At 53.3% G+C, this 57,671-nt stretch carries 51 protein-coding genes and 1 pseudogene (2 of these 52 only partly in view); 7 read left to right on the top strand and 45 right to left on the bottom strand.

What is annotated here, in order from left to right:
- Both pbp4 and pdxR read left to right on the top strand, forming a co-directional pair.
- Positions 1 to 1,368, top strand: the 3' portion of a protein-coding gene (gene pbp4 / locus MKY74_RS18615; RefSeq protein ID WP_076166669.1) for a penicillin-binding protein PBP4(5). 687 nt of this gene lie to the left of the window's left edge; 1,368 of the gene's 2,055 nt are visible here — the last part of the coding sequence; its start codon lies off the left edge, out of view; it ends in the stop codon at positions 1,366 to 1,368.
- 108 nt (positions 1,369 to 1,476) lie between these two features.
- Positions 1,477 to 2,907 carry a MocR-like pyridoxine biosynthesis transcription factor PdxR gene (gene pdxR / locus MKY74_RS18610; RefSeq protein ID WP_076166673.1) on the top strand — a complete coding sequence of 477 codons (1,431 nt, stop codon included), beginning with the start codon at positions 1,477 to 1,479 and terminating at the stop codon, positions 2,905 to 2,907.
- A 13-nt stretch (positions 2,908 to 2,920) separates the two neighbouring features.
- On the opposite strand, the gene MKY74_RS18605 is transcribed toward pdxR, so the two are convergent.
- The 5 genes from MKY74_RS18605 to MKY74_RS18585 form a co-directional block, all read right to left on the bottom strand.
- Positions 2,921 to 3,535, bottom strand: coding sequence for a thioredoxin family protein (locus MKY74_RS18605; protein ID WP_076166676.1), 615 nt, complete (start codon positions 3,533 to 3,535; stop codon positions 2,921 to 2,923).
- A gap of 97 nt (positions 3,536 to 3,632) precedes the next feature.
- The gene (locus MKY74_RS18600) at positions 3,633 to 4,460 is read right to left on the bottom strand and encodes a cytochrome c oxidase assembly protein (protein WP_244169166.1); all 828 of its coding nucleotides are present in this window, start codon (positions 4,458 to 4,460) and stop codon (positions 3,633 to 3,635) included.
- The gene (locus MKY74_RS18595) at positions 4,461 to 4,961 is read right to left on the bottom strand and encodes a DUF2243 domain-containing protein (RefSeq protein WP_076166680.1); all 501 of its coding nucleotides are present in this window, start codon (positions 4,959 to 4,961) and stop codon (positions 4,461 to 4,463) included.
- Positions 4,962 to 5,144: 183 nt separating this feature from the next.
- On the bottom strand, positions 5,145 to 6,317 hold the full coding sequence (locus MKY74_RS18590; RefSeq protein WP_076166683.1) for a DUF4179 domain-containing protein: 1,173 nt from the start codon (positions 6,315 to 6,317) through the stop codon (positions 5,145 to 5,147).
- Positions 6,304 to 6,843 carry an RNA polymerase sigma factor gene (locus MKY74_RS18585; protein WP_244169167.1) on the bottom strand — a complete coding sequence of 180 codons (540 nt, stop codon included), beginning with the start codon at positions 6,841 to 6,843 and terminating at the stop codon, positions 6,304 to 6,306. The genes MKY74_RS18590 and MKY74_RS18585 overlap by 14 nt, the downstream gene beginning before the upstream one ends.
- 232 nt (positions 6,844 to 7,075) lie before the next feature.
- Here MKY74_RS18585 and MKY74_RS18580 point away from each other — a divergent pair, with 232 nt between their 5' ends.
- Complete coding sequence (locus MKY74_RS18580) at positions 7,076 to 7,807, top strand: class I SAM-dependent methyltransferase (protein ID WP_076166686.1); 732 nt, start codon at positions 7,076 to 7,078, stop codon at positions 7,805 to 7,807.
- A 71-nt stretch (positions 7,808 to 7,878) separates the two neighbouring features.
- Here the strand turns inward: MKY74_RS18580 and glpX are convergent, their stop codons facing one another.
- The 19 genes and pseudogenes from glpX to MKY74_RS18485 all read right to left on the bottom strand — a co-directional run bounded on the left by glpX (position 7,879) and on the right by MKY74_RS18485 (position 25,043).
- Positions 7,879 to 8,853: a class II fructose-bisphosphatase gene (gene glpX / locus MKY74_RS18575; protein WP_076166690.1), complete on the bottom strand. Its 975-nt coding sequence runs from the start codon at positions 8,851 to 8,853 to the stop codon at positions 7,879 to 7,881.
- A 271-nt stretch (positions 8,854 to 9,124) separates the two neighbouring features.
- Positions 9,125 to 10,123 carry an LLM class flavin-dependent oxidoreductase gene (locus MKY74_RS18570; RefSeq protein WP_076166693.1) on the bottom strand — a complete coding sequence of 333 codons (999 nt, stop codon included), beginning with the start codon at positions 10,121 to 10,123 and terminating at the stop codon, positions 9,125 to 9,127.
- A gap of 230 nt (positions 10,124 to 10,353) precedes the next feature.
- Complete coding sequence (locus tag MKY74_RS18565) at positions 10,354 to 11,145, bottom strand: alpha/beta hydrolase (protein ID WP_076166695.1); 792 nt, start codon at positions 11,143 to 11,145, stop codon at positions 10,354 to 10,356.
- Positions 11,146 to 11,373: 228 nt separating this feature from the next.
- On the bottom strand, positions 11,374 to 12,393 hold the full coding sequence (locus MKY74_RS18560) for an LLM class flavin-dependent oxidoreductase (RefSeq protein ID WP_076166698.1): 1,020 nt from the start codon (positions 12,391 to 12,393) through the stop codon (positions 11,374 to 11,376).
- Positions 12,394 to 12,519: 126 nt separating this feature from the next.
- Positions 12,520 to 12,795 carry a DUF896 domain-containing protein gene (locus tag MKY74_RS18555; protein WP_076166701.1) on the bottom strand — a complete coding sequence of 92 codons (276 nt, stop codon included), beginning with the start codon at positions 12,793 to 12,795 and terminating at the stop codon, positions 12,520 to 12,522.
- Between the two features lie 27 nt (positions 12,796 to 12,822).
- Positions 12,823 to 13,308: an RrF2 family transcriptional regulator gene (locus MKY74_RS18550; RefSeq protein ID WP_076166705.1), complete on the bottom strand. Its 486-nt coding sequence runs from the start codon at positions 13,306 to 13,308 to the stop codon at positions 12,823 to 12,825.
- A gap of 240 nt (positions 13,309 to 13,548) precedes the next feature.
- Positions 13,549 to 13,947, bottom strand: coding sequence for an NUDIX hydrolase (locus tag MKY74_RS18545; RefSeq protein ID WP_076166708.1), 399 nt, complete (start codon positions 13,945 to 13,947; stop codon positions 13,549 to 13,551).
- 15 nt (positions 13,948 to 13,962) lie between these two features.
- Positions 13,963 to 14,466: a DMT family transporter gene (locus MKY74_RS18540; RefSeq protein WP_076166713.1), complete on the bottom strand. Its 504-nt coding sequence runs from the start codon at positions 14,464 to 14,466 to the stop codon at positions 13,963 to 13,965.
- Complete coding sequence (locus MKY74_RS18535; protein ID WP_076166717.1) at positions 14,463 to 15,188, bottom strand: Crp/Fnr family transcriptional regulator; 726 nt, start codon at positions 15,186 to 15,188, stop codon at positions 14,463 to 14,465. Before MKY74_RS18535 ends, MKY74_RS18540 begins: the two co-directional genes overlap by 4 nt.
- A gap of 53 nt (positions 15,189 to 15,241) precedes the next feature.
- On the bottom strand, positions 15,242 to 15,667 hold the full coding sequence (locus tag MKY74_RS18530; protein ID WP_076166721.1) for a DMT family transporter: 426 nt from the start codon (positions 15,665 to 15,667) through the stop codon (positions 15,242 to 15,244).
- Between the two features lie 203 nt (positions 15,668 to 15,870).
- On the bottom strand, positions 15,871 to 16,782 hold the full coding sequence (locus MKY74_RS18525) for a dihydrodipicolinate synthase family protein (RefSeq protein ID WP_076166728.1): 912 nt from the start codon (positions 16,780 to 16,782) through the stop codon (positions 15,871 to 15,873).
- A 164-nt stretch (positions 16,783 to 16,946) separates the two neighbouring features.
- On the bottom strand, positions 16,947 to 17,957 hold the full coding sequence (locus MKY74_RS18520) for an NAD-dependent epimerase/dehydratase family protein (protein WP_076166731.1): 1,011 nt from the start codon (positions 17,955 to 17,957) through the stop codon (positions 16,947 to 16,949).
- A 136-nt stretch (positions 17,958 to 18,093) separates the two neighbouring features.
- A complete protein-coding gene (locus tag MKY74_RS18515) occupies positions 18,094 to 18,615 on the bottom strand; it encodes a TetR/AcrR family transcriptional regulator (protein WP_076166735.1) in 522 nt (173 codons plus the stop codon).
- 199 nt (positions 18,616 to 18,814) lie between these two features.
- The gene (locus tag MKY74_RS18510; RefSeq protein WP_076166739.1) at positions 18,815 to 19,591 is read right to left on the bottom strand and encodes an ABC transporter permease; all 777 of its coding nucleotides are present in this window, start codon (positions 19,589 to 19,591) and stop codon (positions 18,815 to 18,817) included.
- Between the two features lie 21 nt (positions 19,592 to 19,612).
- The gene (locus MKY74_RS18505; RefSeq protein WP_076166742.1) at positions 19,613 to 20,392 is read right to left on the bottom strand and encodes an ABC transporter ATP-binding protein; all 780 of its coding nucleotides are present in this window, start codon (positions 20,390 to 20,392) and stop codon (positions 19,613 to 19,615) included.
- Between the two features lie 13 nt (positions 20,393 to 20,405).
- Positions 20,406 to 21,416, bottom strand: coding sequence for an ABC transporter substrate-binding protein (locus MKY74_RS18500; protein WP_076166747.1), 1,011 nt, complete (start codon positions 21,414 to 21,416; stop codon positions 20,406 to 20,408).
- Positions 21,409 to 22,863 (bottom strand): annotated as a pseudogene (locus MKY74_RS18495) (aryl-sulfate sulfotransferase). The gene MKY74_RS18500 and the pseudogene MKY74_RS18495 overlap by 8 nt, the downstream one beginning before the upstream one ends.
- 33 nt (positions 22,864 to 22,896) lie before the next feature.
- The gene (locus MKY74_RS18490) at positions 22,897 to 23,457 is read right to left on the bottom strand and encodes a MarR family winged helix-turn-helix transcriptional regulator (RefSeq protein WP_244169168.1); all 561 of its coding nucleotides are present in this window, start codon (positions 23,455 to 23,457) and stop codon (positions 22,897 to 22,899) included.
- A 329-nt stretch (positions 23,458 to 23,786) separates the two neighbouring features.
- Positions 23,787 to 25,043, bottom strand: a complete 1,257-nt coding sequence (locus tag MKY74_RS18485) for an aminotransferase class I/II-fold pyridoxal phosphate-dependent enzyme (protein WP_076166755.1) — start codon at positions 25,041 to 25,043, stop codon at positions 23,787 to 23,789.
- Between the two features lie 127 nt (positions 25,044 to 25,170).
- Here MKY74_RS18485 and MKY74_RS18480 point away from each other — a divergent pair, with 127 nt between their 5' ends.
- The gene (locus MKY74_RS18480; RefSeq protein WP_076166759.1) at positions 25,171 to 26,376 is read left to right on the top strand and encodes an MFS transporter; all 1,206 of its coding nucleotides are present in this window, start codon (positions 25,171 to 25,173) and stop codon (positions 26,374 to 26,376) included.
- A 32-nt stretch (positions 26,377 to 26,408) separates the two neighbouring features.
- Here the strand turns inward: MKY74_RS18480 and MKY74_RS18475 are convergent, their stop codons facing one another.
- From MKY74_RS18475 to MKY74_RS18455, 5 genes are all read right to left on the bottom strand, one after another.
- Positions 26,409 to 27,248, bottom strand: coding sequence for a helix-turn-helix transcriptional regulator (locus tag MKY74_RS18475; protein ID WP_084203715.1), 840 nt, complete (start codon positions 27,246 to 27,248; stop codon positions 26,409 to 26,411).
- Between the two features lie 131 nt (positions 27,249 to 27,379).
- Entirely contained in the window at positions 27,380 to 28,369 is a 990-nt protein-coding gene (locus MKY74_RS18470; protein WP_076166763.1) for a quinone oxidoreductase family protein, read from the bottom strand.
- Between the two features lie 97 nt (positions 28,370 to 28,466).
- Positions 28,467 to 29,795 (bottom strand): chromosomal replication initiator protein DnaA, encoded by a 1,329-nt coding sequence (gene dnaA, locus MKY74_RS18465; RefSeq protein ID WP_234489287.1) that lies wholly within the window; start codon positions 29,793 to 29,795, stop codon positions 28,467 to 28,469.
- Positions 29,796 to 30,117: 322 nt separating this feature from the next.
- On the bottom strand, positions 30,118 to 31,308 hold the full coding sequence (locus tag MKY74_RS18460; RefSeq protein ID WP_144025343.1) for a cytochrome P450: 1,191 nt from the start codon (positions 31,306 to 31,308) through the stop codon (positions 30,118 to 30,120).
- Positions 31,309 to 31,653: 345 nt separating this feature from the next.
- Positions 31,654 to 32,466, bottom strand: a complete 813-nt coding sequence (locus MKY74_RS18455) for a helix-turn-helix domain-containing protein (RefSeq protein WP_076166771.1) — start codon at positions 32,464 to 32,466, stop codon at positions 31,654 to 31,656.
- Positions 32,467 to 32,582: 116 nt separating this feature from the next.
- Between MKY74_RS18455 and MKY74_RS18450 the strand changes: the two genes are divergently transcribed.
- On the top strand, positions 32,583 to 34,574 hold the full coding sequence (locus MKY74_RS18450; RefSeq protein WP_084203835.1) for a glycoside hydrolase family 127 protein: 1,992 nt from the start codon (positions 32,583 to 32,585) through the stop codon (positions 34,572 to 34,574).
- A gap of 113 nt (positions 34,575 to 34,687) precedes the next feature.
- Here MKY74_RS18450 and MKY74_RS18445 read toward each other — a convergent pair whose 3' ends face one another.
- The 3 genes from MKY74_RS18445 to MKY74_RS18435 all read right to left on the bottom strand — a co-directional run bounded on the left by MKY74_RS18445 (position 34,688) and on the right by MKY74_RS18435 (position 36,745).
- Positions 34,688 to 35,179, bottom strand: a complete 492-nt coding sequence (locus tag MKY74_RS18445) for an SRPBCC family protein (protein ID WP_076166777.1) — start codon at positions 35,177 to 35,179, stop codon at positions 34,688 to 34,690.
- Between the two features lie 4 nt (positions 35,180 to 35,183).
- Positions 35,184 to 35,540: an ArsR/SmtB family transcription factor gene (locus MKY74_RS18440; protein WP_076166780.1), complete on the bottom strand. Its 357-nt coding sequence runs from the start codon at positions 35,538 to 35,540 to the stop codon at positions 35,184 to 35,186.
- 314 nt (positions 35,541 to 35,854) lie between these two features.
- Positions 35,855 to 36,745, bottom strand: coding sequence for a LysR substrate-binding domain-containing protein (locus MKY74_RS18435; RefSeq protein ID WP_076166783.1), 891 nt, complete (start codon positions 36,743 to 36,745; stop codon positions 35,855 to 35,857).
- A 149-nt stretch (positions 36,746 to 36,894) separates the two neighbouring features.
- Here MKY74_RS18435 and MKY74_RS18430 point away from each other — a divergent pair, with 149 nt between their 5' ends.
- On the top strand, positions 36,895 to 38,118 hold the full coding sequence (locus tag MKY74_RS18430; protein WP_076166788.1) for an MFS transporter: 1,224 nt from the start codon (positions 36,895 to 36,897) through the stop codon (positions 38,116 to 38,118).
- A gap of 113 nt (positions 38,119 to 38,231) precedes the next feature.
- Here MKY74_RS18430 and MKY74_RS18425 read toward each other — a convergent pair whose 3' ends face one another.
- The 11 genes from MKY74_RS18425 to MKY74_RS18375 form a co-directional block, all read right to left on the bottom strand.
- Positions 38,232 to 39,506, bottom strand: a complete 1,275-nt coding sequence (locus MKY74_RS18425; RefSeq protein ID WP_076166790.1) for a hypothetical protein — start codon at positions 39,504 to 39,506, stop codon at positions 38,232 to 38,234.
- A 119-nt stretch (positions 39,507 to 39,625) separates the two neighbouring features.
- Positions 39,626 to 40,900, bottom strand: a complete 1,275-nt coding sequence (locus tag MKY74_RS18420; RefSeq protein ID WP_076166795.1) for a hypothetical protein — start codon at positions 40,898 to 40,900, stop codon at positions 39,626 to 39,628.
- A gap of 243 nt (positions 40,901 to 41,143) precedes the next feature.
- Positions 41,144 to 44,428, bottom strand: a complete 3,285-nt coding sequence (locus tag MKY74_RS18415; RefSeq protein WP_076166798.1) for an OmpL47-type beta-barrel domain-containing protein — start codon at positions 44,426 to 44,428, stop codon at positions 41,144 to 41,146.
- 14 nt (positions 44,429 to 44,442) lie between these two features.
- The gene (locus tag MKY74_RS18410) at positions 44,443 to 45,444 is read right to left on the bottom strand and encodes a zinc-dependent alcohol dehydrogenase (protein ID WP_076166801.1); all 1,002 of its coding nucleotides are present in this window, start codon (positions 45,442 to 45,444) and stop codon (positions 44,443 to 44,445) included.
- Positions 45,445 to 45,462: 18 nt separating this feature from the next.
- Positions 45,463 to 47,727: a helix-turn-helix transcriptional regulator gene (locus MKY74_RS18405; RefSeq protein WP_076166803.1), complete on the bottom strand. Its 2,265-nt coding sequence runs from the start codon at positions 47,725 to 47,727 to the stop codon at positions 45,463 to 45,465.
- Between the two features lie 43 nt (positions 47,728 to 47,770).
- A complete protein-coding gene (locus MKY74_RS18400) occupies positions 47,771 to 48,634 on the bottom strand; it encodes a carbohydrate ABC transporter permease (RefSeq protein WP_076166805.1) in 864 nt (287 codons plus the stop codon).
- A complete protein-coding gene (locus MKY74_RS18395) occupies positions 48,628 to 49,557 on the bottom strand; it encodes an ABC transporter permease (protein WP_076166808.1) in 930 nt (309 codons plus the stop codon). The genes MKY74_RS18400 and MKY74_RS18395 overlap by 7 nt, the downstream gene beginning before the upstream one ends.
- Before the next feature lie 22 nt (positions 49,558 to 49,579).
- Positions 49,580 to 51,202 carry an extracellular solute-binding protein gene (locus tag MKY74_RS18390; protein WP_076166810.1) on the bottom strand — a complete coding sequence of 541 codons (1,623 nt, stop codon included), beginning with the start codon at positions 51,200 to 51,202 and terminating at the stop codon, positions 49,580 to 49,582.
- A gap of 263 nt (positions 51,203 to 51,465) precedes the next feature.
- Positions 51,466 to 52,554, bottom strand: a complete 1,089-nt coding sequence (locus MKY74_RS18385; RefSeq protein WP_076166813.1) for a dihydrodipicolinate synthase family protein — start codon at positions 52,552 to 52,554, stop codon at positions 51,466 to 51,468.
- 1 nt (position 52,555) lies between these two features.
- The gene (locus tag MKY74_RS18380) at positions 52,556 to 53,572 is read right to left on the bottom strand and encodes an NAD-dependent epimerase/dehydratase family protein (protein ID WP_076166816.1); all 1,017 of its coding nucleotides are present in this window, start codon (positions 53,570 to 53,572) and stop codon (positions 52,556 to 52,558) included.
- Between the two features lie 166 nt (positions 53,573 to 53,738).
- Positions 53,739 to 54,656: an alpha/beta hydrolase gene (locus tag MKY74_RS18375; protein ID WP_076166820.1), complete on the bottom strand. Its 918-nt coding sequence runs from the start codon at positions 54,654 to 54,656 to the stop codon at positions 53,739 to 53,741.
- A 169-nt stretch (positions 54,657 to 54,825) separates the two neighbouring features.
- Here MKY74_RS18375 and MKY74_RS18370 point away from each other — a divergent pair, with 169 nt between their 5' ends.
- Positions 54,826 to 55,371 (top strand): TetR/AcrR family transcriptional regulator, encoded by a 546-nt coding sequence (locus MKY74_RS18370; protein WP_076166823.1) that lies wholly within the window; start codon positions 54,826 to 54,828, stop codon positions 55,369 to 55,371.
- 176 nt (positions 55,372 to 55,547) lie between these two features.
- Here MKY74_RS18370 and MKY74_RS18365 read toward each other — a convergent pair whose 3' ends face one another.
- Both MKY74_RS18365 and MKY74_RS18360 read right to left on the bottom strand, forming a co-directional pair.
- Positions 55,548 to 56,933, bottom strand: a complete 1,386-nt coding sequence (locus tag MKY74_RS18365) for a hypothetical protein (protein ID WP_076166826.1) — start codon at positions 56,931 to 56,933, stop codon at positions 55,548 to 55,550.
- A 24-nt stretch (positions 56,934 to 56,957) separates the two neighbouring features.
- Positions 56,958 to 57,671 carry the end of a DEAD/DEAH box helicase gene (locus tag MKY74_RS18360; RefSeq protein WP_076166830.1) on the bottom strand. 1,488 nt of this gene lie beyond the right edge of the window, so only the last 714 of its 2,202 coding nucleotides appear in the window; its start codon lies off the right edge, out of view; its stop codon occupies positions 56,958 to 56,960.

The raw sequence follows: 57,671 nt of genomic DNA, 5'->3' as shown, positions 1-57,671 counted from the left end.
GATTATTTTGTTCCGATGGCCAACGTTCCCAATACCGATCTGTCCCAGAAACTGCCGGGCGTCTCGGTCAGACCGAAGGAAGTGAGGTACTATCCGCTGGGCCAAGCCGCCGCCCACCTCACCGGTTATGTCCGTCAGGTGACGCAGGAAGATTTGCAGAACGATAAAGACGGCTATTATGCTGCTGGGGACTGGATTGGCAAGGCCGGACTGGAGCAATCGCTGGAAAAGCAGCTGCGGGGACGGAAAGGGGGATTGATCGAAATTACCGACGCGAAGGGGAACCGTAAACGCATCGTTGCCCAGAAGCCAGCGGTGAACGGCGAGAACATCCGCCTTACGGTCGCCTCCGCACTTCAGCAGGACCTGTACCGTACGCTGTCCGGCGATACCGGCGCGGCAGTGTTGATGAATCCGAAGCATGGAGATCTTCTGGCCCTGGTCAGCACCCCTTCGTATGATCCGAATCAAATGGTCACCGGCCTGTCACAGCAGGAATGGGATGCGTATTCCAAGGATCCGGAGCTTCCTTTCTTTAACCGGTTCGCGGCCCGGTATGCGCCGGGATCGGTGTTTAAAGCGGTGACGGCCGCTGCCGGCCTGACCGAAGGCATAACCAAAGCGGATAAAACCCGCCGCATTGACGGGCTGCATTGGAAAAAAGACGCGGGCTGGGGCGGGTACTATGTCACGCGGGTGAAGGATGTCAGCTCCGTGAATATGGTGGATGCCCTCGTGTATTCGGACAACATTTATTTTTCACAAGAAGCGCTGGAAATGGGCAGCGGCAAATTTATCGAAGGCATATCCAAATTCGGCTTCGGCGAAAATTGGGGGCTGGACATGATCAACTTGAAGCCAAGCCAGTATGCCAACGCCTCCCACCGGGACCTGGCTTCGGAAGTTCTGCTCGCGGATACGTCCTATGGACAAGGAGAAATGCTGTTGTCCCCGATCCATGTGGCGGTCGCATTCACACCCTTCGCCCAGCAAGGCAAACTTGTTCCCCCTATCCTCTTTCTACAGCAGGAAGATCAAAAATCTCCTCAAGCGATCCAAATCATCACTCCACAGGTTGCCGGAACGGTCAAAGATGCACTGACGCAGGTCGTCAGCCGAAGTGGCGGCACCGCTCACGCGCTGTCTTCTGCTGAGCTGAAGCTGGCGGCAAAAACCGGAACAGCCGAGCTGAAAGCCAAAAAAGGCGAACAGGGCGAGGAGAACGGATTCGTGGTCGCCTTCGACGCGGAGCAATCTTCTTTCCTGATATCCGCACTGATCGAAAATGTACATGCACGCGGCGGCAGCCACTACGTCGTGAACAAGCTGAAGCCTTTTCTAAATACACTGAATTTACAAACAAAATAACGGTCAAGAAATCCGTCAACTTGTGTTGCAGCCATCGCTGCAGATCGAGACCCTCTTGTGATACGATGAGGACAAGAATCAGCGAATCCTACGCAAAGGCGGTATCCCATGTTTGACCTTCTGCTACCCGAGCATTCCGGCTCTCCGTTATATCTTCAACTTTATCATTTGATCCGCGAGCAAATCCGCTTAGGGAAAGTTGCGGCTGGGACCCGGCTGCCGTCCGTACGGGCGCTTCAGCAGCAGCTCGATATCAGCAAGACGCCTGTCGAAACCGCATATCACATGCTGGTGGTCGAAGGCTATGTCGTCAACAAACCTAAGTCGGGCTTTTACGTGGTGGACGACCCTGAATTTATACAAAATGTCGTGACAACGTCTCCGGCTCGGCGTATGCAGCTTAAGCATACCGTGCCAGGATTTCATGAGTGTTTACGCGAAGAAGGCATGGACTGGATCGATTTTAACCCTACCCATATGGATGGAGATTCGTTTCCACTCAGGACATGGAACAAAATGCTAAAAGAAGCCATACAGCCATTGGCCGCACAGCTGGGTCGATATGGGGATTCCCGCGGCGAACCGGCACTGCGGGCTGCCATCTCGGAGTATCTGGCTCATTCCAGAGGCGTCCTCTGTTCACCGGAGCAAGTCATCATCGGCAGCGGCATGTCGTACAGCATCGGAATTCTGGTTAAACTTCTGGACGGGATACGGCGGGTGGCATTTGAAGAGCCTGGCTTCGATCTCGCAAGGAACCTATTGAACGGATACGGCTGGGAGGCGGTTCCGGTCCCGGTTAGCGGCCAAGGGCTGCATGTGGATGAGCTGGCAAAAGTTCCTTTTCAGGCCGTATATGTCACACCTTCGCATCAGTTCCCGACAGGAAGCATCATGCCGTATTCGCAGCGGGTGCGTCTGCTCGCATGGGCCGAAACGGCGGGCGCTTATATTATCGAGGATGACTATGACGGAGAATTCCGGTATCAGGGAAAGCCGATCCCCTCCCTTCAAGGGCTTGATAACAAAGGCAGGGTTATCTATATCGGTACCTTCTCGAAGACATTGTCGCCTGCGCTCCGCATCAATTATATGGTCGTTCCTCCCGCACTCTTGCTCAACTTATCCAACCTCCACCCTGATCTGCTGCATGCACCTTCGCGCCTGGAACAGTGGGCGCTGGAGCGGTTCATGCGGGAGGGTCACTGGTACAGACATTTGCGGAAGACACGCAGCTTGTACCGCAAGAAGCATCATCATTTGATAGACCTGATACGCATTCACTTGGGTGAGCAAGTCCATATTACCGGTCAGCATGCGGGGCTTCACCTTCAGCTGAGCGTCCGCCGCCATGGTACCGCTCAAGAGCTGATCCAGCGGGCTGAACAGCAGCGGGTCAGGGTGTATGATTTCCGCACTATGTGGGCTGACCCGCCCGATGCCTCTCTTCCTGTCGTTTATTTGGGCTTTGCCGGCCTTCCGCTTCCGGTTATGGAAGAAGGTATCCTTCGTTTAAAAAAGGCTTGGTTCGGCACCTAAGTTCTTTCTATCTCTAAGGTGTTTGAACAAAACGACGAAACAGCACGTCCAGCTCTTGCAAAATGACATCCTGGTACCGGTCGCCTTCAAGGTAAAGAGCTCCGATGTCCCGGTAAACTTGGTTCAGCTGTTCTTGATAGGAAGGGGACTGCCGGTCCGGCAGGCTGGCTTTAAAGTCGTCCATCACTTGCTGAATGTAGGCTGGGCGCGCCCCCCACCTGCCGAGCACGTTGCCACCCCGGTCAACAAATATCGCCACAGGCTGGGCTCTTCCGCCGTCCGTCAGAAATAAATCCATCGTATCCAGATGTTCTTCCATGATCAGCGCTTCAACCGGGATGCCGGACTGCTCCATGATCCGAAACAGCACGGGGACGTTCCACATGACATCCGGACACCAGTCCGTGCATAAGATCAGGCAGCGAATGCCTAATCGCTCACCTGAAGATGCAAACAAACTCCGCCTGGCCGAATCGAGCGTACGGAATCCATGATATTTGTCATAAAACCTTTCAACGGTATTCGGTATCCCGCTGTTAACCATTTCTCTGACCTGCATACGTTCCATAAATTGCTGCGGAGTAATCCCTTGTCCGACTTTATGCATTAGATTGACCGCTTCTGTCATCGCCGCTTCCAACCTTTCTTATTCGTATATCTACCAACATAAAACAAAACTGACCCTATAGAAATGGTCAGTTTCCTTTTTTTTAAAAAAGTCAATTTTACGAAACGGCCGGGGACGAAGCGGTCTTGTGCCTTTTGCCAGGCCGTGCCGACTTGTACCACTGCAGACAAAACAGAAAGATGAGGATCAGGTCGACGGCATCCCCCCCGTAATACATGAGCTGTGCTCCCGATTCAGCCTGGGCTATGGGGACGCCTCCCGGCGGATATGCATATAGAACCTTGGCCAAGATTCCATGTCCGGCCAGTGATAACACGAGGATGCCTGCACGAAATCCGTATCCTGTCCGGTGAGGACTGGGATCCATGCAGAGCAGCGCCGCGGTGTATATGTACCCTGCGACAAACATATGTACATGTACCAAAACATGAAGAACCGGATGGTGCTGCATCGCCGAGTACAATCCAGTATAATACAGCACCCACAGTCCTCCGACGTTCAGAAGAGATGCCGTAACTGGATGGCTCAGCAGGCGAACTGGCCGGGTTTTCAGCCAGGCTGATAAACGGCGCGCCCGTGAAATCGTTAAGCTGCGCAACAATAGGGTCACGGGAGCAGAGCATGCGATCAATAAAGGGGAGAGCATGCCAAGCGACAGATGCCCCAGCATATGATAGAAAAAATCGTCATGTGCCCTTGCCGCCAGTGGTCCCGTTAACGCTGCTGCCGCAGCAGTGACACCAAGGATCCAGCAGATCGTGCGCATGGCGGGCCATCTGTCAAAGCGGCGATTCGCAGCTTTCACTGCCACGGCGTAGAGGCCGATAAGCACGAGAAATAAGAGGATGAAGAGCGCATCATGGAGACTCCCGGCATTATGGTGACCTCCGGCAGGATGACCTGCGTGATGTCCTGTCATGTTCATTTAACCGTCCCTCTCCGTTTCCCGCTTCGCTAATCTGCCCGTTTGAACGATCAGCATGATGCCGATGATCAGAATGACGGCAGCGCTGACATTCCAAACGACGTCGTATACGAAGACGTTATCAACGTACCGGATCTGATGAATCCTCATCCACTTGTGCTGGATCGTCCCGTCATACAGCTGAAATCCGCCGACGCCGAGGAGCATGCCGCCCCACCAGCGTTTCGGCCACATGGCGTTTCTCCGCCGGAGATCCGATACCAAAAACATGCCGGCGATCGTCGCGAACCAATTGAGCGCATGAAACAGGCCATCCGACACAAGCCCCACGGCCGACGTGGATTTGTCATAAAAATGATGCCAATGCAGCAGCTGATGAAACACGACCTCATCCACAAAAGCGATAAATCCGATGCCGGCCAGAAATCCCGACCAGCGGTTGCGGCTGGCATACGTGATCCGGGCTGAAAGATTGGAAGACTCCGTTGCGTTAGAACTCATGGTTTTTCCACCTTTTGTAAGACTTGTTTCTTCTCAATATACCCAGTCGATGCCGGGTTATAACATGACCTGAATCCAACTTTCCCCCGTTTCATTTCACAGCACGCAAATAAGCCGCTTTGCTGCTTGCAAAGCGGCTTTTTAACCAACCGATTACCAATCCCGAGGAATTGCAGTAACCTCTTATGGTCGAACCTGCACTTTCATTTCTAGCTCTTTCACATACGTTTTCACCATATTGCCGTTAACGTCCAACTTGAACAGCCCCGTTTGTGCCTTTTCGTCTGCAAAGGCAGGGAAATACGGCTTGATGGTAAATGAACGGACTTCCGGGTTTAACGGATCAACGAGATAATCGGAATACAAGTCGTCGTCCCCACTATTTCCCCTCCGTCTGGCATTTCCGACCAGCAAATTCAGCTCATGGCCTTGATCATCGATTATGTCGTACTGCAGTTGGTTGGCATTTGCCGAAATTCCCTTGGTCATCAAATGCAGCCGCGTGGATAGCGTGGTGAATTCGACTTTCTCCAGGCTTAACTGAATACCCCTTGCCTGCTTGACCAGCTTCGGTTCGATCACGAGCGGCTTCTCCCCATTCTTCTGGATCGGCACCGTTAACCGGAAAGGAGCGTCTATGCCTTTCAGCGTAATCAAGGCCGTCAAATTTATCATATCCGGCAAGGCCAGCTGCGTATCTCCTTGATTAGCCCCATCGACCAACGTAAAGATGATTTTGTCGGGGTCCTGGGTTGGTTTAGACATGATGTACGGCCCCTTCCCCCATTGTTCCTTACTGAATATCGACTGGCCGTTGATCAGAAGATCTATGTCACTTATACTGGCTTTCTCCTGCGCAGGGCCCGTCGTCCCGCTGTCGATCGATCCGTTTAGAGGAGCGGAATACCCCGTGCGGCTGCGTTCAAGAGCAAATGACAACCGCGTTTCGTCAAAAGCCGCCGCCGGAATGCTGAGCGTGATCCCATCGTGGGTATCAAATACGTTCACAGGTGAAACTATTCCCCGTTCCTCCGCGTTTTGGAGACCCCGATCTCCCGCAAGCTTAAACACGTTGCCCACAACCGGCAGGTTTTTGAGCGCATCGGCCATGGCGGGGGATATTAAACCGCTTGCTGCAGTGCCGATGATCACAATAGCCGATAACGCGGCAGCTGACTGCCGGATCATCCTGTGATGCTTGATTGCAGCAGTATGTTTCTGAACGGACGTCGCCTGCTGTATCCGGCGGATCGTTTGATAAGCCTGGTCCTGACGCAAGCGAACGACGTCGGGAATTTGAACCGGAACGGATTTTTTTAACCGGCGCAGCTGTTTTTCCAGATCAAATGGATTCATAGTTTAACTCCCCCTCGTTGGCTGCCAAGTAACCTCTCATCAGATTTTCCCTAGCCCGGTGCAAGCGTGTCCTTACAGCCCCTTCCGTTAGTTCCAAAGCAACTGCGATTTGCTTGATAGACATATCCCGAAAATAAAAAAGCTCTATGACAATCCGCAGGTTATCGTCCAATTGTTCTACCCGTTCGCGCAGCTCCACAAGCCGGGAATCCTCGAACCTCTCTGTAGGATTCTTTTCAGGCACTTCAGCCATCGAAATGGTCCGTTTCCGATTACGAAGCAGTTGATTGCACTCATTAATCAATATCCTGATGACCCAGGTTTTGAAAAATCTAGGTTTTCTTAAGCCTGGCAGAGCATTAAATACCTTGATAGTCGTTTCCTGCATCGCGTCCGCACAGTCCGCATCTTCCTTGAGAATGCTTTTGGCCACACCATACATCTCAGGTTCAAGCTTTTGAATTAGCCGAATGAACGCTTCGCGGTCACCCTCCTGCGCTCTTTGTATATCGCTGATACGAATCACTTTCGTGTCACTCCTTCTAAGGGCCCTCATCCAATTAGATGGACAAGTTGGCCTAAAGGTTACAAAGTATATGAAACTTTCCCTAACTACAAAAACAAGCACCAAATAGAACCGTGTAAATGGGGCCGTTTTCGTGAGCATCAACTTGACCCGGAAGACACGCCCAATTTATAGTTGGATCAGAATGAAATAAGAGGAAAGGTGAATAGCCCAACAAAGGAGTGCATCGGTTATGAAACAAAACAAGTATGACGATTCCGCTTTTTTCTCGGCGTATAAAGAAATGCCCCGGTCCATCGGCGGGCTTGGGGCTGCAGGGGAATGGCATGAATTTAAAGTACTGCTTCCGGATCTGCAGGGCAAATCGGTTCTCGACCTCGGCTGCGGCTTTGGCTGGCACTGCCGATATGCACGGGAACAGCATGCAGCTGAAGTGGTCGGCGTAGACATTTCGGCTAAAATGCTGGAATCTGCACGTGAACAAACGGATGATCCGGCAATCACCTATCTGCAGGCACCGATCGAAGATATCGACTTTCCCGACGGCCATTTCGACGTCGTCCTCAGCTCGCTCGCTTTCCATTACGTGCAGTCGTTTGATCCCGTATGCCAAAAAGTACACAGCTGCTTAAAGCAGGGCGGCACCTTCGTCTTCTCGGTGGAGCATCCTATTTTTACATCCCGGCCCGAGCAGGAATGGATTCTGGACGACCAGGGCAGCCCGCTGTACTGGCCGGTGGATCACTATCAGGATGAAGGAGTTCGCAACACGGCGTTTTTAACGGACCATGTCATTAAATATCACCGTACCCTTTCCACTTACATCAACGATTTAATTCGCACCGGGTTTGCCATCACGGCGGTTCGCGAGCCGCTTCCCGACCCGAAATTGATGCACCACCCTGGCATGAAGGACGAAACCCGCCGGCCGATGTTCCTCATTCTGTCTGCTGAGAAAAAATAAAACCAACAAGGACAGGCTTCCCGCCTGTCCTTGTTGGTTCGATGCCGGTGCTCACTGCAAGGCACCCAGCGTTACATTGCCGCCCCTTGAACCAACGCCTCCTGCACCGGAAGCTCATGAATCGTCCGCAGATAGCTGATCGTCTTGTTGGCCGAGTGCATGACGACCGAATAGGTTTCGGCTTTGTCCTCCTGCAGGTACCGCACGCCATTCAAGAATGATCCGGATGTGACGCCCGTGGCAACGAACAGCACTTCTTTTGTACCTACGAGATCGTCCATCGTCAGCAGCTTGTGTGGATCCGGAATCCCCATCCGCAGGCAGCGCTCGAAATCCGGCGGGCCGGCCGGAAGCAGTCTTCCCTGCATCTCCCCGCCGAGGCAGCGGAGGGCGGCGGCGGCCAATACACCCTCAGGCGCACCACCTGAGCCGACATACAGATCCACTTCGCTCTCCATCGCCGCCTCAATCGCTCCCATGACGTCGCCGTGGCTGAGCAGCTTGATCCGCGCCCCCATCGTCCGGAGCTCGGCAATGATGTCCTGATGTCGTTCCCGGTCCAGCATCGATACCGTTATATCCGATACCGGCTTGTTCAGTATGGCCGATGCTTTGGATAGCGTCGTTTCGATCGGATCATCGAGGGACAGCCGGCCGGCCAGCTTCGGACCTGCCGCCAGCTTGGCCATGTACATATCCGGCGCATGCAGAAGCTGGCCTGCCGGAGCGGCGGCGATGACCGATATGGCATTGTTCAAACCGCTGGCTACCGTTTCGGTCCCCTCAAGCGGATCCACCGCGATGTCGACCTTCGGACCCCGGCGGTCCCCCACTTGTTCTCCGATATAGAGCATGGGAGCTTCGTCCATTTCCCCCTCGCCAATCACGACCGTTCCATCTATGGGCATCGAATGGAATTGCTTCCTGATCGCTGCAGTTGCTGCCTGATCTGCGCTGTTTTTGTCCCCTCTTCCCGTCCAGCGTCCGGCGGCAAGCGCCGCTGCCTCTGTCACTCTTACCATATCCATAGCAATATGACGTTCCATTTCTTTACCTCTCCTCCTATTCCATGCCCCGTTAATCCGGTAATTCTGCCGTGTGCTGCTGAGTGAAAACCCAAGCCTCCTCCCGCTTCGTTTTATTGTGTTTTATATATTACGTCATAATAAGCTATTTATCAATATTTATGACATCATTAATTTTAAATGCAGCTATAGACGGGATGAATATCGTATCCAAGTCCTATAAATAATCTAAAAAAGCGTACTCCCCTCCATTATCGCAAGAGGTAAGTACGCTATTATTACGTCATATATACTATTGTAAAAGCTCGCGTGCCAGCAGCTTATATACCTGCAGCCGCTTTTCCTGGGAATGCGGGATGCTGCAGATCATGGCCTCATCAAATCCATACAGCTCCTGCTCTTCCTTCAGGCGGTCGGCAATTTCCTTAACCGGGCCAACCAAATGCAGCCTCCGGTTGTCCTGGATCAGCATCCGGTCCATTTCGGTTAACGGGTAATTATGCGCTTCTTCCGGAGTGAGCAGCTGCGTGATCTGCCGCCCTTTAGCCATCATAAGCCGAAACAGATCCTGCGGCAGAGCTTCATATTCGGCCTCTTCCCTAGTCTCAGCGGCGGTCACCAAATAGGTCACGCTGATCTGCGGTTTCTCCATAAAAGCCGAAGGCTTGAACTGGTCTTTATAGATATCCAGAATTTCGCGGCTCATCGCTCCGTTGAAAAATTGCGCAAACGAATACCCAACACCCATCTCTCCGGCCTTAAGCGCACTGTCGCCGCTTGATCCGAGCAGCCATGCCTCAGGCAGGGTGACGTGAGCCGGGGATGCGGCGTTTTTGGCGTACAGGCTATCTTCCGGAACCTCATCATTCATCAGCTGCAGCGTCGTCTTCAGCTTCTCGTACATATTGTGCAGCATCAGCTGCCGCCCTTCCGACAAGGCATACATGGAGCTTGTATCTCCTCCGGGTGCCCGGCCGACGCCGAAGTCGATCCGGCCAGGCGTGAATGCGCTCAACGTCTTGAACACCTCGGCCAGCTTCAAAGGGGAATAATGCATCATCATGACCCCACCGGTCCCGATCCGAATGGTCTGCGTTTTGGCTGCAAGTCGGGCCGCCGTCACTTCGGGCGCAGAACTCGCAAACGTGCGCGCCCCATGGTGCTCGGCCATCCACATCCGGGTGTATCCCAGCTCGTCGGCCAGAACGGCCAATTCTTCCGCCTTGTGAAGCGCTCCTTCCGCCGTATTTCCTATCGTAACGGGTGCTTGATCCAATACACTTAATTTCATGAGGTTACCTTCCCTTCCAGGTTAAACATCATCCTGAACGCAATTTATTCATCCAGCATCAAAGAGGATAAACATTATCCACGTTATCGTAATATATCCTGGTCGAAAAGTAAAGACTGGTCTCAAATCAATTCGGAGATTCTCTGACCCGCTGTCAGCATGACAAAATCCGGCGACATACCGTTTTTCGTTCCTGGCAAGTGCGCCAAACTTCAGCGTTATTCAAGCTATTATTCAGCAGTATGCTCCAACCACGGGCGAAGAAAGTCCTCAATATCCTGCCTGGTTTTATGAAAATAGGTGTTGTTATGCCGGCCATAATTAAAAAAGCCATGCTCCATGCCATCATAAGTTTTGAACGTAATCGGGTTGCCGGCATCCTGCATTTCTCGAACAAAGCCGCGGTTCTGCTCATACAAATCGTCCCCGGTTCCGCATATCCAGAGCGTCTGCGGCAGGCAGCGCCGCACATGATGTATAGGAGAGATCTCCTGGGCAATAGGCAGCAGCTCGGGGTATCGGCGGGACATAATGTCCACCCCGTCCATCCCGGCCGCAAAGATGACAAGCTTATCGGGAACGGCATTCACGCTCACATCGTCCACATCGTCGTTCAAGCGGTCGAACATGATGGAGGATACGGAAATATACCCGCCCGCCGAAGCTCCGCACATGGCCAGCTTCTCCGGATCGACACCGAGCTCCTCTGCATGCTGCCGCACCCACCGCACGGCCGATTTAACATCCATAATCGCCTGCAGCGGGGTAAATCCAGCATCCCGCCCTGTCCTGTAGTCCACGCAGATCGAAACAACGCCTAAAGATGCCAATGCATGAGCCTGGTGTTGAAATTGGGCCGGCGAGAACTTCGGATTGGGCTGAAAGCTCCCCCCTTGGAAAAACAAAATCACCGGCCTGTTTGCCGCTGCAAGGTCCGGTTCGGACACATACAAACGCAGCTTCCGGTCTTGTACCTCTTTGTAGGTGATTTCACGGACAGGATAATCAAAAGGAAATCGCATAGCACTCATCCTTTCTTCAAATGGTGTAGACCTAACATTCCCAAAATTATACACCACCCGGACAAGGTTGTCGTTTCCCTTTTTCCAAATACGGCCCGTTACCTTCAACCGTTCAAGCAGCCACTGCAAGCGGATAAAAGAGCTAAAGAACAAAAAAAGACCGGCCGTAGTATAGGCCAGTCTCTCTCCATTTCGATCGTTACTCAACTGTGATAACGCTCAAAACTGTCACTTTTTCATGCCGGTGACTTCGGCCACGATTTCGTACGAACGCAGGCGGGCCGCCGGGTCGTAGACCATCGAGTTGACGATCATTTCGTCCGCCTGGGTCTCATTCAGGAAGGCCTGCAGCTGCTGCTTGACTTCTTCCGGATTGCCGATGACCGATGAACGGATCTGTTTCATCACATGCGCCTTCTCGAACTCGTTCCAATTGCCTTCCAGCGATTTAACCGGCGGGGCGAGTTGGCCGGGCGTATTCCGGATCAGGCTGAGAAACTGCTGCTGATGCGATGTGGCGATAAACTCCGCCTCTTCCGTTGTATCGGCCGCGTACACGTTTACTCCAACCATGGCGTAAGGTTTGTCCAGCACCGCAGACGGCTGAAACTGTCTCCGGTAAATAGCCAGCGCCTGCAGCGTATGATCCGGCGAAAAATGACTGGCGAAGGAGAACGGCAGGCCCATCTTAGCAGCCAAAGCAGCGCTGAAATCGCTGGAGCCGAGCAGCCAGATCGGAACTTGCTGTCCTTCCCCCGGAATGGCCCGGACGCGGTTATATTTGGACTTCTCGTCGAAATAGGCCATCAGTTCCTGAACATGCTGCGGAAAATAATGCCCGTTGCTCGGGTCGCGGCGCAGCGCTTCCGCGGTCAGTTGGTCGGAACCCGGAGCGCGTCCGAGTCCAAGGTCAATCCGCCCCGGATACATGGCTTCCAGCGTACCAAACTGTTCCGCAATGACCAGCGGCGCATGGTTAGGCAGCATGATGCCTCCGGAACCGACGCGGATCGACTGGGTCCCTCCGGCTACGTACCCGATGACGACGGACGTTGCCGAACTGGCGATGCCCGGCATGTTGTGATGCTCAGCCAGCCAATAACGGTTATAGCCCCATTGTTCGGCGTGCTGCGCTAGATTTAATGTATTTTTAAACGATTCGGCCGCGGTTCCCCCCCTGACGATGGGTGCCAAGTCAAGAACGGAAAACTTGATCTGATCCAGCGTTTTCGTATCGTGGTTGCTCATAGGTATCAGCTTCTTTCCTGCAAATTTATATGAATGTCGGTAGGACCATTGAATCGTAAGTTGTCATGCAAATGTATGATATTGATCGATAAAAGTGCTTATGCGTAAAAACTCTGTCGCCGGCCGTTAATCCAAATAGCGGCGAATCCGGTTTACAACGCCGGGGGCTTCCTCTTCCGTCTCCTCCTGCTCTGCCTTCACTTTGCGGACCTTCTCGGGCGTAACGTCATTGCCAAGCGGGTCAACCACCGTCAAGCGGGAGAACGTGCCCAGCACCTGCCCGCGGATTTCGCGGAGATAATCCTCGCGCAGCGATTGCTGTTCCACGCGCTCAGCGTTGGTGAGCCCTTCTTCTTTTTCCTTTTTGGCAAGCTCATTGATTCGGCTTAAAATCGAAATCATGCTTTTCCCTCTTTTCTCGTTTGTATGTTATACGACCATTTTTTCGTGAACCCAATCCTTTAGCGATTCAATTTTCTTTCTGTAACGCTCCCGATGTGCATCGTCATAAATGGATGCTACCGTCTCCCGTTGAAGCACGGTCTTCCAGGCGGATTCTGCTTCTTCCATCAAATTGGCCAGAAGGCAGCACGGATCGGGATCGTCCCGCAGCTCCAGCATATCCCGGAAAATGCCGCTGGAGGAATAAAGGGATTGCTGCCCCTCGATGGCGATGTAAATATCGTAGATACGGATATCTTCTGTTTTTTTCTTCAATTTAAACCCGCCTTTTACCCCGGGCACGGAGGTGATCAGATCCGCGCTGACCAGCTTACGCAAAAGCTTCTGGAAATACGTCGGGGAAGTGCCAAGCTGCTGGCTGATCGCCTCGCCGGGCAGAACCGCCTTGTCCGGTAGCATGCTCAGCAGAAAAATCGCATAAACGCACTGCTCCACGCCGGTCTTCATATGCATAGGTCATCACCTCCAATATTAATGTGGTCTCCATCAATCCCATTTGAGCAGAACAAATTGGTTTTACCGACTAAAGCGGATAATCATTGTCCGTATTAGATTATATGAAATCGGACCAAATGTAAACCATTAGTTTTACATTGAAAAATTTGCTGCAACTTTCAGTAGCACAACAAAAACGGATACCCGACAGGAATGCGTATTCCTGTGAATATCCGTTACTTATCACGGCACACTTGTTCAGATCCATTGACGCTCGTGCAGATGGTCAAAAATTCGCTGGCATACCGGCGATACGCGGCTGCGATCCGCATAGGTCAGCCAGGCAAACTCCTCGATTTCCGCCGATGGGCGGAGCTCGCCAGAATATGCCCCGGTGTAGCAGCTCATTTGAACCGTCACATTTTCCGCTTTGCCATGTGCCTGAGCTTCAAACGTTCCCACGAATGCAAGGGTCTCCGGATCGATCGCAACCGTAAGCTCTTCCCTGATTTCACGGATCAGCGTCTGCTCATCGGTTTCACCGGGCTCCCTCTTTCCCCCAGGCAAATAATACGTGTCCTTTCCTTTGGAACGTGCGGAGAGTACCCGTCCGTCCTGAATCTGAATCCAGGCAACCTTATCAATCATGGTCGTCATATTCGACTTCACTCCTTATCTATTTCCTTGCTCGAACGCGGCAGTCTCTTTTTGAACCGCAGCAGATTTTCCCGCTGGAAGCCGCCCTTCGCCGATTTTGAAAACAACGATTCCCGCCACGATAACGAGCACGCCGATCACTTTGTTCGGAGTCAGCGGAACTTTCTCCAGTCCCATCCAGCCAAGCGAGTCCCAAATCAGCGCAAACCCAAGCTGGGCCGTCATGACTACGGCGATGGCAAAAGTGGGCGCAAGCAGCTTCATGCTCTGCATCAGACAGAACACAACCCCTACCCCGATCATGCCGCTGAACCAGTACCAGGGCTGCATATGCTGGAGTGTCAGCATGCCCTTGCCTTCGACCGCCAAGCCGATGCCGAACGATGCGACAAACCCGAGGAACAGCACCCACGTAGTTGTGGCCCAGGAGCCGATCCGCTGATTCATTTTACTGTTAAAAATGTTCTGCAGGCTCACCAGGGAGCCGGCGATCAGCGATAACACAAGACCAAGCATCATTGGTTTGCTCCTCCTTTCGTTACGACTTCATAAATATTTTGTCCAGCCAGATCGCTAAGCCCTTTCCTGTCTATTACGCGGATATATCCTTTATCCCGCTCCACGAGTCCGTCTTTGCAGAACTTCTGGATTACCCGGTTGACGTGGCGATAGCTGGTCCCGATTAAGTTGGCCGCATCCACCAGATTGATCGCTGTCCGCTGTTCCTGCCCGGAAGTGTCCGCATCGTCGAAAGAGATCGACAGCAAGTAGCTGGCCAGCCGGACTTCAACCGGATACATCAGATTAAGGCTTAGAAAATTGGATTTAATATAAAACTTATTGGTGATCATATCCAGCAGAAACTGGAGCATAGGAGCGTAATCCTGTCCAAATTTCCGCAGCCAGCGATGGTGGATGCCGATCATATGCACGGTCGTGACCGCTTCAACGGTATTGACCGTATCCGTTTCCTTGAGATATTCGATATCCCCGATAATCTCCAGCGGCTTCATAAAGTTAAGGATCAGCGTTTTCCCTTCGGGTGAGGTGGTATAGATTTTAATTTTCCCGCTGACGAGCACATATAAATATTCCGCAGGTGCTCCCTGCGAGCAGATGAATTCTCCCTGGTCAAAGCAATACAGCGATAAATGCGGTCTAAACGGTTCGTAAAATATCGTCTCCAGCTCATATTGACGCAAGTAATCCGCCAGCAGCCCGCGGTCCTGAATCTCCCTCATCTTGAACGTCCCCCTCTAACTTAGGCCCATCATAATGGCGTACGGCAACGATGTCAAAATTTAAGAATGACGACGCCCGCAATCATCATCCCGATCCCGATAAACTGTGCGGGGCTGATCTTCCGTTTTTTCATGCCGAACCAGCCATTCAGATCGACAATAAATGTCAGACAGAGCTGGGCAATTAATAATGCGGAAATCGTAAAGGTCACTCCGATCGTCTGAATCGACGTCACTTCGCTGAAAATGATGACTGCTCCCAAGGCCCCGCCGATGCGGTACAGCGGCTTGACGCTTGTAAAGCCCTCCCGGCTGCCGTCCCGTGCAAACAGCAGGATGATCAAAGCGAGGATACAGCCGGTCAGTTGGGTTACCGCCGCGGCCTGCCACGTCCCGATATCCCCGCTGATCCGCGAGTTGGCGACACCCTGCAGCGTAATGCAGGCGCCCCCCAGCAGTGCAAATATAATGCCTTTCATAAGTCCTCTCCCTCTGTATCGTTCTGTCATTATTAAAAGGCAATCGCGGCGGTATAGGATAGGACATATGTCCTCAGCTTGAGTGGAGAGGATCCCTAGTCCATGATGAGTCAGTGTTCAAAGTGTCTATTCATTCTTGGCAAGCGCGAAAAAACCGCCCTTTCCGGCGGCTTTCGTGATTTATTCATTAATCTGCGCAAGTGTTAGCTGGATATTCCCGTCTGAACTAAAACGGGTGATGATGCATAAAATTCAGCTATTTCTGCTTTTTGTGCATCAGTCAACTGCTGCAGCGGCTGCCGTACCGCAGGACAGCGAATGACACCTTGAAGATACAAAATGTGCTTTTCATAAGGTATCACATCGAAGCATAGCATATGGGCAATGACCAAATTGGCCTGCTCCTGCAGCGCTTTAACGTTCATCCAATCGTTGGCAGACCGGGCTTGATACATACGGGTGAATATTTTCGGCATCATATTAAATGTACTGCCTATGGCACCATCGCTGCCCATGAGAAAACCTGCTGCACAGACCTCATCATGGCCGTTCCAAATGATCCAATCTCCCCCGCATCGGCTGCGAATTTGCTGCATTTCGAACAGGTTCATGGATGTAAATTTTACGCCAATACATTGGGCACTGCGGGCCATGTCCTCGTAAAAATCCAAAGACAGCTGCACCCCGGTTGCTCCCGGATAGTGGTACATAATCAACGGAAGGCTGACCGACGACATGATGGACCGATAGTGATCCCTAATTTCCTGTGGCCCCGCCTTATAATAAAAGGGTACGACAGCGGAAACCGCATCCGCGCCTGCTGATTCCGCATGCCTGGCCAGCTTGATGCTCTCAAGCGTGCTGATACAGCCAACATGCGCCAGAACCGTCACCCGCCCTTTAGCCGCGTGAATGACGGTTTCCAGCACCTTCATCCGTTCCTCAGAGGTCAGAATAAATCCTTCGGCCGTGCTTCCGCCCACATAGAATCCCCGAATTCCCTGCGCGATTTGGTGTTCCACCAGTCGTTCCAGTGATTCGGTATCCACTTCAAGACGCTCATCCATCGGTGTTACGAGTGCGGTAAAGATCCCATGAAACTTGTTATGGTCCATCGGTACCCCTCTCCCGTCGTCGAATAGTGGTTCACTAATTCTTGCTGCCTTCCAATGTTTCGCGGTCCATCCAGCATATCCTGCAATCTGTACAAATAAGAACCTTTAATCTGGAAATAAGTCAATTTGTGTTATAAGGTTAGTGATTAATCAATAACAAACACTCAAACTATTCTAGAGTCAGCCGTCTGTGATGCCTGGACCGATGCTGCGGTGTTCGCCTGCTGCAGTGCTTTGACGGTCGCGGTGATGCCTTCCTCGAACGGTGTTGCGATAATCGGCCCGATCCACTTTTCGTACTTGGCTCCGCTCAGCGTCAGCGGTTCCTCGGTCAGGTATAGCATCTCGACGACCTCTTTCATCACGGGCACGCCTAATCCGAGCAGAGATAACCCTATTTTTTTCAGCGGAATGACCGGTTTGCTGCTTCCACAGGCCCCTCTCGCGATCCGGACGATCTCCCGTCCCGATATCAGCCCGCCTCCTGGAATGTTCCAGTTCTGACCGTAAGCTTCGTCATGACCCGCCACTTCGGCAATCATGGCTGCGGCGTCAGGCAAGTAGACATATTCGCGGGGAACGGTCATATTGCCGATGAAAAAGGCCATTTTGCCCGCCGCAATCGCTTCGAGCGTTGAACCTAGATAGGAAGCTTCATTGGCAGTCGGCCCGTAATAGTCCGGCAGACGGACGATCATAACCCTTGCTTTTTTCCAGCGCTTGCCAAGCAGCATGCGTTCAAAGTCCAAACGAACCTTCCCTTTCTTCGTATGCGGCTGTTTCGGATGTCCTTCGGTGACTGGGTTGGACTGCCTTCTTCCATAAGGATAGATCCCATCAATCGCAACCACTTTGATCGCGAGCTGTTCCGCCGCCTCCATTACGGATTCACCCAGCGGGATCAGCTTGCTGGCCATCTCATGGTACGGTACGTTCGCACAATGAAACATGACGTCTGCATTCCCAGCTTGCGCGATGATCTCCGCAGGCCGCATGGCATCTCCCATGGCTAGCTTCAAATGCACCGGGTTTCCCAATCTGCCGGCGAGCTGCTCCAGCTTTTGGCGTGATCTTCCGAACGCAATCGTAGGGATTCCCCGTTTTACCAATTCCTCTGTAATGGCTGCACCCGTTCCACCTGTGGCTCCAACGACCATCGCTTTGTTTATCGTCATATGAAATCGTCCTCTCTGTTTTGTTTTGTGATTGATCAATCACTAACTTGGATTCATCATAACATTCAGTTAGTGATTGGTCAATAACTAATCATGAAAAAATTCATTTCGATAAGGAGACCTCTCTCACGTCCCCTTATCTTTCCTTTAATTCGGGCAGACTGATCGCATCCGCTACGTTGCACAGCATCCCTCTGGCCAAAAAGAGCATCGTTCTTTCTTCGGGATGTGGAATCCCCGCCTCGCGAAATGCCTGCAGTACGATTTGACGAACCTCCCGGAATCCGTTTCTCATCGCTTCCTGGATCGCTTCTTCCTGAATCGTTTGGGACTGCATCTGCAGCAGAATCTCGTTCCGGTGGTTCTCCATGATCTTCTCGTATTCCGTAATCAGCTCCGCTTCAAGCCGATCCGGCGACGCCGACTTCACGACTTGCTGAAACGACTCGATCATCCGGGACCAGGAAACTTCCAGAGCCGCAAGCAGCAGCGCTTCCTTCGTTGAGAAAAAACGAAAGACGTAAGGTTGCGAAATGTGGGCCCGCTGTGCAACCTGTGCCGTGGTGGCCCGGTAATAGCCGGTTTCGGCAAAAACCTCGATGGCGGCCGATATAATATCTGTTCTTCGGTTGACCGAAGTAGACGCATCTCTTGCCATGGCGCATAACTCCTTTTCATGACGCAGATTAGTAAGTAATTGATCACTATCTAAGAAGTATAGGGGATAATGAGTCGGAATGCAATTCTCTTCCCCAAGCTGAGCGGTGATAAACCAAAGAGACGGACCGCCGCTGCGGTTCGCCTCGTATTACGATGATATTTAAAATCTTTGTCCTATGACTACTCTGTCCAGTCTTCTACCGCTTCAAAGACGTCGTGCTTACCACACCGTATCTCGCTAGCAATCTGCGCCCGAGCAGTCCAACTGCCCGATCCGTCAGGAAGCCCATGAGCCCTAAGCAAATCAGACCTACGAAAATCCAATCCGTCCGGAAAAACAGGCGCGAGTTCCAGATCAGATACCCGACTCCCTCATTGGAGGCGATCATTTCGGCTCCGATGATGGCCATAAAGGATGTGCCCATGGCAAGCCGGATGCCGGTAAAGATGTACGGAACCGTTGCCGGGATGATGACATGAACGACGATCTGCCATTCGGAGGCTCCCATGCTGCGGGCCGAACGAATTTTATCCTCCTCGACGGAGAGAACGCCGGTGAACGTATTCAGAATGACGATAAAAAATGTAGCGTACATGATCAGCATAACTTTAGACGTCTCGCCGATGCCGAACCAGACCAGGAACAGCGTGATGAATGCGATCGGCGGAATAAACCGGATAAAGTTCAAAAACGGCTCGGCGAAGGTACGGATGAATCCGACCTTACCGATGATAATCCCGATAGGCACCGCCACCAAACTGCCGAGCGTCCATCCGAGAAGGACACGATAGGCGCTGATGCCAATGTACTGCAGAAGTGTGCCGTCCATCAGCAGCTCGTATCCGCCTTTCGCCGTGTAAATCGGCCCCGGCAGAATCTCCGGCCCGTATACGAGCGAGACCAGCTGCCAGATGACGATCAAAGCGATCCAGAACAGCACTTGAAGCGGTCCTTTCTTTATTTTCTTGCTCATGGTGATTCCTCCGATCGGATTCTATTCGTCAAAATGGGCCTGAATGCGGTTGTACAGGTCATGGAATTCCGGCGCGGCCAAATCTCTCGGGTACGCCAGCGGCACCTCGTAAATATCGGTAATCCGTGAAGAGGGTCCGGCGGACATAATACCGATCCTACCGCCAAGTAGGAGCGCTTCCTGTATGTCGTGGGTGACGAAGATCACCGTCTTGTCGGTTTCCTGCCAGATCTTTACCAGTTCGCGCTGCATCGTTCGTCGGGTCATCGCATCCAGCGCGCCGAACGGCTCATCCATCAGCAGAATGCCGGGATCGTTGGACAGCACCCGCGCCAATTGCACCCGCTGCTTCATCCCGCCGGAGAGCTCACGGGGAAATTTATTCTCATGCCCTTTGAGCCCAACCATGCCGATAAAACGATCGGAGATTTCCTTGCGCCGGGCGGCGGGAATGCGCTTCATCCGCAGGCCGAACTCCACGTTCTCTCTGACGGTCAGCCAAGGGAAGAGCGAGGAATCGGCCTGCTGGAAGACGACAGCCCGATCCTGGCCAGGCCGATCCACCTCTTTCTCGCCCACCCGCAAATGCCCCGAGGTTTTCGACACGAACCCGGCGATCAGGCTGAGCAGTGTCGACTTGCCGCAGCCGCTAGGGCCGAGGAGAACGAAAAATTCTCCTCCCTTCACGACCAGGTCGACATCCTGGATAATATAATGCAGATCGCCTGCCGTCTGCTGTTGACTATAGCTTTTATTCAAGCGCTCAATATAAATCTCGTTTGGTCTGGTTACTGCCCCCATCATCCCAGCCTCCTTATTTCAACTCAATCACACGGTCCGGGAACGCTTTGCGCACCAGGTCCAAATTCAGCTTGTCGTTCAGGTTAAAATCCTTTTCAATAATACCGGTATCCACCATATATTTTTTCTGGCCGGCCAGCCCGTCGTAGGCCTGCTGGGTGAAGCCGATCTTCCACGGATTTTTCGGCAGATCCTTAAGCGTAGCCTCTTTCGGCTGCTTCACTTCGTCATACATAATGTCAGCCGTTTCGTCCGGATGTGCCTGGACGTAGTCGGATGTTTCGTCAAGCGCCTTCAGCAGTTCGACCAATTCGTCCGGGTGGTCCTGGATCAGTTTGGTGCCGGCGATCAGACCTGTGCCGAGCCGGACCGGTGTCTGGGACATATCCGACAGCTCATGCGCTTCGGACAGCGCGGCGAACTTGTCGTTCAGTACCGAGCCGTACACCCAGGCCGCGTCGATCTCGCCCTTTTTCAGCGCCACATACGTTTCGTCAAATCCTCCCTGCCCGACCAGCGTGACGTCTTTCAAGGCTATGCCGTTTTGCTGCAAATAAACGTCCCACAAATAAGGAATGAACGTTCCGCGCGAGTAGCTCAGTTTCTTGCCCTTCAGGTCGGCGGGGCCGGCAATCTCTTTACGGGCGAACATCTTCCATTCGCTTGCGCTCAGATCCGTTGCCGTTCCGGAGGAAGCGAAGATCGCATAGTCGCCTTTGCTGACGGCATTCAACAGCGGGAAGTCTGCGCCAAAGGCAATATCCACCTGCTTGATAAACAGGGCGTTAACCCCTTCGGCCGGCGTGGCGAAGTTGACCAGCTCCGCATCAATGCCGTGTTTTTCGAAAAATCCTTTTTTCGCGGCGACCCGGAAAATCGGGTTGGTGGATATATCGGCGATTTTCACCTTAAGCTGGTGCCCGCTGTCTTTTCCCGAGGCGGTTCCGCATGCAGTGAGCAGCACAGAAACCAGCAGGACGGCTGCGGTCATTACGCTGATGCCTCGAAACACATGCCTACTCATCTTGATCCCGTTCCTTCCTGACGACTTCGTCCGTGGTCGCTACGCAGAAGGCTCCATCACCATAGGATACGGTACCCTCCACTTCGACTGCGGTCACGGCTCCACGCGGTGCCGCGCCCGGCAGCCGGTAATCGGCTACATCAAGCGGAGCGATTTCCGTCTCCACCGGCTTCTCCAGCTGCGGAATCCATTCATAAGGTACGCGGTAAGCTCGGTATACCATATTCGCGTTTCTAGAGTTTTTATAAGGAGAGATATATTCCCACACCAGTTCATGCTCCCGCGTGACTTCGAAAATTCTTCCGTCCGCTCCTTCGGTAATCAGCGTATTGCCGTTAGGCAGCCGCTGCGCCGAGCTGATATAAGGGCTATAAAAGCGGTAAGAGTCCAATGGCGCCTGGAATCCGGCTTCGGTCGGCGTGTACTGCCATTCGATCTCCAGCGTTATCGGATGAATCTCCAGAATCCGGGAATGGTCGCGGCGCGCCACCTTCACGCCATCCGGCGATTCGGGGTTCGGACTGCCATAACCGCCCCAGCCTCCGTTATCGAATACCAGAATATTGCCCTCTCCCGGCAGTCCCTTCGGAATCAGATGCGCATGGTGCTGTCCGATAATCCAGCCGATATGTTTGGTGTCTTCACCGGAATAGTCCGGGCCGAGCTTCCATACGATGTTCCCGGTCTGTTTATCGATGATCGCGATAATGTTGGATTCCCGCGCGTCCCATATCAGATTGTCCGGATGAAAGCGCTCGTCGCCTGCATCATAGTGCTTATTCGGACCCAGCACCGATACAGAGTTGATATGCATCCAGTCTCCGGAATGGGTGCCGAACGCCCGGGTATTCGGGTCCCGGTACAGCGCCTCCTTCGCCGCTTCGTCGAATCCAAGCTCTTCAAAGTGATCGCTGACGGCCCATTCCCAGACGACATTGCCCTCCCAATCCACTTCGATGATCGTGTCATCCAGCAGCTCGACGTCCGAAATTTCCGGACGGTTGACGTTTTTATGCGCGAGAATGATCGTATTGCCTGAACCGACTTTCGGATCGGCGCCAGGCACATAATATCCGACCGGATTGCCTTCCCGCTGGTAATCATGATGCTAACGTGCCATCCACTGCGCGGGATGACCCGGATCCTCGATCCATTCGTACCTGTCGAATTTCCAGACGACATTGCCGTCCCAATCGACCTGTACCAAATTGGCTTCGTCCTGAAAACCATATTTAGGATCCCGCTCGGCAGTGCTGCCCAGCACGTAGCCTCCAGGGAATATTTTGTTCGGGAAACCGCGCAGCCCCTTCCACAAATGCACCTCTCTGCCGTTCATGTCGATCAGCAGTGCCCCGGTATCAGCTGCCTGGTAGATGGTATAACCGCTCCATGCCTTTCCTGGTTGGTAAACGGTCGTTCCTGTCGGATAAATGGTTGGATGTCCCATATGATCTGTCTCCCTTCCCTGCTCACAATGATTTTAATATGAAATATATCGGTTCGGTCTCTGCGCTGCCTTCCGGTGGCCGGGAGGCGGCTCCTCGGCGTTCCCCGGCGGATGCGCCTGCTTCAGCACGGCGTCGGCAAAGCCTTCCAAATGCTCGTAGAGTCTTTTGAAATTCACGATTTGTTCCTCTAGTTCCTTGGCCGCAAAGCCTCCAAAGATGCGTTCAATCATGTATGTACCTGCGTCCCGGTTGCGTTCAAGCATGTCCCTGCCCTTATCTGTAATGTCCAGGACAACCGATCTGCGATCGGTCTCCAGGCGCTTTCGCTGCGCGAAGCCGAGCGACTCCAGCTTGTCGCAAACAGCGGTCACCGCGCCTGTGGTGAAGTCCAGCCGTTCGGCCAGATCCCCGAGTTTCTGCTCGCCTTCATGCAGAATCGCGTTCAGCACGAGCATCCCGGGAAGGGACACGCCTTCAATCGATACTTTGTCACGTTCCTTGACGAATCTCCGAACCAGCCTGCGAAAATGCCAATCGGCTTCCTCCATCAGAAGCCACTGCTTCTCTTCCATATCTCTCCTTTCACCGTTCATCAACCACCACCATTGCTCTCCCCATGGAGTAGCGGTCATCCGCATCAACGTGCCTGTTGATATACAAAAAGGCCCCCGAATGCCATCGCCGCAAGAAGCGGTATGGATTACAGGAGCCTTTGGTGGACCAATCGGCTGATATTTAGTTTAATGTTAAAATAATGACCACTCATTAAATGAATGTTAATCGATTTCCTTGACGTAAGATTAAACCAATTATTCTCACCTGTCAAGTAGGAATTAAAAATCAATTTTTGTTTAACATCAATAAACAAATACACCCTGCTCACAAGAGCAGGGTTGTTCTGTCATGGCCGGTATACCACATGCTATTTCGTGTTTCCATGCATCGTAATAAATTGTCCGATCCGGGCGGCCGCTTCACGCAGACGCGCTTCCTCCTGAACAAGGGCGATCCGCACATAACCTTCCCCTTCCGAACCAAAACCGTCACCGGGGATCACGGCCACCCCTGTGGCGATCAGCAGCTCCCGGGCAAACTGCCGGGAACTCCAAGGCTCAGCGCTTTCCAGGAAAGCTGCCGGCAGCTTCGCCCAGGCAAACATCGTCGCCTTCGGTTTGGGTACGGGCCAGCCCTCCCGCTCGAGCGCATCGATCAGTGCGTCCCGGCGGCGTTCGTACAAACCGGCCACCCCGGCAGTGGACTGAGAGGGGTCCATCGCCTGCTCCAGCGCGGCGATCGCCGCCGTCTGGATCGGTCCGAAGACGCCGTAATCGATGTTGTTCTTCAGCTCCAGCAGTGAAGCGAGAACATCGCGGTTCCCGGCCAGAAAGCCGATCCGGCAGCCCGCCATATTAAAGCTCTTGGAGAACGAATGGAACTCGACGGCCGTTTCGATTGCACCTGGAGTTTCCAGAATGCTTGGCGGCCGGTAACCGTCAAAGCCCATTTCCGAATAGGCCAGGTCATGAACGATCAGCACGTTCCATTTTTGAGCCAAGGCGACAAGCCGTTCAAAATACGGCCCGTCCGCCGTTGCCGCAATCGGATTACCTGGGAAGTTCAATAGGATAAATACCGCCTGCTTCCAAATTTCGTCCGGGATGCTCTCCAAATCGGGAAGGAAATCATGCTCCTCCCGGAGCGGCAATTCATATGCCTTCACGCCTGCAATGGCCAGCGAACCGGCATAAATCGGATATCCCGGATTCGGGACGATTGCCAGGTCGCCGGGATTGCAGATCGCCTGGGCCAAATGCGCCAGCCCGTCCTGCGAACCCATGAGGGACAGCACTTCCGCCTTCGGATCCAGGCGTACATCGAAGCGATGTTCCATCCATGCAGCACATTTCTCCCGGAACGCATCGCTTCCCGCCGAGCCGGGATACGTATAGTTTTTTTCGTCAAGCACAGCTTCGCTTAGGACCCGGCGCACCGCCTCCGTAGGTCCGAGATCCGGGCTGCCGATGCTTAGGTCGATCAGGTCACGACCGGCCATTTCGGCTTCTTTCTTCCAAGCGGCCACCTCCGCAAAAATAGAGGAACCTAAACGCGACAGCTTATCGGCGCGCCAGGGTCTGGTTGCATGATTCGTCAAATCCGTCCACCTGCTTTTTCCTTTCATTATAGCATGCTTTTAAGCGAGGCTCCTTCAGCCTATCGCACCATTCGACAATTTTTTTATTGACTTGAAAAGCCTTTCATCCTGTAAGATCAAAGAAAAAAACAGACATCCAGGAGAAGAGAGAACCATGACAACTAAAAAAGAAACCATTCTGATCTTTGCCTTCACCTTTGCGGCGTTCGTACTGGGGACGACCGAATACGTTATCGTCGGTCTGCTGAAGGATATCAGCGTCAGTTTGGGCGTATCCCTGGCGGCCGCCGGCATCCTCGTATCCAGCTTCGCTATCGCTTATGCGGTCGGCACGCCGTTTGCCGTCAGCCTCTTGGGACGCATCCCCCGGCATGTGACCATTTTGTCGGGCTATGCGGCCCTGCTGGTGCTGAACGCCCTGACGATTTTCGCCGGCAATTTTGCCCTGATGTTTGTGATCCGGGTCATCACAGCCATTTTGTGCGGGTTGACCTTGTCACTGTCCATTGCCGCGGCAAGCGAACACATCCAGGCATCCCGCCGAGCCGGCGCCGTCGCATGGATCATCGGCGGCTTCTCGATCGCCAACGTCCTGGGCGTGCCGGTCGGCACCTATATCGGCCAGCTGCTCGGATGGCGGGCGGCATTCATCGTCACCTCCGCGGTGGGCATCCTTCCGCTGTTCATCATCGCTTCGGTTCTGCCTAAAAGCGATACCGTCAGCGTCAGCTCCATGAAACAGCAGTTCGCTTTGTTCGCAAACCGCCGCATCCGGATGGCTTTTTTGATTCCGGTGCTCGGCGTGGGCTCGGTCTTTATCGTCTATACTTATATCACACCGATTCTTGAGAACGTGCTCGGCATTCCGAAGCAGTGGACAAGCGCTGTGCTGCTCGGTTATGGCGGCCTGACGATCCTGAGCAATTGGATCGGAGCCAAGGTAGCCGAAGGGGATTCGAGGTCCAAGCTCAAAATTGTATTTATCGTTCAGAGCCTGATGATGCTAGCCCTTGCCCTGACCCTGAGCTTCACCTGGGCAGCTGTTCTCTGCCTGATGCTCATTGCCTTGTTCTCCTACGCCCTGAGCGCCGCCGTTCAGCTGTATCTAATCGATCTCGCCGACGCATCGGCCGGCGGGTCCAAGGACTTCGCTTCGACCCTGATGCCGGTGGCCTCCAACCTTGGCATCGCCTGTGGCTCCCTTATTGGCAGCCTGGTCGTCGACAGCATCGGTTTAGCTTATTTACCGTGGGCGGCACTGGCTTTTTCAATCGGTGCTTTTGCCGTAACGGCCCGCTGCCATCAGCTGGATCAAGAACATTTGAGCATCGGAGCTGCCGCCCGGATTCACACCATGTAGCCAACTTAAAAACGCCGCAGCCGGTCGTCCGGCTACGGCGTTTTTTGTGCGTCCAGATCCAGCTTCTCCTCAGTTCCGGTTCCGGCCAGCGGAGAATAGACGCAGCAGTGCAGGTCTTCATTGCCATTAATATGGGCAAACGTGTTGATTTCAAAGGATAACGGACCAAGGTCCGGATGGTTTAGCACAAATGGCTGCACCTGCTTCTCCCGAACATCGTGTGAATCCCAGAGCGCCGCAAATTCCGGGCTTTCTTCGGACAACTTCTGGGCAAACGCCTCATACCACGGGTCCCCCTTTGATTGACCATGGTAGGCGCGGAGAATGGCGGCGCTGTATGCGGCAAACTCCTCCCAGTTCACGACGCGTTCTTGTAAATACCGATTCATAAAGATGGACCAGACCATGTTGCGGCCCATGACCGGATCTTCAAGAAAGTCATACAACAGCCGGGGAGCCTGGCGGTTCCAAGCCATAATTTCGGTCCGGCGGTTGACCAAGATGGCGGGATAGTGCAACTGATCAATGATTTTCTGCAGTCCCGGCTCCAGTGGCGGAACGGCAGCCGGCGCGGACCAGTCCGGAAGATCGCCGAATCCCGCCAGCCGCATGACATGCAGCTTCTCGTCAGGAGACAGGAGCAGCGCCCTGGCGATGTTCTCCATGACTTCCCGGGAAGCAGCCACGTCTCTCCCCTGCTCCAGCCAGGTGTACCAGGTAGTGCTGACATTAGCGATTTCCGCCACCTCTTCTCGGCGAAGTCCGGGAGTTCTTCTTCTGCCGTATCCCCCGCTAATTCCGACGTCCGCCGGCTGAAGCTTTTCCCTGCGCGATTTCAAAAATTCCCCAAGCAGATTCCGGGTTTGCATCATGTTAGCAGCACCTCCGAGATGTACAACGTTCCATAAACTCCACGATTCAAATGATACCATCCCTCCCGCCGTAAAAGAAAGCCTCCGCTCCGCATTCAAGCGGGCAAGAGGCTCATATAAAAGGCTGGGGCTCATCCCATCTGCAGCACCAGTTTGCCCGTCGTTTGGCCGCTTTCGAGCAGACGATGCGCCTCGGAGGCGTCCTCCATCGGGTAAATGCCGTGCACCTCCGAGCGGACCTCTCTGCTGGCGAGCAGCTGCAGCGCTTCCCTGGCCGCCTGCCCGACGCCAACCGGATCATACATGGCATACGCCCCCAAGTTAAAGCCGGCGATGCTCTGGTTGCCGAGCCAAATCTCGTTGCTCTGATGCGCCAGCTCGCCGCCGCTGGCGTTGCCCAGAGCGACGATTTGCCCCAGCGGTCTCAGGAGCTCCAGGCTGCGTGCCCGCGTCTCGCCCCCAACCGGGTCAAATACGGCGTCGACCCCCTGTACTCCCGCGATCCGCTTCACTTCGTTCACAAAATCGGAGCGCAGCAGCAGTTCGTCGTATCCGAGTGATGCGGCCAGCTTGATTTTATCCGGCGAACCCACCGTCCCCAGCACCTTCCCAGCGCCAAACCGCTTGGCGATTTGCCCCAGAAAGCTGCCGAGTCCGCCTGCGGCGGCGTGAACCAGCACCGTGTCTCCCTGCCTCATCCGGTTCACCTGCTTGACCGCGAAATAGGCAGTCGTCAAGTTGACGATGGAGGCTGCCGCCTCGGCCATATCGAGGTCTCCTCCGAGCGAATCGAGCGGAACCGTAAGCTGCGGCGTCACTCTGGCCTGTGTAGCGTATCCGCCAAGCTCAAGCAGCTTCATGGAAGCGACCGGCTGGCCGATTCGGAACCCTTCAACGCCGTCCCCGATTGAGCGGACGTATCCAGACACCTCAAGCCCCGGAATCACCGGAAACGGAAACAGCTCCGTAAACCCGCCTTTGCGGATCAAAATATCCACGAGCCCTACGCCTGCATACGCCACGTCCACGATCATTTCCCCGTATCTTGGCTCAAGATCCGGCATTTCCCTGACCTTAAGCACTTCAGTTCCGCCTGCTCTTTCAATGACGATGGATTTCATATAAAGAACCTCCCTGGTAGATGGTTTATGCCGTTATCTTACCAAGGAGGGTCTGAGGCAGACAGGTTCAGATTATACGGGTATAAAAAATAACAGGCTACACGCGCGGTTGGATGCGGCTTTTAATGTTCTCGGACAACCGGCTTACGATTTGATGAATCTCCTGGTCCTCACGAATAACCGAGGCGATTTTTTCATGGGCGTGGATGACGGTCGTATGGTCCCTGCCGCCAAAAGCTTCCCCGATTTTGGGCAGCGAGTAATCGGTCAGCTCCCTGGACAGATACATGGCGATTTGCCGGGGAAAAGCTACTGCCCTTGTCCGTTTCCGTGCTTTAAAATCCTCGATGCGCAGACCATAATAATCTCCCACCCGCTCCTGGATGTCCTGGATCGAGATCATTTGGGGACGCGACTGCGAGATCATATTTTTTAATGCTTCGGCTGTCATATGCACGGTGATGTCCTGATTCACAAGCGAGGAATAAGCGATGACGCGGATGAGAGCCCCTTCGAGCTCACGGACGTTCGTATGAATATGGCTGGCGATGTATACCATCGCTTCGTTCGGAATGTCAAGATGCTCCGCCTTCGCCTTCTTGCGCAGAATAGCGATCCGGGTCTCCAGATCCGGGGGCTGAATATCTGTGATGAGTCCCCATTCAAAGCGGGAACGCAGCCGTTCCTCCAGGGTGGGGATTTCCTTGGGCGGACGGTCGCTGGAAATGATGATCGCCTTCCCCATTTCTTTCAGGGCGTTGAAGGTATGAAAAAATTCTTCCTGTGTCTGCTCCTTGCCGGCGATAAACTGGATGTCGTCGATCAGAAGCACGTCGATGTTGCGATACTTGTTACGGAAAGCTTCGCCGCGGTTGTTCATGATGGCATTGATAAACTGGTTGGTGAACTTTTCGGAGGATAAATAGAGCACCTTCGCCTGCGGATTGTGCTCCAGCACATAGTGGCCGATCGCCTGCATCAAGTGGGTTTTTCCCAGGCCGACGCCGCCGTACAAAAACAGCGGGTTATACGCCTTGCCCGGCGCCTCCGCTACAGCCAGTGCAGCTGCATGGGCAAAACGGTTGCCGAGTCCGACGACGAACGTGTCGAAGGTGTATTTTGGGTTCAGCATGGCGGCAAAAGCCGGATCATTCAGGATATTATCCTCTATGAGGGCAGCCGGTTCGGGTGATGCGGATCTTCTCTCGGTCTCCAGCTCATCCTGGGTAATGATATGAAGCTCCGGCTGAGCATCCATGCATTCGCGAACCGCTGTCAAAATGAGCTTGGTATACCGATTCTCCAGCCATTCCTGCGTAAACGTGTTGGGCGTGCTGATCGTCAGGACGTTATCCTGCAGACTGACGGCCTTCGTCGATTTCAGCCACGTATCATAGCTGGGCTTGCTGATCTTCTTTTGAATCATGGACAGGACCTGGTGCCACAATTCTTCGACTTGCCTTTCCACGGGCGCTCAACTCCTTATACTTCGGTAAAACGAAATGATCATCCCGGCGGGCTTACGCAAAAAGGCATCCGTTCTTCCCTGCAAATGCTGTTCCTGGAACCATCGCAGTAAAGGGATGCCTTAGATCATCATGCTTATGTACAAGCTGCTATTTTCTATTCTAGCATATCCGGGAGCCTCCAAGAAATATGGACAGCTCCCGAAAATGGGAATCCGTCAGTTCCCTATGCCGGTTATGCTCTCTGAAACAATGCAGGAGCACTCCTAAGGATACCTGACTCTATCTGCGGCTCATCTCAATCGGATAATTTTTGACGCCGAAGACAAAGGAGCTCTGGATCGGCTGGAGTTCAGCGTCCGCCGCTCTGCGAAGATCCTTAAACCTGTCGAGGAGCGCCTGAAACGCAATTTTCCCTTCCAGCCTGGCCAGCGGAGCCCCAAGACAGAAGTGGATACCGAAGCCGAACGTCATATGCGGGTTCGGTTTGCGGTCCAGACGGAAGCCGTCCGGGTCGTCGAACCGGGACTCGTCTCGGTTGGCGGCCCCAACCCAGGAAATGACCTGCGCTCCCTGCTTAATCGTATGCTCTCCGATTTGTACCGTCTCCGCAGCTTTGCGTCCGATCGCGATGATCGGCGGGTAATAGCGCAGTACTTCTTCTATAAAGGAAGGTATGAGGTCCGGCGCTTGATACAGCTGCTCCTGCAGCTCCGGTCTTTCGGTCAGCACGCGCACGCCATTGGTGATCAGGTTCGTCGTCGTCTCGTTTCCGGCAGCGAGCAGCAGCACGCAGAAACTGATGATGTCCCTTTCCGACAGCTTCTCTCCTTCGATTTCAGCGTTCAGCAGCGCAGTGACGAGATCTTCCTGCGGCTCTGCAGCCCGCTGCTCCATAATTCCTTTAAAATACTCGGACAACTCTCCCATCGCTTTCATCCGTTTGTCGGTAATCCGCTGGAATGCTTCATCGGTAAGGTCGTCGGCACTTTCCACGAGAATATCGGACCAGTGCTTGAACTTGTCCCGGTCTTCCTTCGGAGCACCCAGCAGCTCGGCAATGACGATGACCGGCAGCGGAGTGGCGAATTCGCCGGAAATGTCCATGGCTCCATCTGTTACCGAATCGAGCAGCTGCTCGGCGATGGACTGAATTCGGGGGGTCAGCTCTTGGATCGCCTTGGGCGTAAACGCTTTGCTGACCAGGTCGCGCATTTGCTTATGCTTGGGCGGATCCATAAACAGAATGGAGCCGCCTGCGCCTGCTCCACGCTCGGAGGAGAATGTTTTCGGATCCTTCAAAATGCGCTGCACATCTTCATAGCGGAAGACGTCCCAGCAGTTTCGGCTGCTGTCGTAGCGCACTGGCGTTTCTTGTCTAAGCTGGCGGAGGATATCAAAGGGATATAACATCCGGTCCGGGGTCGAAACCTCGGCCATGTTCAGCATGTTGGCGTATTTTTCCTGAATCATCGAGTTCAAATCCTTTCCTCAAGTATCGTGCAATCGTGTGCAGATTCTGCTGCATATATTTCTGCAGGTTCTTCTGAAGGCCGTCGTTCACGATGTTTGGCAGCTTGCAAACAACGGTCTAAAAAAATGATAGCACGATTCAAATGGGAGTCTCGACTTACCCAGGATGTATTTTTGGGAGGTACTAAAGCATTACATGCAGCTCTATTCGTACGGATGATCCGGATGCAGACACGGCCAAAAGGGCCAAATCGTTTGTGTTACCCAAAAAAACAGAGTCCGGAAGAATCAATTTCCCCGCGAAGCCCTATTGGCCGGCATCCAGGGGACCGATGTCATCGATCCCTACGTCTTGTTCAGACGCGTTGCCGAAAACGCCTTACGGTACTCCGTCGGAGTAACGCCGGACAGACGCTTGAACCATTTAATAAACTGCTTGTCGTCTTCGATGCCGACCCTGTCCGCAATTTCCTTGATATGCAGCTTGCTCGACACAAGCAGCTCCCTTGCCGCTTCCAGCCGGATCCGGTGAATATAATCCCTGAGCCCCGTACCGAATCTCTGCTTGAACATCCGCGACAAATAGTTGCGGTTATACCCCATGTGCATCGCGACCCGGTCGACGGACATATGCCTCTCGAGGGCATGAAGCCGGGTCCATTCCAGCAGCTCCGACAGCCGGGGGTCCATCGCTTCGGATGCGCCCGCATCCTGCAGCTGCTCCGCCAATTCAATCAGCAGCGATGTCAGAAAATAGTCCCCCGCCTGCTTCAGCCGGTATCCCCCGCTCGCCGCGTGCAGAAGCTGTCTGGCCAAAATGTGAACGCGGCTCGGTTCCGGGCAGTGTGCATAATGAGGTATGGCCCCGTCCGGCTCTCCGCCCGTCTCCGGAGGAAGCAAAAAATGAAACCAGTAAAATGAAACGCCGGGGGAAGACAGCCTGTATCCGCGATGCTTCTCCCCAGGCCGCAGCAGGAGCATGTCCCCTGCCTTCACTTCGTACAGCTGGCCGCCGGCTTCGAGAAAAACCACTCCCGCTACACCGATAATCAGCTCATAATCGGAAATGGTCCGTTCCATATGGGACCAATCCTCATCGCTGACAAATTGTCCACCCATCTGGAGCTTGTAAGGTTGTTGTAGATAAATAGGCAGCATGACAATCCTCCTGCTCGTCTGTAAAAATCAATTTAGTGGGCTAATGACACTTTTTATGCACGTTCCACTACCGACAATCCTTGGCTTGATTCGATATGATAAAGCTGCAGATGATGATGTTAGGAGTGAACGATAACTTGTCTACCAAAAATGCGCCAACCCATCCACAGCCGCTTGATTTGAAATCCGTCCGCATCACCGACTCCTATTGGTCCAATCATGTGGATCTTATCAAGCATACCGTGATTCCCTACCAGTGGGAAGCCCTGAATGACCGTGTTCCCGATGCTGAACCCAGCCATGCGATCCGCAACTTCCGGATTGCCGCAGGACTCGAGGAAGGAAGCTTTGCCGGATTCGTGTTTCAGGACACCGACCTGTATAAATGGCTGGAAGCTGTCGGGTATTCGCTCGCCCAATCCCCAGACTCCGATCTGGAAAAAGTCGCCGATGAAGCGATCGATCTGATCGGAGCCGCACAGCAGGAAGATGGTTACCTGAACACATACTTTACGATTGACAAGCTCGACCAGCGCTGGACCAATCTGATGGACTGCCACGAAATGTATACGGCCGGCCACCTGATCGAAGCAGCGGTCGCCTATTTTTACGGAACAGGCAAAACCAAGCTTCTCGACATTGCACGTAAGATTGCCGACCATATCGATGACCGTTTTGGGCCGGAAGAAGGCAAAATCCGGGGTTACGACGGTCACCAGGAAATTGAGCTTGCCCTGGTCAAGCTGTACCATGCTACAAGCGAAGTTAGATACCTGAATCTAGCCGGCTTTTTGATCGATGAGCGCGGGCAGAAGCCGAATTTCTTTGAGGAGGAATTTGAACGGCGGGGCCGGATTTCGCACTGGGCACCCGGTGTCGTTCAGAAGGGTCCTGTAAATCTTGCCTACCACCAGGCGCATAAGCCGGTGAGGGAACACGAGGTCGCGACAGGCCATGCGGTGAGAGCCGTCTATATGTATACGGCCATGGCCGACCTGGCTCTACTTAAGGGAGACAACGCTTTGCTGGAAGCCTGCCGCCGCTTGTGGGACAACATCGTGCAGAAGCAAATGTATGTCACAGGCAGTATCGGATCCACGCATCACGGTGAGGCTTTTACGTTTGACTACGACCTGCCGAACGACACAAACTACAGTGAGACCTGCGCATCGATCGGCCTGATCTTTTTTGCCCAGCGGCTGCTTCAGAATGAAGTGAAGGGCGAATACGCCGATGTGATGGAGCGTGCGCTGTATAACACCGTAACCGCAGGAATTGCCGGCGACGGCAAGCATTATTTTTACGTGAACCCGATGGAAGTGTGGCCGGCGGCCAGCGAAGGCAATCCCGGCAAGCGTCATATCAAGCCGGTCCGGCAAAAATGGTACGGCTGCGCCTGCTGCCCGCCAAACGTGTCACGCCTCCTGTCTTCACTCGGTCAATACATTTATTCGGCGAGCGACGAGGCACTCTTTGTGCATCTGTATATTGGCAGCCAAATCAGCCACGAGGTGGCCGGCCGCAGCGTTCAGCTGGACATGGAAAGCCGTTTGCCTTGGGAAGGCCAGGTTCGCCTGAAAGTGCAGGAAGCGGACGGCGCGGGTGACTTCACGATTGCACTTCGTCTTCCCGGCTGGTCTGCTGAAAGCGCGGTCCGCGTGAATGGCCAGCCTGCCCAGTATGAGCTGCGTGACGGCTATGCCTATATTCGCCGGGACTGGCAGGCCGGTGACGTAGTTGAGCTTGAGCTTGATATGCAGCCGCGGCGAATCTACGCCCACCCGAACCTGCGCGCCAGCAGCGGAAAGGTTGCGCTGCAGCGCGGCCCGCTCGTCTACTGCCTGGAGGAGACCGACAATGGAGCACCGCTCGCTTCTCTAAGTCTGCCGGCAGATGCCGAGCTGCAGGTCGTCACGGACGAATGGCGCGGCGGCGTCGCCGTAATCGAGGCGGATGGCCTTCGCACCGGCACGCCGGCGGAAGCGCCGAACGATCTCTACAGCACGGTGCGGCCGCAGCTGGAACAGCAGCGCCTTCGGGCCGTCCCATATACGCTATGGGGCAACAGGGAGCCGGGCGAAATGACGGTTTGGATTCGCGAAAGCTGATGTTCATCAACTTGCCGCAAGAAGGCAATGCAGCATAAAAAAAACGCTCCAGATACGAATCTGGGGCGTATTTTTCTTTTATATACCGTTTCCGGAATATGTGAAAAACATAGTTAAACCAAACTTGCGGCAAGTTTGTCGAGAGACTGGTTCATGCCGGTAACCGCGTTATCGGCCATTGGACCCGGGCTCCAATTGGACTCTCTAATGATCAGCTCGGTTTGATCGCCCTTCGAGATGAAATCAATGACGAAATCGACCACAGCCGGGAAGTCCTCCGGCATGCCGACATCGGAAGGCTTAACTGCGTTTCCTTCCGCATCGGACAGAATCTGCGTAAATTCAAGGCGCTGCTGCGGAACGATTCGTTTGTACACACCTGCGGAGTAATAATCCTGTCCGCCGAAGGATTCCGGCGCCCGCATACAGAACAGGTAGCTTCCCCCTTCGCGAAGATCGATCTTGCACGATGGTGAGCTGAAATGGGCAGGGCCCCACCATTTCATGACCAGACTCGGATCCGTCCAGGCATCCCAGACCAAATCGACCGGATAATCAAACACACGGGTAATGACGAGCTCCTGCTTGCTGGCATGATGATTCATTTATTCATTCTCCTTTATTTTCATGATTCGCCTGATTGGCTTTTCGTTTGGCCATCTCTTCAGCGAGCACGCGGTCCATGGCATTGAGCCTTCCATCCCACTGCTGCCGGATGGCTTGCGCCCAATGCTCGAGTTCTTTGACAGGATCGATGTTCAATGAGTAGATGCGCTGCTGCGCCCTTTTCTCAACCCGGACGAGCTGTGTTTCCCGAAGGATCTTCAAATGCTGCGAAATGGCCTGCGGGCTTACATCAAAACGTTCGTAGATCTGTGTGGCGGATAGTTCGGGATTCCCGGCCAGCAATTCGAGGATGCCGCGACGTGTTGGATCTGCCAGTGCGGAAAACGTATCATTTGCCATAAGATGAAGCTGTCTCCCCTCCCTCTTCTCGAATCCGCCCTGCGGCGGTCTGCCTCTGTGTTGAGCGTTTGTTCATGTAGTTATCTGGATTGTTAAGTTGGTGAACCTAAGGATCATCAGGTAAAAGATGGTTCAGCTCTCTCTGTTGTTATAATAAACCATCTCCTTAATAAAGTAAATACTTAAATAAAAAAATGACCTTGGCTAATCCCAGTCTTGTTTCCTTGAAAAAGGGGCATTGATAAGAGAAAAAGCCTGGACATCCAGGCTTTCAATCTGCTACCTTGTTGTTTTTTTCTCAGAAAAGGAGCATTCTACAGTTCGCCTTGGCCACGAAAATACTCGATAATAAATGAGCGAAACAGGTCGGCGGAAGGAGGAAGCTTCCGGTCCGCGATCCAGGCCAGTCCAATTTCCCTCCGGCAGTAAGGCTCCGTCACGCGCAGCCGCCTGACCTTTCCATGTTCAATACCTGAAAAAGCCGGGATGATCGTAACTCCAAGACCAGCGGAGACAAGCCCTGCGGCCGTCATAATATCATCGCCCTCAAACCGGATGTTCGGCTCAAAACCGGCTTCACCGCAAAACCGTTCCATCAGCGTCCGGACGCCATAACCCGGCTTAAACGATATAAACGGTTCGCCCGCTACCTCTTCCAGCCGGATGGATTCACGCTTTGCAAGCCGGTGATCCGCAGGCACGTAGACGTACATTTCTTCCTCAACGAGCTTGTGCCAGACAACACCGGGCTCTTCGCCGAACGGACCGATAATGCACAGGTCCACCTCGCTTCGAAGCAACTGCGGCAGAATAACCGTCGTCGGGTTTTGATACAGCGCGAATTCAACGTCCGGATATTTGCGGTTGAAGCTTGCGATGACATCCGGCAGCATGTGAACGCCGAACGACATCAAAAATGCAATCGAGACCTTGCCAGCAAACGGATCGTGGAACTGCCGGATCTCTTCGATCCCATCCTCAATCTCCTGCATAGCCCGCTCTACCCTAGCCAAAAACAGCCTTCCCGTTTCATTCAGCTGAACGGATCGGCCATGCCGGTCAAACAGCTGTACCCCAAGCTCTTTTTCCAGCTTCGTCATCGACCGGCTTAGCGCCGGCTGGGAAATAGCCAGCTGCTCCGCCGATTTAATGAAATGCTCCAGCCTGGCCACGACGCGGAAGTACTCCAGCTGCTGCCATTCCATGGTTGCCTGCCCTCTTTCCAAGCCCTCATAACCTAGAGGCATTAATCTAATAATTTTAATTCATTATACAACATAAGCGAACTAGGCGTATACTTAGGGGCGTCACCGAAAGAGTCGTTCACAGAACTTAACAAAGAGAGGCGTTTGCCGTGCAGTACATTCAAATCGGTACCCGTGCCTATTTCCGGGTACTGGTCAGCATGCTGTTGGGCAGTCTGGTCACCTTTGCGATCCTGTACAGCCCACAGCCTTTGATCGGCACGTTTGCGAAGGAATTCCACGTATCCCCTTCCAGTGCCAGCTTCATCATTTCTTTCTCAACGATTACATTAGCGGTCACCATGCTGTTTGTCTCCCTGCTGTCCAATGCCTGGGGGCGCAGAGGCGTCATGAGCGTGTCGCTGTTCGTTACATCTGTGCTGGCTATAGCTTCTTCATTCAGCACTAACTTTCATCTGCTGCTGGCCGCCAGGCTGCTCGAAGGCGTCAGCCTTGCGGGCTTTCCGGCCATCGCCATGACTTATCTCAACGAGGAGATCGAACCGCGCAGCATCGGGCAGGTCATGGGATTCTATGTGGCAGGCACTGCGGTAGGCGGTTTTGCCGGAAGGGTCATCATCAGTCTGATCACCGATTTTTTCAATTGGCATATTGCGATGTTTGTTCTAGGCTTGGTCAGCCTTCTATGCAGTGTGATGTTTTGGCTCTACCTGCCCAAATCAAACCACTTCAAACCGGTCAGCATTTCGCTGCACCACTGGGCCGACGGCTTCCGGAACGGATTTGCAAACACCCGGCTCCTGTGCCTGTACCTGATCGGTTTTCTGCTGCTTGGCGCGTACGTTACGCTGTTTAACTATATCGACTTTCCGCTGTCCCAGCCGCCTTATGAGCTGAGTCAAACGTTGATCGGATGCCTGTTCGTCTTCCAGCTGATCGGCTCCTGGTCCTCCGTCTGGTTCGGTAAGCTGGCTGACCGTTATTCACGTGCCGGCTTGATTGCCAGCGGCCTGGGCATGCTTCTTGTCGGTGCCCTGCTCATGCTGGCGGGCAACGTGGTCTTTATGATCGCAGGCATGATTCTGTTCGCATGCGGCTTCTTTGCGGGACACACCGTTGCCAGCGGCTGGGTGGGCAAAGCGGCACCGATGCGCTATAAAGCTTACGCTTCATCCCTTTACCTGCTCTTCTACTACACGGGGTCCAGTCTGGTCGGCTGGTCCGGCGGGTTCTTCCTGTCCAGCTTCGGCTGGAACGGGGTGATCTGGATGATCATGGCGTTAATTGTGGTCACCGCGCTGCTGCTTCTGTACGTAAGCCGGTCTTCCCGACAGGAGCGGCACGGCAGCGAAGCCAAGCCAACTGCCCTGTAATCAAACCAACTGTTTTGTAAGCAAATCCAACCGATTGTAATGAAAACGGCATGCCTCCCATGTAGACCATGGGAAAGCATGCCGTTATTTTTATGATAGGGCCGCGTTCTTGCTTACGGATTCCAATTCATCCCCTGCACCGGCAACCCAATCCGCTTCAAAACATTAGATCCAACATAGAGCCGGTCCCCGATCATCATGCTGTCAGCAGCCGTGACCGTCTCGCTTCCTCCCGGACCTTTTAGGGTAAAAGAACTGCTGTTTACCTTCCCAGCCACCTTCTGCTGTACCACTTCCAGGCCCGCCTGTTCCATCAGTTCCCGTGCCGGAATCATCGTGCGTCCGTTTTGAATAAAGGCAAAACTGAGATATACCACCTTACCGCCAATGGTGGCTCTGGCTGTGATCTGGTCATGAATTTGAATATGCGTCACCGGCAAGTTTTGTGGTTGTAAATCGGCAGGGGGCTTGGTCGATGCGTTTGGTATAGGTGCCTGGTAGCTCTTTTCTGCCAGGTTGGAAAATTCCTTGAAATCCTGTTCCGTTGCCTGGCGTGCTTTTCCATTGGACAGCGTTATGACTTCGCTCGGACGATTCGGCTGATTATATCTGACAAGTAGTCGTCCACCTTCGACATCATAAGAGTCGAGGCTCGCGTAGACAAGATGCTTCCTAATCCCCGTTGCCGGATTTATGATCAAAATTTCATTCATTTTGGCTGAGGAGCTATACTGAACGGCGAGCACACGTCCGTCCGGCATTGGGATAAATCCTGGACGTAATGGTGCACCCTCCACTTCCTTAATCACTCCGTCTCCGGTGCGCAAAAATACACTAAAAAAAGAAGTGGAGTACCAATTCTGCTGTGCGTCCTGACCTATCTCATAATTTTTGATATAATGCAGACCGCTCCGGTTATCCTTACCGCCAATAAAAAACACTCCGGTGGTTCCCGTCCCTTGGGCTGGATCAAATACAGTCGAAAACAGCCCATTCAAATAATCACCGAGACCTTTGCCAATCAAAATCGGCTTTTTCAAACCATAGCTCCAGGTTACGGACATTCCTTCTTCCAGTGCATTCCACTTTCCATTAGGATCGCGGAATACGGTGCGGTTATAATATTGCTCACCGTCATATGCGGACGCATCGTAATAGGCACGTCCCGTACCCTTATCATAAAATTCACCCCTGAAATCCCATTTGAGTTCGGGTGCCTGCGTTGCTTGGGAATCGGAAACTCCTTTACTCTGTGCACGATCCGCTTGTACTGCAGCCGCAGGTGTCTCCTCCGCCTGTACGCTGGGGCTTGGCACCACAGCCGTACCCGCTGCAGTCAGCAGCGCTGCAAACAACAACGAGGCCTTCCGTTTGTGCTTCTTGTTCACCGTTGATTCTCTCCTCTCACTAGGTAATTCCTAGTTTTCGGTTTGAGTAACCATTAGATGGATCCATGATCATCCCTTGTTCCAAAGATGAGCCAATCTCCAAATCCGCCCTCATCTAATTAGGGATTCCAATTCACCCCCTGCACCGGCAGACCAATCCGCTTCAAGATATCAGAGCCAATAAAGAGCTGGCCGCCGATCATCATAGGGTCAGTTGGCGTTAAACTTACGCTCCCCCCAGGTCCTTTCAAGGTAAAAGATGTGCCCCCCGCTTTTCCAGACAGCTTCGTTTGCTTAACCTCCAGGCCTGTCTGCTCCGCCAATTCGCGAACGGGGAACAGAGTCCGGCCGTTTTGGACAAAAGCAAAGGATAAATTCACCGCACGACCGCCAATCGCAGCTCGGACCAAGATTTGATCTTGAGATTGGACCGATGTCACCGGCAAATCCTGTGGCTGCAAACCAGCTGGAGGCGCAGTAGCAGGGTCCGGCCACGGAAGTTGGCGGCCTTCAGCCAAGCTAATGCTTCTAAGCTCTTTCCAATCCTGTTCCGTCGCCGGGCGGTGCTTACCGTCTGCTAGCGTATACACTATGCTTGGATTTCCCGTTTTATTGAGGGTGATGAGAAGCCGCCCCCCTTTTGCGTCATAGTATTCTGGTCGGCCATATGCCAGGTGCTTCTTCTTCCCCGTCTCCGTGTTGATGATCAGTATTTCATCCGGTTTATGTGGAACGCTGTACTGAACCGCAAGCGCATTTCCGTCCGGCATCGCCTTAAAACGCAGACGGTTAGGCACGCGCTCGATCTCGCGGATCACGCCGGAACGGGTTCGAAGGAGCAGGCTGAAATCGGAAGCAGTATACTCCTTTCCCTGCGCGTCCTGCCGCTTGTAATAGTTTTTTACGTAGCGCAATCCATGCTGGAGGTCCGAGCCGCCTGCAAAATATACCCCTCTCGTCGCAGTCTCCTTGGATGGGTCGTATACGGTCGAGTATAGCCCTTCCATAGGATCGCCGTATTTCGTCCTGTCCACGACCGGTGTTTCCAATGTGTAGTCCCGATGTATCGTTACTCCTTCTGCAAACGCATGCCACTCCCCCTCCGGATCAAGATAGATGGTGCGACTGCTCATTTGGTCGGCTGTAGCATAGTAGTAGGAATAACCGGTTGCCTGATCATAAAACGAAGAGCTAAATTTCCATTTAGTCGCCGACTTTTGGACGGGTACCTGCGCCGCCTGCCCAGTTGCGGATGGTTTCTGAATGCTTAGAGCCTGATCCTGAACTGCTAAATCCCCTGCCGCCACAAGCGGGCTGGGTATCACCGTGGCTCCCAAAATCGTCAGCATCACGGCAGACCGTGCAAAGGTGCCAAAGTGGAGCTTTTTATCCATAACTATTTCATCTCCCTGCCCCTGGTATCAAATATGTAACGTCTTTGTCCGGTTTTCGATCCGGATCGAACTACATGTTTAACGCTTTTTCGTTTGGGAAAGTTGCCGATTTTTGCAAACGCTGGTAACCTCGCCGGTTCTAAAGATTCGGAATCGTTCAGAAAAGAAAAATGAGGAGCCTGCGCTTACTCGCAGGCTCCTCATTTGACGTCGCTTAACACGATTATTCTTTTCGGTATCCTTCTATCTCAGTGTTTTCACCCACTTCAGCAGCACCGCTGCCTGATCCGCCGTCAGCTTCTTGCCGCTTTGGGCGGTAACCTCCTGCTCGAACGCGGACAGCTGTCCCTGCACCGCTTGAGCCTGATCACGTCCGGCCGAAGCCTTAGCCGCCAGCAGCTTCGCGTTCAGCGACTCTGCAAAGTCGGCATCCGCAGGCAGGAACGAACGCACAAGCATGCTCAGACTGTCGTACGTTGCCTTAACTTCGAATGAAAACTCCTTTGTGCTTTCATTGCCTGCGGCATCTTTAGCCGAAGCCGTGATCACATTGATGCCGGGCTCCAGCTCATATGCGGGTCGGTCTGTCCCGATGCACGGTTTCGATGCGACACCGGATAAGCTGTCGGACGCTGCGCACTGAATGGACACCTTCTGATCTACCGTATAGGCTGCTTCCCCAGTAAACGTGATTTCAGGTACCGTTTTATCGATCTTGACCGTAAGCTCCCGCGCATCCTCCTTGTTGCCGGCCTGGTCCTCGGCCGAATAGGTCACCGTGGTGACTCCTTCGGCAGTCACGTTGAAGGATGCGGATGCTCCTTCCACTCGAACCGGTTCAAGCGAACCCGCTCCGCTGGCAGCATAGGTTATGGCGGCCACGCCGCTGCCCTCGTCCTCCGCCTGGATTTGCACGGATGCGTCACGGTTCAGCCAGCCGCTCTCGCCTGCAGCGGGCGATACCTCGGCCGTAGACACAGGCGCTGCCTGATCCACCGGTTCAGGCGTCCCTTCAACGGACAGGGAGAAGTCGTCATAATATGCCGACGCCATGTTGTAGCGGCTGACCACTGCGATCAAGCGGGCGTAGGCCGCGTTGTCGGGAGCCGTACCGTTCAGCGTCACGGTCTGCCACTGGGCCAGCCGGCTCTCGTCCAGATGGATCTCCTGCGTAGCCAGCGTTTGATTGCTGCTGTCAAAGAAGCGCAGCATCGTTCCCGGCTGTCCCGACTCGATATACACCTGGACTTTGGACGTGTATTTCTTGCCTGGTTCGACGGTGATCTTATCGCTCTGCAAGGCGACGGATCCCGTACGGGTATTATCCGTCAGCTTCAGGCTGGCACTGCCGGTGGAGCTCCGGTCCGTGCTGACCGCGTAGCTCAAATCGGAACTGGCTGCAAACAAGGGCGTCCATCCTGGGATCGCAGTGCCGCTCATGGCATCCTCAAATCCCGGATTTTTAACCGGAAGCGGAATGCCAGGTGGCTGCTCGACAATTTCCCCATCGACCTCAATCCGGTACATGATCGTATTCGTGGCATTGTCGGTAAAGTAGATGTTGCCGTCCTTGCCGAGCTCGAACCGGGCGGCATTGGTAATCGTGCGCGATTCCAGCGTTTGCGGATCAATGACCGTCAGTTTGTTGTTGAACAAAACGTACATCAGGCCGTCTTCCGACCAGCGGATCGTGTGATGAGCCCACTGCGTATAGCTAACGCCAGACTGCACCTTTTTGCTCTTTACAACCTGATACGTATTTGGATCCAGCGCAAATACGTATTCATACGCCGCGCCCCAGATCAGTCCGTCCGGACCTACGCTCAAATCCCCGATGAAGACCGGTTTATCGAGTCCGGCGATCCGCAGCGGGAATTCTGTGATCTTCTGCTCGGTCTGGGTGTCCCATACGAATATTTTCGCTTCATCCGCCGATGGCTCCGAACCGAGTCCCCCGCGAATCGTCGTCGATCCGAACAATTTGCCGTCTTTATAGGCAAGGCTCAGGACGCTTTGATCCTGCACGACGTTGCGGTGAACGCGGCTGTCCCCCGTAGCGGGATCATATACCGTAACCGATCCGCCAAGGGTACCGTAACCCGGGATGGTCGCGATATAGAGCTTGCCGCCTCCCGATGTCATATTCACCAGGCGTTCCTGCCCATTTTCCAGGACGAACGTCTTCTTCGGGTTTTCTGTCCCCGGCGGCTTGGTCATGTCGTATTCGAACAGCGCTCCTTCAGGATAGACGCCCATATACATTTTATCGCCGAGCGGATACACGCTGTCCGCCTGACCAATGGAGAATGCCGAGGAAGTCAGGGTATTCGGGTCGATAATCGAACCCCGGCTCGTTTGTACCCCGGTGACGAACAGATTCCCGTCCGGAGCAGACTGGATCCGGTTCACCACGCCCGGCAAACCCGGAACGACGGATGGCATCAGGTGCACTTGCTTGGTCTCGATGTTCATGATCGCCACTCCGCCGTCATAGCGGACGGTAACCAGGTTTTTACCCGGGAGGTCGGGGTTGTTCGGAAACTCTACCCAATCGGCTCCCCGGAATCCGCTGTTGTACTCCATTCCTGTTTCACTGACTTCATGCGTGGAAAGATCGAAGGTCTTCAATTTTTTGTCGGACATAAAATAAATTTTACCGTCCAAGGAATCGGTCTCGTGCAGTCCGGTCACGTTGTCCAGCACCGTATCGAGCCAGGAACCGGTTTGTGTATCATAAATGTACGCCGGACCCGGCACACCACTGCCATCCGTATAACGGGCGAACAGGTAGCGGTTGTCGATGGTGTCCAAATCGTATACCGTATCGTCCCCTTCCGGAACATTCAGTGACGCGGCAATGTCCGTCTTCTCGCCGGTTTCCAGGTTAACGCGGACAATCTGATGATGCGCCGTTCCCGCATAAATGTTACCGCCCTGATATGCGATGGAGCGGACATATTCTTGGGCAATGTTACCGATCACGCGGCCATAGTCCTTCGTTTGACCGGTGGCTGGATCGTACTGAATCACCTTGCCTCCAGGATACGTACCGACGTATACCCGGCCCGCCTCATCCGTTGTGATACAGATTGGCCACGATTCGCCGGCAAAGGAGGCGGCCTGTTCAACGGTATGCGTCACCGGAGAATATTTCCACAACCTGGCCCCGCTGCCGTCGGCCGCAACGTACAGCGTGCCGTCCGGCGCAACCGTATGCGCCCATGAGCTCTCCGAGGGCGGGATCGGAATGCTGCGCAGTAGCTTGTAATCCTCCAGGTCAATGACATTCAGCTGGCCCGGTTTCCCTTTAGACACGGTATACATGACCGGCCGTCCTTCTTCATAGCCTACGGTCCCGTTAAAAATCGAAACGGTGTAGTTCAGCGGCGGCAGCAGCTCTTCCGGGCTGCCATACACTTTCTGCGACAGACGGCTGTCTTCCGCCTTTGCCGTGCCGCTGCCTCCCATTCCAGTCCAGCCTGTTAACAGTACAACACATGCCAATAGTGCAAACCATGACTTTCGCATTCACACATCCTCCTTCAGGATTCGTATTCGAGAATCGTTCCCAGACAATCCGTAGGATTCAAATAGTTGGCGTAAGCCGCTTCCGCTTCACCTAGCGGGTAGCGGTGCGATATGAGCGGCAGTACCGATATCCGTCCTTCTGCGAGGAGGCGGACATATTCCGCAACGTTTCTGCCCTCGGTCCATCGCACATAACCGATCGGATAATCCCGGTTATCCTTCTCATATCCGCTGTCATATCTGCCGGGTCCGCCGGCCCTGGAGATGAGCACCTGCGCCTCCTTGCCGAACATCTGACCACGGGAAAACGTAGTGGTCAAGTCACCGACAACCACGATATTGCCGCGGTCGCGAATCCAGGTGAGCGACCGGTTGATCAGCTCCTCCCCCGGCCCCCCTGCGCACAAGATGACACTGTCCGCCCCATGGCCGTCCGTGAGGATCTGCAGCTGCTCCTCAAGCTGTTCATGCCGGTTATACGCATGACGGATTCCTTGTTCCTGCAGCATCAGTACGCGCTGCGCGTTCAAATCGAGCGCTGCGACGCGAACTGCAGCCGCTGAAGCGATTTGGGCAATGATCTGGCCCAGAATGCCAAGTCCTACGACCACCGCCGACTCCCCGAACCGCAGATCCGCCGTCCGCAGGGCATGAATGGCTATCGCCCCAAGGCCCGCAAAAGCGGCTTCCTCCGGCAGGACGTGGTCCGGTACCGCGGCCACCAAATTGGACGGAACCGTGAGATGTTCCGCATGCCGGACGTAAGGGGCTCCATAGCAGGCCACCCTTTGACCGGGCAGCAGGCCGGTCACGCCTTCGCCGATTTCCTCGACGATGCCGGCCGCGCTGTACCCGAGCAGGGACGGATGATCGCCGCCCTTTTTCAGAAAAGACAGCTCCGTGCCGGGACTAATGGCCGAATATTCGGTCCGGATCCGGACATGCCCCCTCTCCAGAGGCAGGTCTTCCGTATCCGTGACTACAATGCTTCCTCGTAATGCGGCAACGGCTTTCATGACGATGGTTCGCTCCTTCTACCCCTCCCCCGCCATTTTCCGGTATTCGCTGGGAGAGATGCCGTAGTATTTTTTGAACGTCGTGGTAAAGGTTGACGCGTTCATGTACCCCGTCTTTTCCCCGATTTCCGATATGTTGTAATCGGTGTTCTTCAGAAATTCGCGGGCGTGCGCCAGCCGCACCTTATTCAGGTATTCAACGTAGTTGATGCCGAACGTTTTCTTGAAATAGTTCGAAAAGTATTTCGGGCTCGTATCCAGCACCTCCGCCATATGGTCGAGGTACAGGTTGTTCATATAATGAAGTTCGATGTACTGCGAAATAAAGGCAGGATTCAGCTTACTTTTCGGCTCGCCGCCGCGGCTGCCGGCAACCTTCTTCACCACTTCCAGGAGCGCCTCCGTGATTTCGCGGTGATCATATGCCTGCTCTACCCGCCGGATGAACCGGGACTCCAGCTGCATCAGTTCCTGATCGCCTTCCGCCGTAGCTTTGGCCGGCTTGATCAGATAGAGGAACATGCTTTTGGCCACATGGGCCAGATGGTAATGATGAATGTTCCGGCGTGCATTTTCGTGAATAATGTCCGTCACGATTTGGAGGCTCTCCTCGGTCAGTCCGGCCGTCAGGCAGCGGGCCAAATGATCCATTTTCTCCAGTGGAAAATAAACGTCACCCACATACTGTACCGCCGCGGTATCGATCACGGTCTGCGCCTCATCCTGTACGTTCCTGTAGAGCATCCCGTTCAAGACGTCCTGATAAGAGGACAGAAGATTCGGGACATGAGCCTCATAATCCTTGCTGACAAAGGAACGGAGCACATATCCAGGCAGCACATCGCGGTTGGCTTCCTGAATGAAGGCAGCCCAGCCGGATATCACCGTCTGCCGGTCGCCGCCTTGCGGTATGCCCAGCAGGATAAGAAACTGCATCTCCCGCTGGTGAAACACTGCCGTATAGCCCGCACCCGCCATGCTGCCAAGTTCCTTGCGAAGCAGCTCAGTCACTTGCCGGGGCTCCATCGCAGGATGAGAACGATCCCCCTTCTGGGAAAGCCTCAAATCAAGGGATGCCATCACAAAGCTGCGGTCCCGGAAGAAAAACGGCTCATACTTCAGCACATCCCGCGCGATGTCGCTGGAGCGTTGGCTTTCCAGCACCCGGAAGAACGCGTTCCTGCACATATCGGCCTCGGCTCTCTCCATCCGCTGCCTTAGCGCCTCGTTCTCGCGCTGGACTTTGACGATGCCGCTGTAGATTTTCCGAAAGTCATTCCCTTTGACGCGGCCCTCTCCGAACAGCTGAAGAATGCCTTTGACCGGCAGGTACAGATAGACGCTGAGCAGCCCTGACAGCAGCACCGCGCTCACAATGGCGATCACCATAATGATCCGGCTGCCGCTGGCCACGGTATCGATATTCTGGAATTGATAAGGCATCTTATCAATGTAAATGAAATCGTTATAATCCGACTGGTACACATGATACTCGAAGTCACCGCGGGTCAGCGAGTCTTCCTGAGACTGGCTAAAATAGACGTCGTTCAGCACTTCGACCAGGTCCCAGTTTTTTTCCGTGCTGAGCGCGATTTTCCGGTCGCCGTCCAGCACGATCATGGACGATCCCGGAATCATGGAGGACATGTTCACATGCTGCAGCAGCTTTTCCGCATTGATCAGAATAATCACGTTTTTATCCGACAGCCTGTATTTGTTGCCGTCCATGACGGCGATGAGCTGCCGGCTTTGCGGTTTGGACCCTTCCGTCTGCATCATGTAATCGGAAGAAGGAAATACCGTAAACGGACGTTTGGATTTGGAAAAGCTGCGCCAGTACGAGGCATTGTACGTATCGTGTCTGTACTTGTTCTGGAAGAGCAGCTTCATGTCGCTCGTTCCATTAGCCGTAATGGCCAGATCCTGGTTGTCGTAAAAAACGATGACATCTTCGATATAATCGACAGAAGAAATCAGCGATGCCAGATTATCTTGCAAATTATAGACCTGCGCCATATCCATGCGGCCGCCGTCTCCGGATTTGACCGGATCAAACGGCAGTCCGTGGATCGTAAAAATCAGATTGTTGACCGTCGTAAAGCTGCTGTCGAACGCCTGGATGATATTTTTAACGACGAGCCGATTGTTTTGCGTAACTTTGTCATAGATGCCGGAAATGGATTTTTTGTAAACGACATAGCTTGATGCAGACATGATCATGATGACTAACAGCAGAGAGCAGAAGATTTGCAGTAGTCCCCGGTTTGCAAGCAGCCGATTCATTGGCGTCACCTCTCATGATGACAACTATTCCACATCCGTCCGCTTAACCCTTCTCGGAACCTAACATGACCCCTTTGGCAAAATACTTTTGGGCAAAAGGATAGATCAGCAGCACCGGAATCATCGACAGCACGATTGTGGCGTTCTTGACCGCCTGCGGTGCGAGGGCCGCCCGGTCCACGAGTCCGGCATCATTTTCGCTGTTAAAAATGAGCATATCGCGCAGGACCACCTGAAGCGGATACATCTCCTTGTCGTTCAAATAAATGAGCGGAAGGAAGAAGCTGTTCCAGTGGCCCATGAAAAAGAACAGGCCGATGGATGCCAGCGCCGGCTTGGAAAGCGGAATGACGATACTGAACAGAATCCGCGTCTCCGATGCGCCGTCGATGAGGGCTGCCTCACGGATCTGCGACGACATATTTTCATAGAAGCTCTTCAGTATGATCAGCTCCATCGTCCAGATCGCGTTTGGCAGCACAAGCGACCAGACCGTATCCGTCAGTCCCAGCTTCTGAACGACGATGTATGTGGGGATAATGCCGGGATTGAGAAACATCGTGACAATGATCCCCAGCATGAACACCCTCCGCCCGAAGAAATTGGGCTGGGACAGCGGATACGCAGCCACCGCCGTAAACAGCAGATTGATGAAGGTACCCAATGCCGTATAGTAAATGGAATTCAGATAAGCTCTGGGAATCGTGTTGTTGCTCAGCACTTCTTTGTAGGCATCGAGATTAAAGCCTTTGGGAAACAGGAATACCTTGCCCTGAATGACCGAAGCCGTGTCGCTGAACGAAATGACCGTGATGTAGAGCACCGGATAGAGCGTCGCAATCGCGATGCAGGCCAGGATCAGGGCGTTGACGATGCTGAAGACCGATATTTTGCGTTCTCCTACCATAGCCCTTTCCCTCCGATCTTCCGGCTGATTGCGTTTGCGCCAAGGAGCATCGTCATGGCCACCAGCGCTTCAAACATGCCGACCGCGGCGGCATAGCTGTAATTGGATTCGAGCAGTCCTTTCCGGTACACATATGTCGAGAAGACGTCGGCCACGTTGTAGGTCATCGGATTGTACAGCAGCAGTACCTTTTCGTAGCCGATTCGGATCATCGAGCCTGTTTTCAGGATGAACATAATGAGCATCGTCGGCATGAGACCTGGAATCGTAATGTGCCGGATCATGTGAAACCGGGATGCGCCGTCAACACGGGCCGCTTCATACAGCGTCGGATTGATTCCCGCAATCGCGGCCAGGTAGATGATCGACTCGTAGCCGATCGTGCTCCAGATCTCGGAGATCACATAGATCGGACGGAACCAGCCGGGATCGACGAGAAAGTACTTTTTCTCAAAGCCGAACGCAGCCAGCAGCTGGTTCAGCAGTCCGTTCGTCGGCGACAGGAAGTCGATGATCATGCTGCTGATAATGACGACTGACAAAAACGCCGGCAGATAACTGAGCGTCTGCACCGATTTTTTAAACCATTTGGTCCGGACCTCGTTCAGCAGGACCGCCAGCAGAATCGGGAACGGGAAGCCGAAGATCAGCGTGTAAAATCCAAGCAGCAATGTATTGCGGAACAGCATCCAAAAGTCCTGATTGCTGAAAAATTTAACAAAATGCTTCAGGCCGACCCAATCGCTGCCCATCACGCCGGAGAATACGCTGTAATCCTTAAAGGCGATAATCAAGCCGTATAGGGGACCGTAGCGAAAAATGATATAAAAGAGAATACACGGGATAAAGAGCAGCAGCAGTTCACGGTCCCGCCGGATGTGCTTCAGCGTTTCGGTCAAACGTCCCTTGTTCGGTTTCTTCATAAGTCTTCAAATCCTCATTGATTTATTTCGCCGCGTCGTAACGTTTTTGGGCATCGTTATAAATTTTCATCAGGTCGTCCAGGCCCTGCTTGGCGATTTGCTTCTTGAAATTTTCGAACTGTGCGTCGCCGTAAGATTTATCCAGAATATATTTGGCGTTGAATTCCTCTGCCGCTTTCTGAAGCGATGTTTGCAGCTCCGCCATCGTGGAAATTTCGTCATCGGTGAAGTTCAGGATCGGATCCATCGGTTCTCTCTTGTCCTCTTTCATGATTTTGTCCTGGGCTTCCTGTTCTTTTTCGGAGAACTTATAGTACACGCTGCGTTTATCCGGTCTGAGGTAAGCTCCTTCCAGCCACATGCCATAGCGGTCTTCCAGCACACCGATATCGACAAGCGGGAGATCTTTGAGTTCCGGATACACCGGACGGCCGTCCTGCCCCCATTCGAAGTTGACGCCCTCCACACCGACGGTCATCAGCTCGCCGCCCGAAGGACTGGTGAGGTAATCGAGAAGTTTAAGCGCCGCTTCCTTGTTCTTGTTGTTGGCGACCGCAATGCTGAAGTCGGATACTTTCGGAAGGGTTCTGACATGGCCCGTTGGGCCGACCGGGTTGGCGTATCTTAAATCATAATCCGGATTTTTGTCCTTCACCTGGTTGTAGAACAAGTCGAGTCTGCCGATCCAATCCCAGGTGACAAACGATTTGTCGGTCGTCATTTTCGTCGTCCAGGAATCCTGCGTATCCGTCAGAAACTCGGGATCCATCAGCCCTTCGTTGTACAGCTTTTTCATAAAATCAAGCATATCCTTGTGCTCCGGCTGAACCGTCGCATATTTCCACGTTCCGTCCTTTTCGTCGTAATACGCCGGATAGTTGTCGCCATTACCGATGCCCCATCCGAAGGACCAATCTCTGAAGATGTTGGCCAATCCTTTGGAAGCATACGGATAAGAATCCGGGTAAATTTCCTTGAGCTTCTTCAGAGCCTGGTAGAATTCTTCTGTATTTGTCCATTCCTTGATGCCGTTCTTGTCAAAAATGTCTTTCCGGTACAGGAAGCCGTGATTGACATCCCGGTTAAGATCGTAGATCGGCCACGTATAAATGTTGCCTTTTTCGTCGCCAAACGATTTAATGACCCAGTTGTTTTCCTGCAAATACAATTTGGAGAAGTTCGGCAGCATGTCGGCATATTCGTTGATTGCGACTACGCCTTTTTGCTGGCCGATTTTTTTCAGTTCAGCCGGCTTCAGCCCGATAAAAATGTCCGGAAGTTTGCCGGAGGCCACCACAACCTTCAATTTGTCCTGATACGTTTGCGGGGAATACGTTTGGAACTCGACCTTGATCCCCGTACGCTTCTCCAGCTCCTGGACGATCAGCTTGTCGTCGCCGATTTTGGCCGAGTTGCTCGACAACATAAATTTAATCGTCGTCGGCTTATCAACCAGCGGCAGCTTTAATCCGCCGGTGTCGCCATACTGCTCGGTGCTGCTTCCGGCTCCGGCGCCTCCGGTTGTTGCAGGTTCCGCTGCCGGTGCTGCTCCTTCATTGGAAGTTTTGCTTCCACCGCTGCAAGCGCTGAGTACGAAGATGAGCATCGTGACTGCCGCAACCATACTGATCCACTTCTTTGCCATACTCTTTCCTCCTTCATGTTTTGGGGCTCATCTTGGGGGTGTTACGATTTTCGGTGTTCGTGATTCACCGGTAATCCCATCATAAAAACGCTTCCACCTGCGGTAAACAGCGTGATTTCCTTGGGCTTGGAATTTACCGAACCACGAGCACCGAAATGGCTGAAAATGCTGCTGCATCAAGCTTTTGAGCGGTGTGGAAAATGCTAAATCGGTAGAAATATATCAAATTCTCCGCTTTCGGGATGTCAGGTTTTTATCATTTTCTACGCGTGATTGGATTTCGTTTCCAGCCACAGGTTCAGTTGCCCGCGGACAAAATCGTCGTCGTTCAAATGGGGATAATCCCGATATATCCGGTCGATTTCTTCCGCCTGCCCAGGAGAAAGTGTCTCTTCCGGATTCAGGCACCAGATCCCTCGCATCAGCCCCTGCCTCCGCAGCACTTCGTGAATGCCCGGAATACAACCGGCAAATTGGTGGGCGGGATCGAAAAATGCAGCATTGGTGTCGGTCACCTCCACATTCCGTCTCAACCATTCTTTCGCAATGGTGCCTCCATCGCGAACCTGCTTGATTTCCTCCAGCAGCTCTACGGCTTTCCGCGTCCATACCGCCCAATGGCCGAGCAGTCCGCCGACAACCTTCTTCTCCACGAGCTCACCGTCCACCCGGAACCGGTAAGTCGTGAATAGATCAACAATGATATTGTCGTCGTTGCCTGTGTACAGGGCGATTTCGTCGCGGCGGCTGGAATAACAGACGGCCCTGGCAACATCGAGGGTTTGATACCGGTTAAACGGCGCCATCTTGATGGCGACAACGTTGGGAATTTCGGCCAATTCCCGCCAGAAGTCAAAGCTGAACATTCGTCCGCCCACGGAGGGCTGGAGATAGAAGCCGATGACGGGTATCTTTTGAGCAACTTCCCGTGTGCGCTCCAGCAGCTCTTCCTCGCTACAATTCGCCAGTCCTCCCATGCTTAGCAGACCTGCATCATAGCCGAGCTTCCGCGCGGTTTCCGCCTCCCTGAGCGCTTGGGCGGTCGGACCGCATATGCCAGCCACCAAAATGAAGGGACGCTGCAGCTGTGCACGCTGGACCTCCTCGGCCGCCATCCGAAGGACAGGCTCGAACAAATCGACGCCGGGGTCCCGGATTTCAAACTGGGTGGAATGGACGCCTACGGCGATTCCTCCTACGCCTGAATCTATATAGTAACGCGTCAATGCCCGCTGATGCCGCTCATCCAGCTTCCGGTTTTCATCCAGTGCCAGAGGGTGGGCCGGGATGACCAGGCCGTCGTGCAGCGCTGCGATTTGCTCTGCGGTTAGCGAATGCTCCGGATTTTTCATATCAGAACTTCCCCTTTCTTTCCTGAAAATGCGTAGGTTTGCTCCATGTCGCCCCTCCCTGCCGAACCCAGTCCGCGATCCAGTCGATCATTTGCAGGAGAGATACCTGCGGATAGCCGAACAGCTGATGGGACTTCGACGCGTTGCTGAGCAGCGCAGTATCCGCCTCCGTCCCCGTAAACACCACTTCTTTGCCTAAACGGCGCGCCAACTCTTCCGCCGCCCAGCGGATCGACATCGTTTCCGGTCCCGTCACGTTGATGATCTGCGGCGGGTTGGCGCATTGGGTCAGGCAGCGCAGCGCCATTTCGTTCGCATCCCCCTGCCAAATGACATTGGCGTAGCCCATGGTCACATCGACCGGCCTTCCTTCGTTGACGGACTTCGCCAGCTCCAACAGCACGCCGTACCGCATGTCGATCGCATAGTTCAGCCGGTAAATCGCCATCGGTGTACCGTACTGATGCGAGAAATACTCGAAGATCCGCTCCCTGCCGAGGCAGGACTGCGCATATTCTCCAACCGGTTCCGGTGGAGTATGCTCACTGGCTCCACCGCTGGCGACCGGGGTGAAGGGATACACATTACCGGAAGAAAACACAACGATCCTGGAATCGCGGTATTTCTCGGCGACCCTGCCGGGCAAATAGCTGTTCATCGCCCATGTAAAATACTCCCTTCCCGTCGTTCCGAATTTATGCCCGGCCATGAAAATGACGTTCGGCACGTCGGGCAGCTGCCGGAGCTCCTGATCATTCAGCAAATCGCACGAAATCGTAGTCACCCCGGCATCCTCCAGTTCCTTGCGGGTCTCTTCATTCGAGAAGCGCGATACCCCGATGACCTTCTTGTTCATGCCCCCCATTCGTATCGCATTCGCGGCCAGTCTGGCCAGACTCGGACCCATTTTGCCACCAACGCCCAGCACGAGAATATCCCCGTCGACGGACATGAGGTCGGCAATGAGCGCTTCCGACGGCTGAGCCAGCCGTGCTTCCAATTCAGCTACACTTTTCATCCTTGTTCTTCCTCCCATTCAATCGTTTTCCACTTCATCATAAAGACTCGGCCTATATAAAGACAAATCTTTTAATTGTCTTTAAATTAGCGGGATTTTGGCGCAAAATAAAAGCGATACAGGTTCATTGCCTGTACCGCTAAGGTTCTGAATATTTAGCTGTTTGCTAAAGATTTTCTTTATAGAAGGCACCTAATTTTTCAACGGCTTTATTCACTGGCTCTGGTCTGTCGTATAGGTCATAATGGCTTGCCCCTTCAATAACGAACAGATCTTTTTTCTCTGAAGCTGCTCGGTTATAAAGCTCGTGGCCATCCTTATATGATCCAAACGCTCCTTGCACACCACCGACAATGATTTGCAAAGGTTGAGTCAGTAAAGTTTCTGCCAAATGGAAAGCATCAAAGGCAATGATTGAATCAACACTGGTGAATTTCAATTTGTTTGGAGAGTTAGGGCTCTGACCTCTTGGTGTTCTATAGTAATCAACCGCTTGTACAAGATCCAGTTCAGTCATTCCCGCTTCTTCTCTTTCAGCATGACTGTTAGGAATCCACTGAACAACCAGAGGCTCGGCTCCACGTGCTTCAGCCGTACGTTGCAGGGCAACCTGCTCTAACATTTGGATTGGATCGTTTTCACGATATCCTCGACCTATATTCGCAACGGAAACTGCACCTACAGCTTTGATGCGCCGTTCTGTCATCGAAGCATTTACAGCATACCCGCCTCCTGCACAAATGCCTAACACGCCAATACGATCTTCATCGACATCATCCAGAGTCGTTAAGTAATCAACCGCAGACCGGATATCCTCAACACGTGAAGCCGGGTATTCAGCATAACGAGGCTCGCCATCGCTTTCTCCTTGATAGGATGCATCGAATACAATCGTTACGTACCCAAGCTCAGCAAGTTTCTCTGCATAAATGCCCGCCGTTTGTTCTTTACAGCTGCTGCCCGGATGAACGCAAACTATAGCTGGATTTTGTTTCTTGTCTTCAGCAAGTTCAGGTACATTTAAAATCGCGGCTATTTGCAGCCCATGTGCATGAAATTTCACATTCCTTTTGGTGACTGTCACCGTTAAAACCACCTTTATTCATATTTAATATACACTTGTGCGTATTAATCACCTCGTGTATATTTACTTTAAAATAAGGGGTCTGTTGATTCAATGACCACATCGCGCAATATGCGTGCTAATACACAAGTTGTTTTTATTGTGTACTATCATCAAGGAGGACTGCTGCATGGTTAAAACAGATCGAAGAATTTTAAAGTCTCGGCAAGCTATTCAATCGACGTTTTTGCAAATGTTACTTCAGGAAGGGTTTGATGAAATTACGGTTAAAAAACTTACGGAAAAAGCTGACATTGGCCGAAAAACATTCTACCTGCATTATACTGATAAATATGATCTGTTAGACAAGATGGTGGACGACCATATCGCACAATTGCGAGTAATATGTGATCAAAAACAAGACATCGGGCTTATCGAAGGTTCGATATTATGGTTTTCTTATTTTGAGCAGCATAAACCATTTTTTGCAGCATTGTTTAAAAGTGAAGGTGCCTCAACATTTCGCAAAAAGCTATTGTCTTTTACTATGGCGGAGATAGACAAAAAACTTAATGAGGATTCGCTTCCGATTATTGATAAGCATATTTTTTTGAAGTTTTTAGGAACGGCAACCATGGGAGTATTGGAATCCTATGTATTAGGAGAATTAGATAGTGATATTGAAGCTGTAGCAACGCAAGTTGTGCAGCTATATAAAACGCAATTAATCGGCTAACAAGATCGTTCATATCGTCAAATATGCTCCCTTGGCATCCCCAAACAAAAAGGAGAATCTTCTTTAAAAGATTCCCCGCAGATAAACATCATTTATCGTTCTGGTGTTCGTTAGGCATTCAATCTTCTTTCCCGTTTAGAAAGCTTATTGTTCTCATAACCATTTTCTGAAAAAATTCAATCAGGCGCGTCTCCTGCTTCAGGCGAAGTCCTGTCCAAACAGATAAACCTGAATATTTGCCGCGGCCGCCCGCGCGGCACCTTCTCCATGCCGGCAATGGCCACCAGCCCATGATCGATCCACTGCAGCAGCAGCCGATGCGCGCTCCGTACCGTAATGCCGAGCAATGACGCCAGCTCATGGACCTTATAATCGGTTTGGCCGTACTTGGCCCGGTTATGAAGCAGTCGGCTCAAATACGCGCTGGTCATGCCGGCATCCACCGCATGCTTCATCAGCTCCGCATCGGTGAAAGACAGCACCTCCCGGACCGGATCGGCCATTTCGAGCGGTCCGATCAGCGTCTCGTCCTCCCTGACGATAAAACAGGCATTCCCTCCTGCCTCCTTCGCCTTCCGCATCGCGGTTCGGGCATGGGTGCCGGCCAGACTGGCCGAACGGCCGAAGCCGATCCCGATGCTCAGCGAGATGCCGTGCGTCGTATTCACATCTTTGGCCAGCGGAATCGTCTTGTATCCGCCGCTTTCGCGTTCGAAGATGCCCCGCGTCGTAAAGAAAAGGTATTCGTCCCCTCCCTGGTGGGCCAGAAATCCGTCCAGCGATTCCACATAGTCGAGCACCATGCGGTGGATGTCCAGTTTCAGCTTCTGAACCTCATGCTCATTGCTCCGCTGCATGGCTACGCGTTCGAAATGATCGACGTTGATCATCCCGACGACGATTTGGGACTCTTTGCTGCGCCGGGTCTCCGTTGACAGAAGCGCCCGTTCGAGCGCGACGACGATGTCTTGATCGGAGGGAAGCAGCCACTCGGAAGGGATGCCCCTTTCCTCCAAGCGCTGAGCCACTGCCTGCTGTCCTGTAAAAACGACGGAGCATCCGCCGGACTCAAATCCGTCTTGATGGAATGCAATCAGCTTATCCGGCGACGCATATACCGGACCGTCATACACGTTCCACCGTTCATCCGTCACCCCTAAATCCCTGCACGCTCTGCGAACCATCGTTTCGGTGAGCGTATCCACCGAGATTCCCCGGTCAAGCAGGCCCCGCTGATGCGCCGCGAACAGCGCCTTATAGAGGCCCGCATCGGTTAACGGTACGTAATGGGCTGGGACGGTTACCCGTGGGTTTTCCTTGACCTTCCTGTGAGACAACGGGTCGGACAAGAGCAGCACCTCCGTCTCACTGGCTAACCGTTCCGCCAGCATGGACGCCTCCGCCGCATCCTCAAATACCCGGGGAACGGCTTCAAAAGAAGGAAACGTCTCGATCACGCGCAGGATCTGTTCAACCAAACGTTTAGGTCCGATGATCCCGATCGGGATCTGATGAGCGGCCTGCAGACGTTGATAAAAATGATTCTCCTGGTTAGCTGGCAATTCTTGTCCCCCCGTTCGTATCCATTAGGAAGAAAACCCCGCTGGCTCTCCCAATATTCCTTCTCTCAGCCCTTTGAGGTCCAGCCCATCGACGACAAACGCGCGGCGAACCAGATCCGGAGCGACAAATTCATCGTACTTCCCGAGGTACGGGGCTTCTTCCGGAGCGAGGAGCTGTTCTTCGCCGCACCGGGAGCATTCGGCCGCGATCTCCTGAATCAGCGTCCCGGCATCGCTGTTGCCGGCGACGACCATATAGTAAGGCTCCATCGGCACGATGGATCTCAGGGAGAGGCGATCCGCCAAGTGGTGCTTCAGCATCCGTTCCAGCGTGCGGAACTGCTTGCTGCCGACCCACGGCAGCACAAAGAGCGAATCGCCGCCGGCCGGAATGACGATATCGCGGAGCAGTCCGCTTTCTCTAGCCAGGCGCCGGGCTCGCTCCAAACGATTCACCGCCTGTGGCGACAAGTACGGATAAATCGTGGAATCGGCAAGCACTTCTCTCATTTTCCGCATCACTTTCGTGTGAATGTCGCCGCCCGATCCCAGCCACAGTGTGTCCACCTTGCCTTTGGCCGCCTTCACATACACAGCTTTGTGCTTGGTGTCCACCTCCACCACTTTCCACAGCTTCCCGGCCAAGGAGAAGCAATAACCGGGCGGCGGTACCGTCGTGATGGAGCCGATTTCCTCGGAGCCGTTATACACGACGTGGTCCTCGTCATCCTTAAACAC

The sequence above is a fragment of the Paenibacillus sp. FSL R5-0378 genome, assembly GCF_038009285.1.
Classification (GTDB): Bacteria; Bacillota; Bacilli; order Paenibacillales; family Paenibacillaceae; genus Paenibacillus_AQ; species Paenibacillus_AQ favisporus.
This window is presented reverse-complemented; position numbering and strand designations above follow the sequence as displayed.

Bases quoted from the DNA above. Each gene is read 5' to 3' on its own strand.
- MKY74_RS18580 (WP_076166686.1), top strand. From the start codon at position 7,076: ATGAAACAAAACAAGTATGACGATTCCGCTTTTTTCTCGGCGTATAAA.
- MKY74_RS18420 (WP_076166795.1), bottom strand. From the start codon at position 40,900: ATGGATAAAAAGCTCCACTTTGGCACCTTTGCACGGTCTGCCGTGATG.
- MKY74_RS18450 (WP_084203835.1), top strand. From the start codon at position 32,583: ATGTTAGGAGTGAACGATAACTTGTCTACCAAAAATGCGCCAACCCAT.
- MKY74_RS18490 (WP_244169168.1), bottom strand. From the start codon at position 23,457: ATGAACGGTGAAAGGAGAGATATGGAAGAGAAGCAGTGGCTTCTGATG.
- MKY74_RS18385 (WP_076166813.1), bottom strand. From the start codon at position 52,554: ATGAAAAATCCGGAGCATTCGCTAACCGCAGAGCAAATCGCAGCGCTG.
- MKY74_RS18405 (WP_076166803.1), bottom strand. From the start codon at position 47,727: ATGAATCGGCTGCTTGCAAACCGGGGACTACTGCAAATCTTCTGCTCT.
- MKY74_RS18545 (WP_076166708.1), bottom strand. From the start codon at position 13,947: ATGACGACCATGATTGATAAGGTTGCCTGGATTCAGATTCAGGACGGA.
- MKY74_RS18605 (WP_076166676.1), bottom strand. From the start codon at position 3,535: ATGACAGAAGCGGTCAATCTAATGCATAAAGTCGGACAAGGGATTACT.
- MKY74_RS18600 (WP_244169166.1), bottom strand. From the start codon at position 4,460: ATGAACATGACAGGACATCACGCAGGTCATCCTGCCGGAGGTCACCAT.
- MKY74_RS18455 (WP_076166771.1), bottom strand. From the start codon at position 32,466: ATGCTGCCTATTTATCTACAACAACCTTACAAGCTCCAGATGGGTGGA.
- MKY74_RS18565 (WP_076166695.1), bottom strand. From the start codon at position 11,145: ATGCGATTTCCTTTTGATTATCCTGTCCGTGAAATCACCTACAAAGAG.
- MKY74_RS18475 (WP_084203715.1), bottom strand. From the start codon at position 27,248: ATGATGCAAACCCGGAATCTGCTTGGGGAATTTTTGAAATCGCGCAGG.
- MKY74_RS18535 (WP_076166717.1), bottom strand. From the start codon at position 15,188: ATGAGGGAGATTCAGGACCGCGGGCTGCTGGCGGATTACTTGCGTCAA.
- MKY74_RS18520 (WP_076166731.1), bottom strand. From the start codon at position 17,957: ATGACGATAAACAAAGCGATGGTCGTTGGAGCCACAGGTGGAACGGGT.
- dnaA (WP_234489287.1), bottom strand. From the start codon at position 29,795: ATGATTCAAAAGAAGATCAGCAAGCCCAGCTATGATACGTGGCTGAAA.
- MKY74_RS18395 (WP_076166808.1), bottom strand. From the start codon at position 49,557: ATGAAGAAACCGAACAAGGGACGTTTGACCGAAACGCTGAAGCACATC.
- MKY74_RS18550 (WP_076166705.1), bottom strand. From the start codon at position 13,308: ATGCATATGAAGACCGGCGTGGAGCAGTGCGTTTATGCGATTTTTCTG.
- MKY74_RS18370 (WP_076166823.1), top strand. From the start codon at position 54,826: ATGGTTAAAACAGATCGAAGAATTTTAAAGTCTCGGCAAGCTATTCAA.
- MKY74_RS18555 (WP_076166701.1), bottom strand. From the start codon at position 12,795: ATGATTTCGATTTTAAGCCGAATCAATGAGCTTGCCAAAAAGGAAAAA.
- MKY74_RS18380 (WP_076166816.1), bottom strand. From the start codon at position 53,572: ATGAAAAGTGTAGCTGAATTGGAAGCACGGCTGGCTCAGCCGTCGGAA.
- MKY74_RS18440 (WP_076166780.1), bottom strand. From the start codon at position 35,540: ATGGCAAATGATACGTTTTCCGCACTGGCAGATCCAACACGTCGCGGC.
- MKY74_RS18530 (WP_076166721.1), bottom strand. From the start codon at position 15,667: ATGAAAGGCATTATATTTGCACTGCTGGGGGGCGCCTGCATTACGCTG.
- MKY74_RS18470 (WP_076166763.1), bottom strand. From the start codon at position 28,369: ATGAAATCCATCGTCATTGAAAGAGCAGGCGGAACTGAAGTGCTTAAG.
- glpX (WP_076166690.1), bottom strand. From the start codon at position 8,853: ATGGAACGTCATATTGCTATGGATATGGTAAGAGTGACAGAGGCAGCG.
- MKY74_RS18515 (WP_076166735.1), bottom strand. From the start codon at position 18,615: ATGGCAAGAGATGCGTCTACTTCGGTCAACCGAAGAACAGATATTATA.
- MKY74_RS18595 (WP_076166680.1), bottom strand. From the start codon at position 4,961: ATGAGTTCTAACGCAACGGAGTCTTCCAATCTTTCAGCCCGGATCACG.
- MKY74_RS18410 (WP_076166801.1), bottom strand. From the start codon at position 45,444: ATGAAAGCCGTTGCCGCATTACGAGGAAGCATTGTAGTCACGGATACG.
- MKY74_RS18480 (WP_076166759.1), top strand. From the start codon at position 25,171: ATGACAACTAAAAAAGAAACCATTCTGATCTTTGCCTTCACCTTTGCG.
- MKY74_RS18540 (WP_076166713.1), bottom strand. From the start codon at position 14,466: ATGATGCTTGGTCTTGTGTTATCGCTGATCGCCGGCTCCCTGGTGAGC.
- MKY74_RS18445 (WP_076166777.1), bottom strand. From the start codon at position 35,179: ATGAATCATCATGCCAGCAAGCAGGAGCTCGTCATTACCCGTGTGTTT.
- MKY74_RS18460 (WP_144025343.1), bottom strand. From the start codon at position 31,308: ATGATTCAGGAAAAATACGCCAACATGCTGAACATGGCCGAGGTTTCG.
- MKY74_RS18400 (WP_076166805.1), bottom strand. From the start codon at position 48,634: ATGGTAGGAGAACGCAAAATATCGGTCTTCAGCATCGTCAACGCCCTG.
- MKY74_RS18390 (WP_076166810.1), bottom strand. From the start codon at position 51,202: ATGGCAAAGAAGTGGATCAGTATGGTTGCGGCAGTCACGATGCTCATC.
- pdxR (WP_076166673.1), top strand. From the start codon at position 1,477: ATGTTTGACCTTCTGCTACCCGAGCATTCCGGCTCTCCGTTATATCTT.
- MKY74_RS18525 (WP_076166728.1), bottom strand. From the start codon at position 16,782: ATGGACCATAACAAGTTTCATGGGATCTTTACCGCACTCGTAACACCG.
- MKY74_RS18590 (WP_076166683.1), bottom strand. From the start codon at position 6,317: ATGAATCCATTTGATCTGGAAAAACAGCTGCGCCGGTTAAAAAAATCC.
- MKY74_RS18435 (WP_076166783.1), bottom strand. From the start codon at position 36,745: ATGGAATGGCAGCAGCTGGAGTACTTCCGCGTCGTGGCCAGGCTGGAG.
- MKY74_RS18570 (WP_076166693.1), bottom strand. From the start codon at position 10,123: ATGAAATTAAGTGTATTGGATCAAGCACCCGTTACGATAGGAAATACG.
- MKY74_RS18560 (WP_076166698.1), bottom strand. From the start codon at position 12,393: ATGAGCAACCACGATACGAAAACGCTGGATCAGATCAAGTTTTCCGTT.
- MKY74_RS18510 (WP_076166739.1), bottom strand. From the start codon at position 19,591: ATGAGCAAGAAAATAAAGAAAGGACCGCTTCAAGTGCTGTTCTGGATC.
- MKY74_RS18500 (WP_076166747.1), bottom strand. From the start codon at position 21,416: ATGAGTAGGCATGTGTTTCGAGGCATCAGCGTAATGACCGCAGCCGTC.
- MKY74_RS18505 (WP_076166742.1), bottom strand. From the start codon at position 20,392: ATGGGGGCAGTAACCAGACCAAACGAGATTTATATTGAGCGCTTGAAT.
- MKY74_RS18415 (WP_076166798.1), bottom strand. From the start codon at position 44,428: ATGCGAAAGTCATGGTTTGCACTATTGGCATGTGTTGTACTGTTAACA.
- MKY74_RS18485 (WP_076166755.1), bottom strand. From the start codon at position 25,043: ATGAAAGGAAAAAGCAGGTGGACGGATTTGACGAATCATGCAACCAGA.